Origin of the sequence: Streptomyces sp. 378, from assembly GCF_030124145.1 — a bacterium.
Lineage (GTDB): Bacteria > Actinomycetota > Actinomycetes > Streptomycetales > Streptomycetaceae > Streptomyces.
The window spans coordinates 57,388-103,866 of sequence record NZ_JASKMS010000031.1 but is presented as its reverse complement, the minus strand read 5'-3'; the positions used below and the strand labels follow the sequence as shown (position 1 = coordinate 103,866).

Genomic DNA, 46,479 nt, shown 5'->3' with positions numbered 1-46,479 from the left:
GAGGTGCTCCAGCGCCCAGGCGACGACCTCGGCGAGCGGGTCGGCGCCGATCTCCTCGGGTAAAGACCGGTCGAGGTAGCGCTCCTGCCCGCCGCTGCGGCGCGGCGGCACGACGAGCCGCCTGGCCAGGGCCCCGGCCGCCTCGTTGCCGTGGTCCGTGCGCACGATGTGCAGGCACAGGTCGATGCCCGCGGCGGTGCCCGCCGACGTCAGCACGTCGCCGTCGTCGACGAACAGCTCACGCGGGTCCACGTGCACCGACGGATAGCGCTTGGCCAGTGTCGGTGCGTACATCCAGTGTGTCGTCGCGGGGCGGCCGTCCAGCAGGCCGGCCGCCGCGAGGACGAAGGCGCCGGTGCACAGTCCGACGATGCGGGCGCCCTCCTCGTGGGCACGGCGCAGCGCGTCGAGCGCCTCCTCCGGTGGCGGAGAAGTGATCGAACGCCAGGCCGGTACGACGACCGTGCCCGCGCGTGAGATCGCTTCCAGGCCATGTGGTGCGGTGAGTTCGAGTCCTCCGGTGGTCCGTAGCGGACCGTCCTCGCCCCCGCACACCAGCAAGCGGTAGCGCGGTACGCCGGCGTCCTGGCGGTCAACCCCGAACACCGACAGTGGTATGGAACTCTCGAAAATGGGGCCGCCGCTGAACAGCAGCACCGCGACGATCTCCTTGCGGCGTCGCCCGGAAAGCTTCCGGGCCGCGGCTTCCGGCGCGGCAGTGGAGTCGTGGCTCATACTGCTAAGCCCCCCTCGGTGGTCGCGGCTCCTCGGTTGTGTCGCTCCTGCACGTTTCCCCTCGGTCCTGCACGAGTCCCCCGCCGTAGACAGTCAAGATCGAATCTACTGTGTCCCGTTGCGCCGAAGTGGCCGGTTCGGCACTCGGCACATTGTCGACTTGGCAACTTGGCGTGAAGCATTCGATCACGAAGCGTTGCACTCGTGGGGCGTGCAGGGAAGTGCGCCTTGTCGCGGTGGCCAATCCACGTAGGGTGCGCTGACCCCCTGAGGCCCTTTCCGTGCAGGTCGAACGGGGGTTGGGGGGTGGTGGGACCCGCAGATGCACAGGTACGGGAAGTTGGCTGAAAAGCACCGTGCGCGTGCGCGGAAACCGGTCAGCCGACCGGTGTATCTCCTCCGGTGTGCCGTCCGCCGCGGTGCGACCCCGTCCCGGTGCGGTGGCGCCGGCCCCGGTGGGGTGCCCGGTCCTCGGCGGCGAGCCGGGCCGCGCCGCGTTCCGACTGGCGCAGCAGGACCCGGCAGGCGCCCGTGACCGCCGCGAGCCCGAGGGTGGTGCCGGCGGCTCCGGCCGGAGAGGCGCCGTAGGCGAGGAGTACCACCGGGACGAGCAGGCAACTGAAGGCGGCCCAGCGAACCACATCCGTCGCGGTGTCCCGCGGCGGCGGGGTCGCGCGGTCCGCCTCGGCGGCGGGGCGTGGTGCGGACATGCGGGCTCCCTGTGGCGTGACTCACCGGGTTCAACGCGCGGCGGGGGCGTCGGTCACTGGCTGTCCCGATCACCGCAACGGGCAGTTGAATCCCGTGCAAACCGCCTGTACAGCGCAGCAACCATTGCGTTACGGGCGGTGCCTCATGCATGCTCCCTGGAACCCGCACGCACCGTGAGCGGGATCTGGGCTAAGGAGGCGTGCCGCCGTACCCTTGAGGGTATGGGGTTGGGAAGACCATTCCCGGACACAGCTCCGCCGCACACTGTTGTCCCTCCCGTATAAGGATCACAACGCCGAGACAGCCATGGCCGGTCATGAATTCTTCGAACCAGCGGACCGTAAGCGGCCCGTCGCCGATCCCACGGCGGCCGAGCCCCTGGCGGCGGAAGAGCCACGCCATTCCTGCGACCCCGCCTTCAAGCACGGGGTCGTCGTCGGCTTCGACGGCTCCACGTCCAGTGAGCGCGCCCTGGCGTACGCGATCGGCATGGCCCATCGCTCCGGTTCGGGCCTGATCATCGTCCACGTCGCCAACCGGCTGCCGACCACGGTGTGGGCCGGCTGTGAGCCGCCCGTCTTCGTGGACGTGCCGGACCACCGCACCGAGGTGCTCGGCCTGGAGCTGGCCTGTGCGGACTATCTCGCCGAGGTGCCCTGGATCCTCGTGGAGCGCGGCGGTGACATCTGCCACGAACTCGAAGAGGTCGGCCGGGAGTACGAGGCCGACGCGATCGTCGTCGGGTCCACCCACGGCCTCGTGGGCCGCATCTTCGGCTCGGTCGCCGGGCGGCTCGCCAAGCGGGCGCAGCGGCCCGTCATCGTCATCCCCTGAGCTTCAACTCCCTTCGCGCCGCGCGAATCTCCTCGCGCGCAGAGGTGTTTGTGCCCTTGTGAAGGGCATATACGGAACACCGCACAACTGCACATGCACGAAGGGAGCCCGCCGTGGACAAAGACGTCTCCGCGGGAAGTGGAATCACGACCGTGGCCGGTCGACTCGCCCTCGGAATCACCCTGTTGGCCTTCGGGCTGGGGAACACCGCCGTGATCGACGGCGTGTCAGCCGCTGACGCCACCTCAATCGCCCAGTACGTGGGCGGAGTCGCCCTGTTCCTCGCCGGGATGGTGGCCCTGCGCGAGGGCGACGCCGCCGGTGGTACGGCGTTCTCGGTGCTCGGCGCGCTGTGGTTCACCTGGGCCGTGTCCGAGGTCGCAGCCGGCAACGGGGCAGGGCTGTTCCTGCTGTTGTTCGCCCTGGTGGCGCTGTCTCTCACACTGGCCGGCGGGGATCAGCTCGGGCGGGGCGTACACGGACTGTTCTCCGTGTCGCTGCTGCTGCTCGCGGTCGCTGCGTTCGCGGAGAACGACGGGCTCGCCAAGGTCTCGGGCTGGTTCGCCGTCGCCGCCGGGGCGGTGGCCTGGTACGCGGCGACCGCGGCACTGGCGCACTGGCCGACGGCGCTCCCGCGACGCGCTGCCGGCCGGGGAGTGACGGCCACCGGTTAGCCGCGCCGGCCGGGGAGTTGGGCGGCTCCCCGGCGACGGAGACGGACCCTCCGTGATGGGTGACATCACGTGGGGGTCCGTTCTCCTTGTCCGGCCTCTGCGGGGGTGCGGGGTTGCTCGCGCTCACGCGGCGAAGCCGCACATCGATACAGCCCCGCGCCCCTGAAGGGGCGCTACTCCACCGTCACCGACTTCGCCAGGTTGCGGGGCTTGTCGATGTCCCTGCCCAGGGCCAACGCCGTGTGGTAGGCGAGGAGTTGGAGCGGGATGCCCAGCAGGATCGGGTCCAGCTCGTCCTCGTTCTTCGGGACGACGATCGTCTCGTCGGCCTTCTCCTGGTGCTGGTGGGCCACCGCGAGGATTCGGCCGCTGCGGGCCTTGATCTCCTCCATGGCCGCGCGGTTCTTCTCCAGCAGGTCGTCGTCCGGCACGATCGCGACCGTCGGCAGGGCGGGCTCGATCAGGGCGAGCGGGCCGTGCTTGAGCTCGGACGCCGGGTAGGCCTCGGCGTGGATGTAGGAGACCTCCTTGAGCTTCAGCGAGGCCTCGCGGGCCACGGGGTAGCCCCGGACGCGGCCGATGAAGAGCATCGAGCGGGCCTCGGCGAACTGCAGGGCCAGCTTCTTGACGTCGTCCTCGTGCTTCATGATCTCGGCGATCTGCGCGGGCAGCCTGCGCAGGCCCTCGATGATCCGCTTGCCGTCGCGGACCGACAGGTCGCGGGTGCGGCCCAGGTGGAGGGCGAGGAGGGCGAAGGCGACGGTGGTGTTGGTGAAGCACTTGGTGGAGACGACGCAGACCTCGGGGCCGGCGTGCACGTAGATGCCGCCGTCCGCCTCGCGGGCGATCGCCGAGCCGACCACGTTCACCACGCCCAGGACGCGGGCGCCCTTGCGCTTGAGCTCCTGCACGGCGGCCAGCACGTCGTAGGTCTCGCCGGACTGGGAGACCGCGACGTAGAGGGTGTCCGGGTCGACGACCGCGTTGCGGTAGCGGAACTCCGAGGCGGGCTCGGCGTCGGCGGGGATGCGGGCCAGCTCCTCGATCATCTGGGCGCCGATCAGGCCCGCGTGGTACGAGGTGCCGCAGCCGAGGATCTTCACGCGGCGGATCCGCCGGGCCTCGCGGGCGTCCAGATTGAGGCCGCCCAGGTGCACGGTGGAGAAGCGGTCGTCGATGCGGCCGCGCAGCACGCGGTCCACGGCGTCGGCCTGCTCGTGGATCTCCTTGTGCATATAGGTGTCGTGGCCGCCCATGTCGTAGGAGGCGGCCTCCCACTCGACGGTGGTGGGCTCGGCGGTGGTGCGGGTGCCCTCGGTGGTGTACGTGCGGAAGTCGTCGGCCTTCAGGGTCGCCATCTCGCCGTCGTCCAGGGTGACGATCTGGCGGGTGTGGGCGACCAGGGCGGCGATGTCCGAGGCGACGAACATCTCCTTCTCGCCGATGCCGAGCACGACCGGGGAGCCGTTGCGGGCGACGACGATGCGGTCGGGGAAGTCGGCGTGCATGACGGCGATGCCGTACGTGCCCTCGATCAGCCGGAGGGTCTCGCGGACCTTGTCCTCCAGCTTGCTCGCCTGCGAGCGGGCGATGAGGTGGACGAGGACCTCGGTGTCGGTCTCGGAGAGGAACTCGACGCCGTCCGCCTCCAGCTTGCGGCGCAGGTCGGAGGCGTTGTCGATGATGCCGTTGTGGACGACGGCGACCTTGCCCTCGGCGTCCAGGTGCGGGTGGGCGTTCACGTCGGACGGGGCGCCGTGCGTGGCCCAGCGGGTGTGGGCGATGCCGGTCGTGCCCTTGAAGCGGGCCGGGACCTTGGCCTCCAGGTCGCGCACGCGGCCCTTGGCCTTGACCATCTTCAGGCGGCCGCTCGAAGGGGTGGTGACGACGAGGCCCGCGGAGTCGTAGCCGCGGTACTCCAGGCGCTGGAGGCCCTCCAGGAGCAGGGGCGCGACGTCACGCTTCCCGATGTAACCGACGATTCCGCACATGTATACGTATTCCTAGCCGTAGACGATGCGCCGCAGCTGCCGGAGCGAGAGCTCCGGCGGGGCCACCGCGCGGTATGTGAGATCCGCCTCGATCCGCTCGAAGATCGCCGCGTTGACCAGGCCCTGGGCCTGGAGCTCGCGGTGGCGGCGACGGACGTACTCCTCGGTCGTCTCGTCGAAGTAGGCGAGCACGTCCTGGATCACGCGCAGCGCCTCGCCCCGGTTGAGGGGCGTGGACCGCGTCAGGTGATCAACGAGTTCGTCGTGCACTCGCTAGATCCTGGGGTACCGGCGCCGATTTCGCAAGAAATCTGCCCGGTTTCGGGCAGACATCCGTGGTGAGCCTTCAGGGGAGCGTTGAACGCGTGCCATGAGGGCGTGTCCGTGACGCGTCCACGCCACGTCGGTGGTGCGCGGCATCGCCGGGGCCGGCGACCAGGTCGACCACTTCACGGTGGCGCGCCGGGCGAAGCAGCGCCCCCGGCCGCCCGGGGTGTCACATCCGCTTGAGGACCGCCTGCTTGGCCAGGGTGAACTCCTCGTCCGTCAGCACGCCGGTGCGGTGCAGCTCACCGAGCTCGCGCAGGCGGCGCAGCAGGGCGTCGTGGTCGTCCTCGGCGGACGCGACCGGAGGAGGGGGCAGCTCCGGTCGCGGGTCCACCGGGTGGGTGGCGGCGGCCCGGGCCGGGTGCGGAAGCCTGGCCTGGACCGCCGTCGCGACCAGCGCCATCAGCGGGTCCTTCTTGAACCCCCACAACTCCACCGCGTTGGGGTCGTACTTGGGCGGGGTCTTGGTGGGCGCGTGCCGCACGGTGAAACGCAGATGGCCGTTCTCCAGGCCGGCCGCCGGGTGCCACTCCACGGCCGTGATGTCGGCGAGCGCGAGGGTGCGGGCGCCGGCGGCGGCCTTGGCGTCCTCCGTCTTCCAGTTCCACTCCAGGCGTATGCGCTCGCCGTCGAAGCTCGCGGTGCCGTCCCCGGCGGAGACCGAGAGCGGCACGGCGGGGCCGGGCAGCAGGTACGCGTCGACCGGCTCGGCGGGAACCTGGTCGAGGAGCAGGGCGTTGCGGACCTCGTCCGCGACGTACTCGGCGACGCCGTAGCGGTCGGACTCGACGGTCAGCTGGTACGGATCGTGGGGCTCGGTGAGCCGGCCGCCGGTGGCGAGCAGCAGGGGGTCGGCGCCGTGGCGCAGCCGCAGCCTGAGCCGCCCCGCCTTCTTGCCCTGCTCGAAGGAGATACCGGCCAACGCCCCCAGAGGCACGACCAGTTCACCCAGCTCCTTGCGTAACACGCTGACGTTCTTGTCCCGTCCGGGAGTCAGCCGCAACGCGTCCCCGTCGAAGGCCCACGTGCCGTCCCTCTGGATGATTTCCGCCATGGGGTGGATTGTTCCACCCGTCTCACGAGAGAGTGGTCCAGACCTCTTGGAGCGCAACGGCTCGTGAAGGGACACGCTTGTGAGACATGGCCGTAGCAAGCCCCACAGAACGTTTCGCCTTCTCGCTTCCCTGCTGCTGGTCGCGATGGCCGCCTCGGTGACCGGGGCGGCTCCCGCCCCGGAGGCATCGCCCACCCCGCTCGACCGGGTGGTGCCCGCGCCCGCCTCCGTCGCCCCGGGCGGATCCCCTTACCGGATCACCCGCGGTACCCACATCCGCGTCGACGGCTCCCGTGAGACGCGCGGCGTCGGCGCGTACCTCGCGGGGATCCTGCGCCCCTCGACCGGCTACCGCCTCCCCGTCACGTCCCATGGTGCCGGTGGCATCCGCCTGCGGCTCGCCGACGGCCCCTTCGGCGCCGAGGGGTACCGGCTCGACAGCGGCCGGGGCGGCGTCACGATCACCGCCGCCCGGCCCGCCGGCCTCTTCCACGGCGTGCAGACCCTGCGCCAGCTGCTCCCCGCGTCCGTCGAGAAGGACTCCGCCCGGCCCGGCCCCTGGCTCGTCGCGGGCGGCACCATCACGGACACCCCGCGCTACGGCTGGCGCGGCGCCATGCTCGACGTCTCACGCCACTTCTTCACCGTCGACCAGGTCAAGCGCTACATCGACCAGCTCGCCCTCTACAAGATCAACAAGCTGCATCTGCACCTCAGCGACGACCAGGGCTGGCGCATCGCCGTCGACTCCTGGCCCCGCCTGGCGACCTACGGCGGCTCCACACAGGTCGGCGGCGGTCCCGGCGGCTTCTACACCAAGGCCGACTACAAGGAGATCGTGCGGTACGCCGCCTCCCGCCACCTGGAGGTCGTGCCCGAGATCGACATGCCCGGCCACACCAACGCGGCCCTCGCCTCCTACGCCGAACTCAACTGCGACGGGGTGGCGCCCCCGCTCTACACCGGCATCGAGGTCGGCTTCAGCTCGCTGTGCGTCGGCAAGGAGATCACGTACGACTTCGTGGACGACGTGATCCGGGAACTCGCCGCGCTCACCCCGGGCAGGTACCTCCACATCGGGGGCGACGAGGCGCACTCCACCAGCCATGAGGACTACGTGACGTTCATGGACCGGGTGCAGCCGATCGTCGCGAAGTACGGCAAGACGGTCGTCGGCTGGCACCAGCTGACCGGGGCGACCCCGGCGAAGGGGGCTCTCGCCCAGTACTGGGGGCTGGACAGCACCGGTGCCGAGGAGAAGGCGCAGGTGGTGCAGGCCGCGCAGAGCGGGACGGGGCTCATTCTGTCTCCGGCCGACCGGGTCTATCTCGACATGAAGTACACCAAGGACACGCCGCTGGGGCTCTCCTGGGCGGGGTACGTCGAGGTGAAGCGGTCCTACGACTGGGATCCGGGTGCGTATCTGCCGGGGGTGCCCGCGGGTGCCGTACGGGGGGTCGAGGCGCCGCTGTGGACGGAGACCATCGAGGACTCCGGGCACATCGAGCACATGGCGTTCCCGCGGTTGCCGGGCGTCGCCGAGCTGGGGTGGTCGCCGGCCGGCACGCATGACTGGGAGCGGTACAAGGTGCGGCTTGCCGCGCAGGCTGAGCGGTGGAACGCCCTGGGCATCGAGTGGTATCGGTCGCCGCAGGTGCCGTGGGGTTGCGCCGGTCGGTGACTCGTCCGCGGTTGCGTGGGGGCTCGTCGCGCCCACGCGGCCCAGCCGCACATCGACACAGCCCCGCGCCCCTGAAAAGACCGGCACCCCGGAGGACCGTACTCCGGGGTGCCCGTCCGTCTGTGGGTCAGAACCCCGCGATCGGGTTCTTCAGGGTGCCGACCAGCTGGAGGGCGCCCGACGGGTCCGACAGGTCGACCATCTGTTCGTTGTTGCGGAGTTGCAGGCGGTTGAGGCAGGACAGGGCGAACTCGGGGGCGAACATGTCGTACTGCCGGAACCTGTCGGCGAGTTCCGGCTTCGACTCCTGGTACGCACGGGTGACCTCCGCGACCGTGCGCCAGAAGTCGTCCTCCTCCAGGAGGCCCTCCGTGGCGAGGTTCGCCGCGAGGAAGCGGAAGAAGCAGTCGAAGACGTCCGTGAAGATCGACAGGAGCTTCTTGTCCTCCGGGACCTCCACCCGCAGCCGCTCCACCGTCGGCGGCAGCACCGCGTCCGGGTCCATGACCGCGATCTCCTCGGCGATGTCCTTGTAGATCGCGCGCCGCACGACCCCGTCCTTCAGCACCAGGATGACGTTCTCGCCGTGCGGCATGAACACCAGGTCGTAGGCGTAGAAGCTGTGCAGGAGGGGCGTGAAGTAGGCCTGGAGATAGCGGCGCAGCCACTCCTTCGGGGTGAGGCCCGACCGTTCGATGAGCGCGCCCGCGACGGACGACCCCTGGTGGTCGACATGGACCAGGGCCGCCATGGTGGCCAGGGACTCGCCCTCCTGGAGGGAGGGCACCGGGCTCTCCCGCCACAGCGCGGCGAGCATCTTGCGGTACGGCGAGTAGCGGTCCGTCGCCTGCTCGTACTCCAGGTGCCGGTAACCGACCGCCGCGCGCTCCCGGATGATCGACAGACCCGTGGACTTCAGCACCGGGTCGCCCTCGATCAGCTGGGCCAGCCAGTCGTTGATCGCCGGGGTGGCCTCCATGTAGGTCGCCGACAGACCGCGCATGAAGCCCATGTTGATGACCGACAGAGCCGTTTTGACGTAGTGCTTCTGTGGGCTCGTCCGGTTGAAGAAGGTCCGGATGGACTGCTGGGCCAGGTACTCGTCGTCGCCCTCGCCCAGGCACACGAGGTGCTTGCGGGCCACCTCGGCGGCGAAGGTGACGGTCAGCTTGTTCCACCACTGCCACGGGTGGACCGGGATGAACAGGTAGTCGGCCGGGTCCAGATCCTGGTCGCGCAGGACGCCGTGGAAGCGCTCGACCGTCTCCGCGCCCAGCTCCTCACGCAGGAAGGACTCGTACTCGATGCCGACACCGGCCGTGAACGCGGCCCGTGACCTGTGCGCGGCCAGCCACACCAGGCGGACCGGGCTCGCCGTCTCCGGCGCGTACGACAGGTACTCGTGGACGCCGAAGCCCAGCCGCCCGTTGTTGGCGACGAAGCAGGGGTGGCCCTCGGTCATCGAGGTCTCGATGGTCTGGAAGTCGCCGCGCGCCAGCTCGGCCGCCGTGGTCTCCGGCTTGGTGAGCTTGTAGCAGGTGCCGGAGAGGGTGGAGGAGATCTCCTCCAGGTAGACCGGCAGGATCTCCTCGCTCAGTCCCAGGGACTTCTGCAGTTCGATGAAGAAGTCCAGGGCGGCCGGCGGGAGTTCGGTGCCGTCCCGGTGCCGGGTGATGGACTCGGCGTCGACCTGCCAGTGGTCCAGGGCGCGACGGTCCGCGGAGAAGCGGTAGCTCGTCAGGCCGTCGTCGCTGCGGACGACGTACCGCTCCCCGTCCTTCTCGGGGGTGATCAGCCGCTCGTGCGCGAACTCGGCGAGCGCTTTGCGGATCAGGAGGCGGTTGGCCCGCGCCCAGCGGTGGGGGGACAGATGCGCTACGGCGTCGGACAGGGTCATACGGCTACTCCTCGGGCGGCCAGGAACTGCTCACGCGTGCAGAAGCTCAGCAGCGCGCGCTTCTCCGGCTTGTCGATCTCGCGCTCGGCCACGAAGCCGACGGCCTCGTTCAGCGCGTGGACTGCCTTGTTGCTCACGTCGGGCTCCACCACGACCCGGCGGGTGCGCGGGTCGGCGAACAGCTCGTCCATCACGGCGGTGATGACGGCCTTGGTGAAGCCGTGGATCGGCCGGTCGGTCGGCGCGACCAGGAAGTGCATGCCGACATCGCCGGGCTCCGGGTCGTACAGCCCGACCAGCTCGACGTACCGGGGGTCGTACCTCTCCATCAGGAACGCCGGGCGGCCCTCGTGCAGGCCGAGGTACGCGTGGTGGTGCTCGTGTGCCGCGATCCGCAGGTACTCGCGCTCGACGTCCTGGAGTCTCGCGTCCTGCATCATCCAGTAGGCCGCCTTGGGGTGGGTGACCCAGGAGTGCAGCAGCTCGGCGTCCTTCAGGGGGTCGAGGGGGCGGACGGTGAGCGTTCCGATGCCGGTGCTCATACGGCGAACTCCTGGAACGCGATCGTCTTCTCCACCGGGTAGTACTCGCTGCCGAGCAGCTCGCGGATGATGTACGCGTTCCGGTAGGGGCCCATGCCCAGGTCGGGGCTGGTGATGCTGTGCGTGTGGACGCCGGCGTTCTGGAGGAAGATCCCCCGGCCGGTGACGTCGATCGCGTAGTTGCGGGCGACGTCGAAGTTGCCCTGCGAGTCGTAGACCAGGCGGTCCTTGACGGGCGCCAGGAACTCCGGCTCGGCGTACCGGTAGCCGGTGGCCAGGACCAGGCCCTGCGAGTCCAGTTCGAAGTCCTTGCCCTGCTCCTCCTGGCGAAAGCCCAGGGTGTACGTGCCGTTCTCGTGGCAGGCGCTGTTCAGCGAGCAGTTGGTGAGCAGCCGGGTGGGGACCGGGCCACCGAGGTTCTTCTGGTAGAGCAGGTCGAAGATCTCGTTGATGAGGTCGCCGTCGATGCCCTTGAACAGGCCCTTCTGCTCGGCCGTGAGACGGTAGCGGGTCGCCTCGGGCAGCTCGCGGAAGTAGTCGACGTACTCCGGGGACGTCATCTCCAGCGTGAGCTTGGTGTACTCCAGCGGGAAGAAGCGCGGGGAGCGGGTGACCCAGTTCAGCCGATAGCCGTGGACGTCGATCTCGCTGAGCAGGTCGTAGTAGATCTCGGCGGCCGACTGGCCCGAGCCGACCAGCGTGATGGAGTCCTTCTTCTGGAGCTCCGCCTTGCGGCTCAGGTAGCGGGAGTTGTGCAGGAAGTCGCCGCCCAGGCCCTGGCAGGCCTCGGGTATGTAGGGCGGGGTGCCGGTGCCCAGGACCAGGTGACGGGCCCGGTAGGTGTCTCCGGCGGTGGTCCGCACGACGTAGAGCTCGTCCTCGTACGTCACCTCGGTGACCGTCGTGCCGAAGCGGACGTTGCTCAGTTTTCCGGCGGCCCAGCGGCAGTAGTCGTCGTACTCGACGCGCAGCGGGTAGAAGTTCTCGCGGATGTAGAACGAGTAGAGCCGGCCCTTCTCCTTCAGGTAGTTCAGGAAGGAGTACGGGGAGGTCGGGTCGGCGAGGGTCACCAGGTCCGACATGAACGGGGTCTGGAGGTGGGCGCCGTCCAGGAACATGCCCGCGTGCCACTCGAAGTCGGGCTTGGACTCCAGGAAGACGCCGTCGAGTTCGTCGATGGGCTCGGTGAGGCAGGCCAGGCCGAGATTGAAGGGGCCGAGCCCGATGCCCACGAAGTCATGGGCTCCGGTCGGGTTTTCAGGACGCGCGGTCAAGGGACTCTCCCAGGTACTGCTCGGCGTGGCCGGCGATCAGATCGAGGACGGCGGCGATGTCGGAGGCCCGCGTCTCGGGGTTGAGCAGGGTGAACTTCAGGTAGTGGCGGCCGCCGACCTTGGTGCCCGCGACGATGGCGTCACCGGAGGCGAACAGGGCCTTGCGGGCGTAGAGGTTGGCGCGGTCGATCTCCGCGGGGTCGGTGACGGCCGCCGGGATGTGGCGGAAGACCAGGGTGGACAGGCTGGGGCGGACGACGACGTCGAAGCGGGGGTCGGCGGTGAGCAGCCGCCAGCCCTCCTGGGCCAGGTCGCACACCTCGTCGAAGAGCTGCCCGATGCCGTCGGCGCCCATGGTCCGCAGGGTCATCCACAGCTTCAGGGCGTCGAAGCGGCGGGTCGTCTGGAGGGACTTGTCCACCTGGTTGGGGATGCGCTCCTCCACCATGCGGCGCGGGTTGAGGTACTCGGCGTGGTAGGTGGCGTGGCGCAGCGTGGCGGCGTCCCGCACCAGCACGGCCGAGGAACTCACCGGCTGGAAGAAGGACTTGTGGTAATCGACGGTGACGGAGTCGGCTCGCTCGATGCCGCTGATGCGGTCCCGGTGCTTCAGGGAGGCGAGCAGGCCGCAGCCGTAGGCGGCGTCGACGTGCATCCAGGTGCCGAACTGCTCGCACAGTTCGGCGATCTCGGGGAGCGGGTCGATGGAGCCGAAGTCGGTGGTGCCGGCGGTGGCGACGACGGCCATGGGGACGAGGCCGTCCTTCGTACAGCGCTCCAGCTCGCGGGCGAGCGCGACGGTCTGCATGCGCTTGTCGTGGTCGACGGGTATGGAGACCACGGCGTCCTGGCCGAGCCCGAGCAGCTTCGCGGACTTCTTCACGCTGAAGTGGCTGACCTCGGAGGCGAAGACGCGCAGTGTGGCCAGGGTGTCGGTCTTGGCCTCCTCGCGGGCGAGCAGCAGTGCCTGGAGGTTGGACTGGGTGCCGCCCGAGGTGAACACACCGTCGGCGGCCGGGCCGAGGCCGATCCGCCCGGTCGTCCAGTCGATCAGTTTCCGCTCGATGAGCGTGCCGCCGGCCGACTGGTCCCAGGTGTCCAGCGAGGAGTTCACGGCGGACAGGACGGCCTCGCCGAGCACGGCCGGGATGACGACCGGGCAGTTGAGGTGCGCCAGGTAGCGGGGGTGGTGGAAGTAGATCGCGTCCCGGAGGTAGACGTCCTCCAGTTCGTCGAGCACCGCGGTGGTGTCGTGCAGCGGCCGGTCGAGGTCGATCCCGTCGATGCGCGGGGAGAGGGCGTCGACGGTGATGCCGGTGAACGGCCGGTCGGTGGTGGCGAGTTTGGCGGCCACCCGCTCGACTCCGTCGGTCACGGAGCGGCGGTACTGCTCCGCGGTGGTGTCATTGAGCAGGTGCGAGCGCATGTGGGGGTCCTCCGGTGGGGACAGTCCGGTGTGGGACGGGGTGGGTTGGTCTCCGGCGTCCAGAACTTAGGTAAGCCTAACCTAAGTTGATCGAGGTGGGAGCTTGGTGTGCCGTGACCGTGGTCACTCGTGTCACCACGGTCCTGGCCCGGCTGCGGCTACGCCTCGGCCCGCAGCTGCTCCTCGCTCACGCCACGCCGCCAGTAGCCGACGAACGTCACCCTGCGGCGGTCGATGCCGCGCTCGCGCACGAAGTGCCGGCGCAGCTCCTTCACACAGCCGGACTCACCGGCGATCCAGACGTACGGCCGCTCGGCGGGCGGCAACGGGGCGTCCCGGAGGACGTCGAGGGCCATCGGGTGCCCCTCGGCGCTCCGCTCGTCCCGCACGAGCCAGGTGATCTCGGCGTCGGCCTCGGTCACCAGGTCCTGGATGTCACCGGCGTGCGGCACCTCCAGCCAGACCCGGGCGCGGGTGCCGGCCGGCAGTGCCTCGACGATGGCCGAGGCGGCCGGTACGGCGGTCTCGTCGCCCCAGACGACCACGAGGTCGGTGTCCTGCGGCGGCCGGAAGCGGATCGCCCGGTTGTCGGCGACGGCCGGGCCGAGCAGCAGCACCCGGTCCCCGGCGGCGGCCCGGGCGGCCCAGCGGGAGGCCGGGCCGGCCTGGACGGAGGCGTCCGCGCCGATGCCGTGCAGGGCGAAGTCGATGTCGATCTCGTCCGGGTCCCGGCGCAGACCGCGCAGGGTGTACGACCGCATCACGGCCCGTACGTCGTCCGGGAGTTCGCGCCAGCCCTGCCACCATCCGTCCCCGAGTTCGAGCGGCACGACCGGCTCGCTCTGCCCCGGGTGCGGCAGGAACAGCGACAGCGACTGGTCCTGCCCGTCGGAATGGAAGGCGTGCAGATCGGGCCCTGCGAAGGTGACCCGCACCAGAGACGGCCCGAGCCGCCTCGTCCGCACGACCTGGAGGGAGAAGAAACGGAACGGGGCGGCTACGGCGGTGGTCACGTGCGGCTCCTGGAGGTCAGGAAGGGGGAGGGGGTCAGGCGACCTTCTTGGCCGACTCGATGGCCTTGGCGAGGTTCTCCACCAGAGGCGTGCACTTGTCGTACGACAGGATCGGCTCGGGGGAACGGGAGATGACCTGGCCGGCCTTGACCGCGGGCAGCTTCTTCCAGGTGGCCTCGGTGATGTCGGCCGGCTGGATGGTGGAGGCGCGGTCGTCCATCATGATGATGTCCGCCGGGTACTTGTCGACGTTCTCCCAGCTGAGGTTCTCGAACCAGCCGCCGTTGGCCTCCTTGGCCTTCTCCGGCGGCTCGACGAGGTTCACGCCGAGGGCCTTGAAGTACTCCAGGTCGATGGAGAAGTTCGAGCCGGAGACGTAGAAGATGGCGTCCGAGGCGGAACCGGCCAGCACCTTGATCTCGGGGCGGGACTTGGCGGCCTTGCGCAGCCGCTCGGAGGCGGCCTCGAATCGCTTCTTCGCCTCGACGACCTCCGCGGCCTCGAGGTCGGCGCCGAGCGACTCGGCGAGGTCGGCCATGCGCTGCAGGGGCTTCGGCATCTGGCGGTCGAAGACCGAGATCGCGACGCTCGGGGCGAGCTTGGCGATCTTGTCCTTGGAGGTCTCCGGGACGTACCAGAGACTGCCCGCGGCGTCGAAGGTCGTGGTGATGAGCACCTCGGGCCGGAAGGCCGCGTACTGCTCGACGTTGAACTGGTCGAACCTGTTGCCGAAGACGGTCAGCTTGCTGACGTCCATGTCGCCGGCCTGGACGTCGGCCTTGCCGTCCTTGGTCTTGGTCGGCCCGAAGACGCCCTTGACCTCGATGCCGTAGTCGTACAGGGCGGCGGCGACACCGGTGAACGCGACGATGTTCGAGGGGACCTTGTCGAGCTTCACGGTCGTGCCGCGGTCGTCCTTGAAGGACCAGGGGCCGGACGTGGCGGCACCCTTCGCGTCCGAGCCGCCGTCCTTGGAGTCTTCACTGCCACACGCGGTCACGAGGGCGCCGAGCCCGAGAGCACCACCGGCGGCGAGCAGGCCGCGGCGGGAGAAACGGGCGGTTCTGGCGTTCGACATGACTGGGTCTGCTTTCGTACGTACGGAGCCACTGCGGGCACGGCTGAAAGCCGCTTGGCTGGAACGGGACTTAGGTTAGCCTAACCTCGTTTTGTGTCCAGGAGGGCCCGGGGTGTACCCGGGGGTGCCTTCGGGTGTGCCCAGGGGGCGGGAGGGGATTCCCGTGGACGCGGTGATCCGAATCACGAGCGCGCCGAGGCCTCGCTCCGTGTCCTCGTGCTTGACCAGGCCGGGTTGATGCCCGTCGGCTACGGCTTGAGGCGGCCGGTCACGGCCCGAACCAGGTCGGTACGGGCCACTCGCAGGGTGAATTCCTCGCCGCGATCCGGCACGGGCTTGGCGTACCAAGGAAGGCCAGGTTGACATGCTTTACCCGGGCCACATTTGGTCTGCGCTTACAACGTTCATAGCGGGCGGGGGTGGGTCTGCCCGGATGAGCCCAAGGGGTGGGGTGTGGGTACGCGTATGCGTCCGGACTGGGTATGGGCCGCCACGGCTGGTGCCTTTGCCGTGGCTATAGCGGTCTGTCGGTGAGTTCTCCGCAGGCCGCAGCGGCGGCAGGGTGAATCTGATGGCCCCACCGGAATATTCCGGTGGGGCCATCAGCGCGGTTTGACGGCAACGTCAGCGGACGACTGCTGTGTCGGGCGGATCGTCGCGGATGTCGTCGGTCGGGCCGAGGGCGTCGCCCAAGGCATCGATGACCTGGCGTCGCGGACGGTACATCGAACCGTGGAAGCGTCTGGTGTCAGCCCACCAGCCCCATCTCCCGCGCGATCAGCATCCGCTGTACCTCGCTCGTCCCCTCGCCGATCTCCAGGATCTTGGAGTCGCGCCACATGCGGGCGACCGGGTACTCGTTCATGAAGCCGTAGCCGCCGTGGATCTGGGTGGCTTCGCGGGCGTTGTCCACCGCCACCGTCGACGAGTGGAGCTTCGCCAGGGCCGCTTCCTTCTTGAACGGGGCGCCGGTCACCAGGCGGGCCGCCGCGTCGCGCCAGGCGAGGCGGGACGTGTGGGCCTTCATCTCCATGTCCGCGATCTTGAACTGGATGGCCTGGTTCTCGGCGATCGGCCTGCCGAACGCGTGGCGCTCCTTGGCGTACTTGACGGACTCGTCGACGCAGCCCTGCGCCAGGCCCGTCGCCAGGGCGGCGATCGCGATGCGGCCCTCGTCGAGGATGCGCAAGAACTGGGCGTAGCCGCGGCCCTCCTCGCCCAGGAGGTTGGCCGCCGGGACGCGGACGTCCGTGAAGGACAGCTCGCGGGTGTCCGAGGCGTTCCAGCCGACCTTGGAGTAGGGGGCCGCGACCGTGAAGCCGGGGGTGCCCGAGGGGACGATGATCGAGGAGATCTGCGGGCGGCCGTCGGGCTTGCGGCCCGTGACCGCCGTGACCGTCACCAGGCCCGTGATGTCCGTGCCCGAGTTGGTGATGAAGCACTTCGTGCCGTTGATGATCCACTCGTTCGTCGACTCGTCCAGGCGGGCCGTCGTGCGGGTCGCTCCCGCGTCGCTGCCGCCGTCGGGCTCCGTCAGGCCGAACGCGCCGAGGACGTCGCCCGAGCACAGGCGGGGCAGCCACTCCCGCTTCTGGGCCTCGGTGCCGTAGAGGTGGATCGGCATCGCGCCGAGGGAGACACCGGCTTCGAGGGTGATGGCGACCGAGGAGTCGACACGTGCCAGTTCCTCCAGGGCGACGCCGAGGGCCAGGTAGTCGCCGCCCATGCCGCCGTACTCCTCCGGGAACGGCAGGCCGAACAGGCCCATGCGGCCCATCTCCCGGACGATCTCGTACGGGAACTCGTGCCGCTCGTAGAAGTCGCCGATCTTCGGCGCCACCACCTCGTGTGCGAACTCCTCGACCGTGCGGCGGAGTTCCTCCAGCTCGGGGGAGAGACGGTAGTCCATGGTGATCAGTGCTCCTCGGTGTCCTCGTGGGACAGGGCTCGGACGGTACGGGACGGGCTGGGTCGGCCCAGTTGGGCGGCCATCCACGCGCTCGTGGCGACGAGGCGGCCGAGGTCGATGCCGGTGTCGATGCCGAGGCCCCGCAGCATCCACACGAGGTCTTCGGTGGCGAGGTTGCCCGTCGCCGACTTCGCGTACGGGCAACCGCCCAGGCCGCCCGCGGAGGCGTCGACCGTCGTCACGCCGTGCTGGAGCGCGGCGAGGGTGTTGGCGAGGGCCTGGCCGTAGGTGTCGTGGAAGTGGACGCCGAGGGCGGACGGCGGGACTCCCGCCTCGTCCAGGGCCGCGAGGAGCGCGACCACATGGCCCGGGGTCGCCACGCCGATCGTGTCGCCGAGGCTCAGTTCGTCGCAGCCCATGTCCCTCAGGGCCCGGCAGACCGTCACCACCTGGGGGATCGGGACCGGGCCCTCCCACGGGTCACCGAAGCACATGGAGAGATAGCCGCGGACGTGGACCGTCTCCGCCTTGGCCCGGCTCACCACCGGTTCGAACATCGCCAGGGCCTCGTCCACCGTGCGGTTGAGGTTGGCCTTGGCGAAGGACTCCGTGGCGCTCGCGAAGACCGCCACCCGGCGGGCTCCCAGGGCCAGGGCGCGGTCCAGGCCCCGCTCGTTAGGGACGAGGACCGGGAGGGCCACCGGGAGGTCGGCGACCTGAGGGAACAGCTGCTCGGCGTCGGCCAGTTGAGGGACCCACTTGGGATGGACGAAGCTCGTCGCCTCGATCGTCGTCAGGCCCGCGTCGGCCAGGCGGCGGATGAACTCCGCCTTGATCTCGGTGGGGACGGTCGTCTTCTCGTTCTGCAGGCCGTCGCGCGCGCCCACCTCGTGGATGCGCACGCGGGCGGGCAGGTCCCCGGCGGGGACGGCCATCGGGAGTCCCGCAACTGTCATTCCGCCGCCTCCTCGTTCGGTGCGATGACCGCCAGGACCTGGTCCATGGCGACCGTGGTGCCGGGCGCCACGTCCAGCTCGGTGACCTTGCCGGCGTGCGGGGCGGAGATGACGTGCTCCATCTTCATCGCCTCCACCACCAGCAGGCTCTGGCCCGCGCTCACCTCGTCGCCGACGGCGACCTTGACGACGGTCACCGTGCCGGGCATCGGGGCGGTGAGGGAGTCGGCGCCCCCCTGCGCCGCCCGGGTCAGGGACGCGGCGACCGGGTCGTGGTCGCGGACGTGCCAGGCGTCGCCGTCGCGGCCGAGCCAGTCGGCGGCGCGGTGGAAGGTGTGCCGGACGCCGTCCAGCGTGACGGAGACCCGGTCGTCGCTGACCGTGGCCGTGCCGCGCGGGGTGTACTCCACCGGATCCTGCACCCGCAGATGGAACGCCGGTGGCTTGAGGGCGCCGCCCAGGCGCCAGCCGCTCGGCACCGAGAAGGGGTCCGTCCAGCCGCCCGGCTCGGGCTTCAGGGCCTCAAGGCGTACGGCCGCGGCCGCCTCGTACACCTCCTCCGGTACGTCCGCGGTGACCAGGTCCTCCACCTCGCGCTCGACCAGCCCGGTGTCCATGTCACCGGAGACCACCGCCGGGTGGGCCAGCAGGCGGCGCAGGAAACCGGCGTTGGTCTGCACGCCGAGCGTGACCGTCTCCGCCAGGGCCGCGCGGAGCTTGCGCAGGGCGGTGGCGCGGTCGGGACCGTACGCGATGACCTTGGAGAGCATCGGGTCGTAGAGGCTGCCGACCTCCGTGCCCTCGGTGAGGCCCGAGTCGGTGCGGATGCCGTCGCCCTGGGGCTCGCGCAGCCGCAGCACCGTGCCGCCGGAGGGGAGGAAGCCGCGGGCCGGGTCCTCGGCGCAGATCCGGGCCTCCACCGCGTGGCCCGTCAGCCGTACATCCTCCTGGGTGAAGCCCAGGGGCTCCCCGGCCGCGACCCGCAGCTGCCACTCGACCAGGTCCAGGCCGGTGATCAGCTCCGTGACCGGGTGCTCCACCTGGAGGCGGGTGTTCATCTCCATGAAGTAGTACGACGACGGGTCGGTGCCCGGGACGATGAACTCCACCGTGCCCGCGCCCCGGTAGCCGCAGGAGCGGGCCGCCTGGACCGCCGCCTCGCCCATCGCGGAGCGCGTCTCCTCGGTCAGGAGGACGCTCGGCGCCTCCTCGATGATCTTCTGGTGGCGACGCTGGAGGGAGCACTCGCGCTCGCCCAGGTGCACCACGTTGCCGTGGCCGTCGGCCAGGACCTGGATCTCGATGTGGCGGGGGCGGTCGATCCAGCGCTCCACCAGCAGGGTGTCGTCGCCGAAGGAGGCGCGGGCCTCGCGGCGCGCCGAGGCGATCTCTTCCTCCAGGCGGGTCAGGTCCCGCACCAGGCGCATGCCCTTGCCGCCGCCGCCCGCGCTGGGCTTGAGCAGCACCGGGGCGCCCAGGGCACGGGCCGCCTCGGCCAGCTCCGGGTCCCGGCCGCCGGGCACCACCGGCACCCCGGCCTCCTGGACCGTCTCCTTGGCGCGGATCTTGTCGCCCATCAGGGCGATCGCGTCCGCCGGAGGGCCGATGAAGACCAGGCCGGCCTCGGCGCAGGCGCGCGCGAAGGCGGCGTTCTCCGCGAGGAAGCCGTAGCCCGGGTGGACGGCCTGCGCGCCCGTGCGGGCCGCGGCCTCCAGGAGGCGCTCCACCGACAGGTAGCTCATCGACGCGGGGGCCGGGCCGATCCGCACCGCCGTGTCCGCCTCGCGGACGTGCCGGGCGTCGGCGTCCGCGTCGGAGAAGACGGCCACCGAGCGCACGCCCATCGACCGCAGCGTACGGATCACCCGTACGGCGATCTCGCCCCGGTTGGCCACCAGCACTGTCTCGAACATCGTCGTCCGTCCCCTCACATCCGGAAGACGCCGAACTGGGGGTCACCCAGGGGCGCGTTGGCGCAGGCGGTCAGGGCCAGGCCCAGGACCTGACGGGTGTCCAGCGGGTCGATGACACCGTCGTCCCAGAGGCGGGCCGTCGCGTAGTAGGCGTTGCCCTGGCGCTCGTACTGGGCGCGGATCGGGGCCTTGAAGGCGTCCTCGTCCTCGGCGGGCCAGGTCTCGCCGCGCCCCTCCAGCTGGTCCCGCTTGACGGTGGCGAGGACCGAGGCGGCCTGTTCACCGCCCATGACCGAGATCTTGGCGTTCGGCCACATCCACAGGAAGCGGGGGGAGTACGCCCTGCCGCACATGGAGTAGTTGCCCGCGCCGTACGAGCCGCCCACCACGACCGTGAGCTTCGGTACGCGCGTGCAGGCCACGGCCGTGACCATCTTGGCGCCGTGCTTGGCGATGCCGCCCGCCTCGTAGTCCTTGCCGACCATGAACCCGGAGATGTTCTGCAGGAACACCAGCGGGATGCCGCGCTGGTCGCACAGCTCGATGAAGTGGGCGCCCTTCTGGGCGGACTCGGCGAACAGGATGCCGTTGTTGGCGACGATGCCCACCGGGTGGCCGTGGATCCGGGCGAAGCCCGTGACCAGGGTCTGGCCGAACTCGGACTTGAACTCGGCGAAGCGGGAGCCGTCGACCACCCGGGCGATGATCTCGCGCACGTCGTAGGGGGTGCGGGAGTCGACCGGGACCGCGCCGTAGAGGCCGTGCGGGTCGACCTTGGGTTCCGTCGCCTCCGTGGCCTCCCAGGGGAGCGGCCCCCGGGCGGGGAGGGTGGAGACGATGGTGCGGACGATGCGCAGGGCGTGCGCGTCGTTCTCCGCGAGGTGGTCGGTGACGCCCGAGACGCGGGAGTGGACCTCGCCGCCGCCGAGCTCCTCGGCCGTGACCACCTCGCCCGTGGCCGCCTTCACCAGGGGCGGGCCGCCCAGGAAGATCGTGCCCTGGTTGCGGACGATCACCGCTTCGTCGCTCATCGCCGGGACGTACGCCCCGCCGGCCGTGCAGGAGCCCAGGACGGCGGCGATCTGGGGGATGCCGGCGCCGGACATGCGGGCCTGGTTGTAGAAGATGCGGCCGAAGTGGTCGCGGTCCGGGAAGACCTCGTCCTGCATGGGGAGGAAGGCGCCTCCGGAGTCCACCAGGTAGACACAGGGGAGGCGGTTGTCGAGGGCGACCTCCTGGGCGCGGAGGTGCTTCTTGACCGTCATCGGGTAGTATGTGCCGCCCTTGACCGTGGCGTCGTTGGCGATGACCACCGTGTCGCGGCCGCTGACCCGGCCGATGCCGGCGATGACTCCGGCCGCCGGGGCCTGGCCCTCGTACATCCCGTCGGCCGCGAGCGGGGCCAGCTCCAGGAAGGGCGAGCCCGGGTCGAGGAGGGTGTCCACGCGGTCGCGGGGGAGCAGCTTGCCGCGGGCCGTATGGCGGGCGCGGGCCTTCTCGCCGCCGCCCTGTGCGGCCGCGGCGAGCTTGCCGCGCAGCTCCTCGACGAGGGCGTGGTGGGCCTCCTCGTTGGCCCGAAAGGCCTCCGACGCGGGGTCTGCCGCGCTCGTGAGCTCCGGTGCCTCGTGCATCCTGCGGGTCCCCTCACCTTGTTAATGAGCGTTAACGCATTTCCTTCAGGTTAACGACCGCTAACCTTCCTGTCTAGAATTGTTTTCATGGCCACCAGAACCGACGCCCCCACCCGCCGTGAGCAGATCCTCAAGGAGGCCGCGCGGCTGTTCGCCGAGCGGGGCTTCCACGGGGTCGGAGTCGACGAGATAGGCGCCGCGGTCGGGATCAGCGGGCCCGGGCTGTACCGGCACTTCGCGGGCAAGGACGCGATGCTCGCGGAGCTGCTGGTGGGGATCAGCGGGCAGTTGCTGACCGGGGCGAAGCGGCGGCTGGCGGAGGCGGACGGGGGTGGGGCGGAGCAGGTGCTCGACTCGCTGATCGAGGGGCATATCGACTTCGCGCTCGACGACCGGCCCCTGATCACCCTGCACGACCGGGAGCTGGACCGCCTCCGGGACACCGACCGGAAGATGGTGCGCCAGCTCCAGCGGCAGTACGTGGAGCTGTGGGTCGGGGTGGTGCGGGCGGTGTACCCGGGGCTCGGGGAGCCCGCGGCCCGGTCGGCCGTGCACTCGGTGTTCGGACTGCTGAACTCGACGCCGCACCTGGGCAGGGCGGGATCGTTGCCCGGGCGGGGGGCCATGGCGGAGCTGCTGCACCGGATGGCCCGGGGGGCGTTCGCGGCGGCGGAGGGCTGACGTGCGCGTCCCCGGCACCCTGCCGGGGTGACCGGCGTGACGAGCGTTACCCCGCGCACTCCGCCCCCACCCTGGACGCGTCTCGATACTCGCCGGTATCTTTGACTGAGCAAGCGCTTAGACATGCGAAGTCGTGGAGGTGGCGGCGTGCGCCGTACGGTGTTCAACGAGGATCACGAGGCGTTCCGGGAGACCCTTCGCGCCTTCATCGAGGCCGAGGTCGTACCGGTGTACGACGAGTGGTTCGCCGCCGGCCAGGCGCCGCGCGACTTCTACTACAAGCTCGGCGAGCTGGGCATCTTCGGCATCAACGTGCCCGAGGAGTTCGGCGGCGCGGGCCTGGACAGCCACAAGTTCGAGGCCGTCCTCTATGAGGAGACCGCTCGCGCCGGCGTCCAGTTCGGCGGCTCCGGCGTGCACGTGCTGCTCGCCCTGCCGTACATCAAGATGCTCGCCACCGACGAGCAGAAGAAGCGCTACCTGCCGAAGTTCGTCTCCGGCGAGGAGATGTGGGCCATCGCGATGACGGAGCCGGGCACCGGTTCCGACCTCGCGGGCATGAAGTCCACCGCCAAGCTGAGCGAGGACGGCACCCACTACGTCCTCAACGGCGCCAAGACCTTCATCACCGGCGGCGTGCACGCCGACCGTGTGATCGTCTGCGCCCGCACCTCCGCCCCGACCGCCGAGGACCGCCGCCACGGCATCTCCCTCTTCGCCGTGGACACCAAGTCCGAGGGCTACTCCGTCGGCCGCAAGCTCGACAAGCTCGGCCTGAAGACCTCCGACACCGCCGAGCTGGCGTTCGTCGACGTCAAGGTGCCCGTCGAGGACCTCCTCGGCGAGGAGAACAAGGGCTTCCACTACCTCGGCCACAACCTGGCCTCCGAGCGCTGGGGCATCGCCTTCGGTGCCTACGCCCAGGCCAAGGCCGCCGTCCGGTTCGCCAAGCAGTACGTGCAGGAGCGCACCGTCTTCGGCAAGCCCGTCGCGCACTTCCAGAACACCAAGTTCGAGCTGGCCGCCTGCCAGGCCGAGGTGGACGCCGCCGAGGCCGTCGCCGACCGCGCGACCGAGGCCCTGGACGCCGGTGAGCTCACCCCCGCCGAGGCCGCCTCCGCGAAGCTGTTCTGCACCGAGGTCGCCCACCGCGTCATCGACCGCTGCCTCCAGCTGCACGGCGGCTACGGTTACATGAACGAGTACCCGATCGCCCGCCTGTACGCGGACAACCGCGTGAACCGCATCTACGGCGGCACCAGCGAGATCATGAAGACGATCATCGCCAAGGACATGGGCCTGTAAGGCCCCCGACACCGGCACGCGATCACTGGCCGGTACAACGCATCCATGACCCAGGCACTACAGGACCTCCTCGATCTGCTCGACCTGGAGCAGATCGAGGAGGACATCTTCCGCGGCCGGTCCCGGTCCGCCGTCGTCCCCCGGGTCTTCGGCGGACAGGTCGCGGCCCAGGCGCTCGTCGCCGCGGGACGCACGGTCCCCGAGGACCGGCCCGCCCACTCGCTGCACGCGTACTTCCTGCGCCCCGGCGACCCCGGCGCGCCCATCGTCTACACCGTCGACCGGATCCGCGACGGCCGCTCCTTCACCACCCGCCGGGTGGTCGCCGTCCAGCACGGCAAGCCGATCTTCCATCTCTCGGCGTCCTTCCAGACGTACGAGGACGGGCTGGATCACCAGGAGCCGATGCCCGACGCCCCCGATCCCGTGACGCTCCCGACCGGTGCCGAGCGGCTGCGCGGGTACGGGCACCTCGACCCCGTCGTGGTGGAGAAGTTCCTCGAGGCCCGCGCCGCCGTCGATCTGCGGTACGTCGACGAGCCGCCCTACGGGAAGTTCGGCGAGCCGCGCGAGCCGCACTCCCAGGTGTGGTTCCGCACCAACGGCAAGCTCGACAGCGATGTCGACGACCCGCTGCTGCACGTCGTCCTCGCCACCTACGTCTCCGACATGACGCTGCTCGACTCCGTCCTGCTCGCGCACGGGCGCGGCGGCTGGGCCGTCGGGGACGTCGTCGGGGCCTCGCTCGACCACGCGATGTGGTTCCACCGGCCGTTCCGCGCCGACGAGTGGCTGCTGTACGACCAGGAGTCCCCGTCCGCGTACGGCGGCCGGGGACTGGGGCAGGCGAGGATCTACACGCAGGACGGGCGGCTCGCCGTCACCGTGATCCAGGAGGGCGTGGTCCGCGTCCCGCGCGGGCGGGGTCCTAACTGAGGCCCGCCTCCGCCAGCAGGTACGCGGTCATCGGGTCGTAGTGGCGGGGGCTGACCACGTGGTCGTCCAGGGGCACCGCCACCTGCACGGTGCCCTCCGCCTCCGCGAGGAACAGGGCCGGGTCGTTGCAGTCGGCGTAGCCCACGGAGTCCACGCCGTGCTGTCCCGCGTAGCCCGCCCAGCCGTGGTCGGCGACGACCAGGTCGGGCAGCGGGCGGCCCTCGCGCTCCAGGCCCTTCAGGATCGCCTTCATCGGCTCGCCCGAGTGGGTGTGCCACAGGGTGGCGCCGTGCTCCAGCACCGCCACGTCGGCGAACTGCATGACGTAGCCCTCCTCGGTCGTCAGCCCGTCCGGGATGACGACGATCTCGCAGCCGGCCGCGCGCAGGGCGGACGCGGTCGCGCGGTGGACGTCGAGGAGGCCGCCGGGGTGGCCGGTGGCGAAGAGGACGCGCTGCTGACCGTCCGCCGCCTTGCGCAGCCGCCCGGCCATCCGCTCCAGACCGGCCACGGTCAGCTCCGGGTCGATGGTGTCCTGGCCGTAGCGGTGTTCGGGGTCGTCGTTCACGCCGACGCGTTCCGCCATCACCGCCAGGACGTCCTGCTCGTCGCTCCAGCGGTCGCCGAGTTCCAGCCCGAGCCAGTAGTGACGGTCGCCGTTCGCCAGCTTGCGGTAGTGGGAGAGGTTGTTCTCGCGCGGGGTGGCGACGTCGCCCGCGATGCGCGTCCTGACGAGGTGTTCGACGAGTTCGGCGCGGCTGGGTGTCCCGGATATCGGCATGGCATCCATTGTGAGGCAGCGGCCTGCGGGCGTCCCTGGCGTATCGAACGCTGGGACGTGCGTCACGTACTCAGCGGGACCCCGCTCACGTACTCGGATCCGCCGCAGCGCGAACCCCGCACGAGCCCCCGTCCTCCAAGCCAGGTGGATGTCCGGATCCGGAACGTCGGTCCCGGCGTGATGGACGTTTCCTCCATGCCTTCGCGCTGCGGTGTACGAAATGTACATGTCGCAGTCAGGGCCGGGTGTCTAGTGTCGACCGGACCGGTCGCCCCGGATTCCGGCCGGATGCGCTGTGACTGAATGTCGTCGCTCGGGGGTCACGGCGCCGTCTCCTCGAGGGCGAGGCCGACCGGCGTGACCGTCCTCGCCGCCCGGCGCGAAGGCGTCGCCGGGCAGGCATCCGAACCCGTGTCCAGCCGGTCCCGGCTCCCCCGGTAAAGTCGTACGACAAGCAGTACATACGCGATGAAGCGTAGGAAAGAAGGCATTCCTCCATGAGCAGCAACGAGACTCCGCGCGGACCCGTCGACTCCTCCCGCGTCCCGCGGTACGCCGGTCCCGCGACCTTCGCCCGGCTGCCCCGGCTGGACGAGGTCGGCCGGGCCGATGTCGCGGTGGTGGGCGTGCCGTTCGACTCGGGTGTCTCGTACCGGCCGGGCGCCCGCTTCGGCGGCAACGCGATCCGTGAGGCGTCCCGGCTGCTGCGCCCGTACAACCCGGCGCAGGACGCCTCGCCGTTCGCCCTCGCCCAGGTCGCGGACGGCGGCGACATCGCCGTCAACCCGTTCGACATCAACGAGGCCGTCGAGACGGTCGAGGCCGCCGCGGACGACCTGCTCGGCACCGGCGCCCGCCTGATGACCCTCGGCGGCGACCACACCATCGCCCTGCCCCTGCTGCGCTCGGTCGCGAAGAAGCACGGCCCCGTCGCCCTGCTGCACTTCGACGCCCACCTCGACACCTGGGACACCTACTTCGGCGCCGAGTACACGCACGGCACCCCGTTCCGCCGCGCGGTCGAGGAGGGCATCCTCGACACCTCCGCCCTGTCCCACGTCGGCACCCGCGGCCCGCTCTACGGCAAGCAGGACCTGACCGACGACGAGAAGATGGGCTTCGGCATCGTCACCTCCGCCGACGTCTACCGGCGCGGCGCCGACGAGGTCGCCGACCAGCTCCGCCAGCGCATCGGCGACCGGCCGCTGTACATCTCCATCGACATCGACTGCCTCGACCCGGCCCACGCCCCAGGCACCGGCACCCCCGAGGCGGGCGGCATGACCTCGCGCGAACTGCTGGAGATCCTGCGCGGCCTGGCATCCTGCAACCTGGTGTCGGCCGACGTCGTCGAGGTGGCCCCCGCGTACGACCACGCGGAGATCACGTCGGTGGCGGCCTCGCACACCGCGTACGAACTGACCACGATCATGTCGCGCCAGATCGCCGCGGCCCGGAAGGACTCGGAAGCCAAGTGACTCACGACCACGACCTGGTGCTCCGCCCCACGCCCGCCCAGACGGAGGCCGCGCTGAACCCTCCTCCGGGCCGCACCGGCGGAGACCTGGTCGTGGAGACGCTGGCCGGGCTGGGTGCGACGACCGTCTTCGGTCTGCCCGGCCAGCACGCCCTCGGCGTGTTCGACGCGCTGCGCCGCTCCGACCTGCGCTACATCGGCCTGCGGGTGGAGAACAACGCCGGGTTCGCCGCGGACGCCTACGGCCGGATCACCGGCGAGGCCGCGCCGCTGCTGCTGTCGACGGGCCCGGGCGCCCTGACCTCGCTCCCCGCGCTCCAGGAGGCCGCGGCGGCCTCCGCGCCCGTGCTGGCGATCAGCAGCCAGGTCCCGACGGCGGGCCTGGGCGGCGGCCGGCACGGCTACCTCCACGAACTCCCGGACCAGGCCGCCTCGTTCCGGGGCGTGGTCAAGTCCGTCCACACGGTCCGCGCCCAGTCCCAGATCCCCTCCGCGATCGAGGCGGCCTGGACGTCGGCGCTGTCGGCCCCGCACGGCCCGGTGTGGGTGGAGATCCCGCAGGACGTCCTGCTCGCCGAGACGGCGATCCCGGTGGTGACGGGCGGTGACGCGTTCCCCGAGGAGCTGCCGCCGCGCCCCGAACTGACCGCCCTGGCCGCCGACCTGCTGTCCAAGGCCGCCCGTCCGGCGATCATCGCGGGCGGGGGAGTGGTCCGGGCGGACGCCTCCGGCAAACTGAGGCAGCTGGCGGAGCTGCTCCGGGCGCCCGTCGTCACCACCCCCGGCGGCAAGGGCGCCTTTCCCTGGACCCACCCGCTGTCGCTCCAGTCCTGGATCGAGGACCGGCACACCACCGACTTCCTGGAGGACGCCGACGTCCTCCTGGTCGTCGGCTCGGGCCTCGGTGAACTCTCCTCGAACTACCACACGTTCAAGCCGCGCGGCCGGGTCGTCCAGATCGAGGCCGACCTCGGCAAGCTGGAGTCCAACCACCCGGCGCTGGGCATCCACGCGGACGCGCGGCCGGCGTTGCAGGCGCTGCTGGAGACGGTGCGGGCCCGCGAGGACACGACGGCGGCGGACCGGGTCAGGGAGCTGCTCGCGAAGGTCGCCGAGCGCATCGCCGCCCAGGAACTCACCCTGGAACAGGACGTCCTGGCGTCCGTCCGCAAGGCGCTCCCGGCCGACTCCCCGTCCTTCTGGGACATGACGATCCTCGCCTACTGGGCCTGGTCGGCGTTCGACGCCAAGGGCCCCAACCACATGCACTCCGCGCAGGGCGCGGGCGGCCTCGGCTACGCCTTCCCGGCGGCGCTCGGCGCGGCGGTGGCCGACCCGACCCGTCCGGTCCTCGCCGTCTCCGGCGACGGCGGGGCCCTGTACTCCATCGCCGAACTGGCCACGGCCCGCCAGTACGACCTGAACGTCACCTGGCTGATCGTCGACGACGGCGGCTACGGCATCCTGCGCGCGTACATGAACGACGCGTTCGGCGAGGCGACCGCGACGGAACTGACCCGGCCCGACTACGTGGCCCTGGCGGAGTCGTTCGGCGTCCCCGGGGTGCGCACGACCCCGGAGAGCCTGGAGAAGGACCTGGCCGCCGCGCTCGCCGCGCCGGGCCCACGTGTGGTCGTCCTCCCGGCGATGCTGCGGATGTTCGCGCCGACCCACCTGGGCTCGGACTGATCACCCGAACGGCCGGGCGCGACGATGTCCGGTACACCGGGCTGGACTCTTTTCACATGGGGGAGTCCAGCCGCGGTGAGGCCTACCAGATCGACTCGACCCACTCCGGGTGGTCGATGAACGGGTTGCGGTTGTGCTGGTAGGAGTCGTAGATGACGTCGTTGCGGTTCTCCTCGAACGCGCTCGGCGGGTCCTGCTGGTGCCACTGCTTCAGGACCGAGAGGCGGCCGTGGTACGGGTTGCTGCCGTTGGTGACGGAGTCGTTGGGCTCCAGGTCGGGCCAGCCGTCGGTGCCCTCGTAGCGGACGGCCATGTAGAGGATCATGCGGGCCACGTCGCCCTTGACCGCGTCGCGCGGCTCGAAGGAGTTGGAGTCGGTCAGGCTGCCGCCGCCGTTGGTGAACGAGCCGCCGCCGTCGTCGAAGTCCTTGTTGCCTCGGATGGAGTTGACCCGGACGTCCTCGGGGCGCAGGTGGTGCAGGTCGGTGCCGGGACCGGTGGAGGTGCCGAAGTCGCCGTGGGACTTGGCCCACACGTGCTCGCGGTTCCAGTCGCCCACGTCGCCGCCGTTGAGGGACTTGCTGCGGGAGATGCCCGAGTACAGCAGGATCACGTTGTTGCTGTTGTTCGGGTCCTGGTCGGTGACCTTGAGGGCGTTCCAGACCGCGGAGTACGAGATCTTCGTCTGGCTGCTGATGATGGTGTGCAGGGAGGACTTGAGACCGGTGCCCGTCTTGCCGACCGCGTTCTTGTAGTACGTCGTGTCGTACGCGGTCGTCGTGGCCGCGGCCGGGGGAGCGGTCAGAGTGGACGCGGTGAGGCCGGCCAGGGCGGCGGCGGTGGCCAGCGCCACCGGCTTCCATCGGCGTATCCGTCTTGTCGCCAGCATGTGGGGTCCCCTCTACGCGGGTTGATCGGAGGCGATAACCGGGAGAGTGACATGGACATGCGACCGTGTAAATGAATCCGACGTGGCGATCAGGTGACGGAAACCGGCAGTTCGGTGGTGTTCTACGCGAGTTGACACGACCTGGACGTCCCCGGGCTGATCGTCGACGACGGTGGCGACGGCATCCTGCGCGAGTGCGCGGGTTCTCCGGGGTCAGGACGACCCCGGAGAACCGGGAACGGGACCTCGCGAAGGCCCTCCGGACGCGCGGGCCTTCGGTGGTCCTGCTCCCGGCCGTGGTGCGCGTGTTCGCGCCGAGGCACCTGGGTTGAGCGAGGGCCCTGCTGACTACAGGCCGTCGCGGACCATCGCGGCGACGATGTGGACGTGCCGGTCGGCTGCCGTGCCCGACCACTCGTTGTCGTGGTTCAGGCCGTAGGGCCAGAAGTGGCCGCCCCCGGTGGAGATCTTGGCGCCCGAGCCGTCGTACTGCCTGACGAGGGCGGTGGCCTGCCCGCCGGTCCAGGTGCCGCTGCCGCCGAGGCGGGACCAGCCCGAGCTGGTGCCCACGCCGATGGTGTGGGCGATCTCGTGCAGGGCCGTCCGCTCGTTCATGTAACTGCGGTTGCTGCCGAAGCGGATGGTGCCGTTGATGTTGCCGTCGGCGGTGGGGACGCCCGGCTCGTAGCGGACGGTAAGGGTCTTGCCCAGGTCGCTGAGGTTGTTGTAGCGGGCCACCGCCGCGTTCATGGCCCTGGTGATGAGGTCGTAGGCAGCGCGCTGGTCCGCGGTGGGGCTGCTCGCGCGGACGAGGGACCAGGTGATGGTGGCGGCCGCCGCGCGTTCCCGGGCCGGGGCGGGCGGGGCCGGGGCGGTGGCGGCCTGGGCGGCGACGCCGGGACCGGCCAGCAGCGCGGCGGTCAGGGCGGCTAGGAGTGCCTTGCGTGGGCTCATGTGCGGATCCTCCAGTGGGGGTGGCCGTCACGAAGGTTTCGAAGCTTCGCACGGCGTTCGGGATCTCGGACAAACGGCGCCGCCGTCCCTGCAAAGCCTGTGTGTGACACGGCAGTTGGCGCGCTGTCGACCGCAAGTATCCCGGTGGGGAAGACCGCGTCAAGAGTTCCGGCAGAGGTCAGTGGAACCAGAAGAGCAGCGTGTCGGGGTTGGTCCCGAGCCTGCGTGCGCTGTCCCACTGCTCCGCCTCGAACCGCATGGCGTCGGCGAACCGGCGGGCCGCGCCCCGGAATTCGGGGTCGAGGCGGTCGAGTACGCGCGTGTAGGCGTCGGCGAGGGCGGCGGCCCGCCGGGTCGGCAGCGTGCCGATCGCGGGCACCGCGTCGCCGGGGTGGGGCAGCCGCAGCGGCGGGCCGCTGAACAGGAACGTGCCGGGGAGTAGATCAGCCGGTACGCCGTGCCGGGCCAGTTCGTCGTCCATGGCGTGGAACCAGGACGGGCGGCGCCAGGCGCCGAGATCGGTCGGGTCGGAGAAGTGCGCCGCGACGGTCAGGTAGAAGGCGTAGCTGTACGACGGGCAGAGGTCGGTGCTCGGGGTGCCGTCGGCCACCTCGTCCAGGGCCTGGCTGATGGAGACGGCGAGGTCGATGCCCTGCTCCCGGAAGCGGGCGTCGGTGCGTGCGCACTCCGTGCGTACCCGGGTCAGTGTGCGATCCTGTCGCTCGGTCCGCTCCACCGCGGTGAGCAGCCGCACCACCGTTCTCATGTCTCCGGTGCTCATCTCCAGGCAATGGCCCACGGTCGCGTTTCCCTTCACCCGTTCGCCGGACACCGGTGTCCATGATCGGGGACAGGGGAACGGTCCCGGACCAGGGCGTCGGGGGCCGTTCGTTTGTGCGGGGTTATGGCGGATCAGCTGACGTCGGCCGGGTCGAGACGGTAGACGGCCGGTGGCAGATGTCACCCGAGCAGGGTGGGCGGACCCGAGGGGAGACGGCTGTGCCGGAGCCGGCCGCCGCCTGTGAAACCGGGCAGCCCTCGATAACGCCTCGTACAACCCTCCGCCGTGCAACCATGCGCCCATGTCCGGGGGTCAAAGGTGCATGACTTCTGGGATATCCCGCCGCGCGAGAGTGCGGGCGGCGGCCGTGGGTACGGGCGTACTCGTGCCGCTCGTCGCCGCCGCCACGCCCGCCGCCGCTGCCGCACCGGCCGTGACGGTGCTGACCCACGGCAACAGCACGATGAACTACGGCATCGCCACCATCCAGGCCGTGGCCAAGGTCATGCACAGGGACCTGGCGGCGAGTTGACGGTTCCCGGCCCCGAAGCCGGGGACCTCCTGAAGAAGGCGGGGAGGGCACGAAGCGCGCGGGGAAGGATGTACACCCCGCCGCCCACCCGGCGTCACCGGACCGTCCTACGGTGACGGCCATGCCCCTGAGAACCCACCTCGCCCTCCTCACGGCGGGCCTGGCGGCGGCCACGTGCCTGACCGCCGCCGGCCCCGCCCAGGCGCGGACGTCCCACGCCTGCTCCCCGTCCGTCTCCCTCGACCGCTTCTCCGACGCGCTCGACAAGACGACCTACGAGGACACCTTCGTCGGCAACCTCTCCGCGCTGGCCGTGGACCGGGACGGTTCCCTGGCCGCCCTCTCGGACCGCTCGGCGCTCTTCCGTCTCGACGCGAGGACCCTGACGCCCCGGTCGGTGCTCCCCCTCGCCGAGGAGACCGGAGCGGCCCTGGACTCCGAAGGCCTGGTCGTGGACCGGGACGGTACCTACCTCGTCACCTCCGAGACCGAGCCGTCGATCCGCCGCTACTCCCGCGACGGCCGCCTCCTCGACCGCCTCCCCGTCCCGGACGACCTGCGCGTGAGCCCTGCGGGCCGCGGCCGGCCCAACGGCACCTTCGAGGGCCTCACCCTGCTCCCCGGCGGGCGCACCCTGGTCGCGTCCATGGAGTACGCCCTCTCCGGCGATCCCGCCGACACCGTCCGCTTCCAGACCTGGACCCGCCACGGGGCGCGCTTCCGACTCGCCGACCGGTACACCTACCGCACCGACCCCGGGCTCGGCGTCCCCGAGATCCAGGCCACGCCCGACGGCCGCCTCCTGGTTCTGGAACGCGGCTTCACGGCCGGTGTGGGCAACACGGTCCGCCTCTACCTGGCCGAGCCGCGCCACGCGATGAGGAAGACGTTGCTCACCGACCTCGTCACCTGCCCGCCGCTGGGAGCGACGGCCGAGCAGCCCCAGCCGAATCCCCTCCTGGACAACATCGAGGGCATGACGATCACGGGCCGCACGAGGAACACCTGGAAGGTCCTTCTCGTCAGCGACGACAACCAGAACGCCGCCCAGACGACCCGCTTCTACTTCTTGCGTGTGCGGCCGGGCACCGCCTCCGGACCCGGCGCCGGGCGCTGACAGGGCACTGACCGGGCACCGACCGGGCGATGGCCGGAACGGCAGGGTGTCGAGGCCGCCCGCCGCCCGGCCGAAGCCGATGACCTAGCCCCGATACCGGGCCACCGCCTCCTCGATCCCCGCCGCGTCCGCGTCCGCATCCTCCGACCACCAACCAGGGCCGCAGACGAATCGGGCTCCACCCCGCTGTCCCCCCACCCGAACGCGAATCGAAAACGCTACGGCGGGATGAAAGCGGCTTCCGATCGCGTTGATGCCTTCCGGCAGCTCAGGACGACGGGAAGGTACCGGTGTGACACCGCGACGGGGATGGGCACGACGGCTGTGGGCGTACGCATGGCGCCACCCGAAGGACGTCGTACTCGCCCTCGGTTCCTCGCTGGCGGGCATGGCCGTCATGGCCCTCGTCCCGTTGATCACCAAGGTGATCATCGACGACGTCGTCAGCGAGCACACCCGGTCCATGACCACCTGGGCCGGGCTGCTCGTCGCCGCCGCGCTGATCGTCTACGTCCTCACCTACGTCCGCCGCTACTACGGCGGGCGCCTCGCCCTCGACGTCCAGCACGACCTGCGGACGGAGATGTACGACACGATCACCCGGCTCGACGGCCGCCGCCAGGACGAGCTGTCCACCGGCCAGGTCGTCGGCCGCGCCACCAGCGACCTCCAGCTGATCCAGGGCCTGCTCTTCATGCTCCCGATGACCATCGGGAACTTCGCGCTGTTCCTGATCTCCCTAATCGTCATGGCGTGGCTGTCCGTGCCGCTGACCCTGGTCGCCCTGGCGGTGGCGCCCGCCATCTGGTGGATCGCCAAGCGCAGCCGCACCCGGCTGCACCCCTCCACCTGGTACGCACAGGCCCAGGCCGCGGCGGTCGCGGGCGTGGTCGACGGCGCCGTCAGCGGCGTACGCGTGGTGAAGGGCTTCGGGCAGGAGGAGCAGGAGACCGGCAAGCTCAGGGAGGTCTCCCGCCGGCTCTTCGCGGGCCGCCTGCGCACCATCCGCCTGAACTCGGTCTACACCCCGGCCCTGCAGGTCGTCCCCGCGCTCGGCCAGGTCGCGATGCTGGCCCTCGGCGGCTGGCTGGCGGTGCGTGGGCAGATCACGCTCGGCACGTTCGTCGCGTTCTCCACCTATCTCGCCCAGCTGGTCGGGCCGGTCCGCATGCTCGCGGTGGTGCTCACGGTCGGCCAGCAGGCCCGCGCCGGCACCGAGCGCGTCCTGGAGCTGATCGACACCGAGCCGTCCATCGAGGACGGCCACAAGGACCTGCCCGCCGACGCCCCCGCGACGGTCGAGTTCGACGACGTCTCCTTCGGCTACGGAGACGACCGCGGCGTCCTCGACGGCCTCTCCTTCGAGATCCGCCCCGGCGAGACCCTCGCCGTCGTCGGATCCTCCGGCTCCGGCAAGTCCACGGTCTCCCTGCTGCTGCCGCGCTTCTACGACGTCACCCGCGGGGCGGTCCTGATCGGCGGCCACGATGTGCGCGAGCTGACCCTCCGGTCGCTGCGGGCGGCGATCGGGCTGGTCCCGGAGGACTCGTTCCTCTTCTCCGACACGGTCCGCGCCAACATCGCCTACGGCCGTCCGGACGCCACCCGGGAGGAGATCGAGAAGGCCGCCCGCGCCGCCCAGGCGGACCGTTTCATCAGAGAGCTGCCCGACGGCTACGACACCACGGTCGGCGAGCACGGCCTGACCCTCTCCGGCGGCCAGCGCCAGCGTGTCGCCCTCGCCCGGGCCATCCTCAGCGACCCGCGCCTGCTGGTCCTGGACGATGCCACCTCCGCCGTGGACGCACGGGTCGAGCACGAGATCCACGAGGCCCTGAAGGAGGTCATGCGGGGCCGCACCACCCTGCTGATCGCCCACCGCCGCTCCACCCTGAACCTCGCCGACCGCATCGCCGTCCTGGACGGCGGCCGCCTCGCCGACATCGGCACCCACGAGGAACTCCGGCAGCGCTCCGCCCTCTACCGGCGCCTGCTCACCGACCCGGACGAGCTGGGCGGGGTCTCCCCGGGGCACACCCCGCCGGCGTGCCCCCAGGAGGACACCTCGGTACGGGACGAGCTGGACGCCGAGTTCGACGCCGAGCGCGGGGTCACCCCACGGCTGTGGAGCGGCGACCGCGAGCGCAAGGACACCGCCCTCGCCGAGAGCCCCGCCACCCCCGAGCTGCTCGCCCAGGTCGAGGCGCTGCCCCCGGCCACCGACGTCCCGGACATCGACGAGTCGCGGGCCGTCCGGCCGGAGGACTCCTACGGCCTGCGCCGCCTGCTGCGCGGCTTCGGACTGCCCCTGCTGGTCAGCCTCGCCCTGGTGGCCACCGACGCGGGCATGGGCCTGCTGCTGCCGGTGCTGATCCGGCACGGGATCGACTCCGGCGTCACCCAGGCCTCCCTGGGCGCGGTGTGGGTGGCGGCCCTGCTGGGGCTGCTGACGGTCGCGGTGCAGTGGGCGTCCCAGGTCGGTGAGACCCGGATGACCGGGCGCACCGGCGAACGGATCCTGTACTCGCTCCGGCTCAAGATCTTCTCCCAGCTCCAGCGCCTCGGGCTCGACTACTACGAGCGGGAGCTGACCGGGCGCATCATGACCCGGATGACGACCGACGTCGACGCGTTGTCGACGTTCCTCCAGACGGGCCTGGTCACGGCCTTCGTCTCGATCGTCACCTTCTTCGGCATCATGGTCGCCCTGCTGGTGATCGACGTGGAGCTGGCGCTGGTCGTCTTCGCGACGCTGCCGCCGCTGATCATCGCCACGTACTTCTTCCGCCGGGCGAGCGTGAAGGCGTACGAACTGGCCCGCGAACGCGTGTCGGTCGTCAACGCCGACCTCCAGGAGTCGGTGTCCGGGCTGCGGATCGTGCAGGCCTTCCGGCGGGAGCGGGACGGCGGGCGGCGGTTCGCGGAGCACAGCGCCGACTACCGCCGGGCGCGCATCCGCGGCCAGTGGCTGATCTCGGTGTACTTCCCGTTCGTGCAGTTCCTGTCGTCGGTGGCCGCGGCGGCCGTGCTGATCGTGGGCGGGGCCCGGGTCGACGACGGGACGCTCGCGATCGGCTCGCTGGTGGCCTACCTGCTCTACATCGACCTGTTCTTCGCGCCCGTGCAGCAGCTCTCCCAGGTCTTCGACGGCTACCAGCAGGCGTCCGTCTCGCTGGGCCGCATCCAGGAGCTGCTCCGCGAGCCGACGTCGACGAAGTCCGCCGACGAACCCCGCGAAGTCCCCTCCCTGCGCGGCGACCTCGCCTTCGAGGACGTGCACTTCGCATACGGGGACGACGAAGAGGCCCTCGTCGGTGTCGACCTGCGCATCCCGGCCGGGCAGACCGTCGCGTTCGTCGGCGAGACCGGCGCGGGCAAGTCGACCCTCGTCAAGCTGGTGGCCCGCTTCTACGACCCCACCGGCGGCCGGGTCACCGTCGACGGCACCGACCTGCGGGACCTCGACCTCACCTCGTACCGGCACCGCCTGGGGGTCGTCCCGCAGGAGGCGTACCTCTTCCAGGGCACCGTCCGCGACGCCATCGCCTACGGCCGGCCGGACGCCACCGACGCCGAGGTCGAGGCGGCGGCCCGCGCGGTCGGCGCGCACGACATGATCGCCACCCTGGAGGGCGGCTACCTCCACGAGGTCGCCGAGCGCGGCCGCAACCTGTCCGCCGGGCAGCGCCAGCTGATCGCGCTGGCCAGGGCCGAGCTGGTCGACCCGGACGTCCTGCTGCTCGACGAGGCCACGGCCGCCCTGGACCTGGCGACGGAAGCCCGCGTCAACCAGGCCACCGACCGGCTCGCGGGCCGCCGCACCGCCCTCCCGTCGCCCGACGGCCACGCCCCGGCGAGCGCTCACGCGCGCACCACCTTGATCGTCGCCCACCGTCTCACCACCGCCGCCCGCGCCGACCGGGTCGTCGTCATGGACCGCGGCCGGGTCGCCGAGGACGGCACGCACGAGGAGCTCCTCGCCCGCGGCGGCCGGTACGCGGAGCTGTGGCGGACGTTCATCGGCGCCGCCGAGCCGGAGGAGCCGGTCGGGGCCACCCGCTGACGGCACCCCGCTTGTGCCGCGGGTCCGTGACGTCCGCGCAACCTTCCGACATACGCCATGCGTCCGTACTGGCGTACGCCGATGGTCGCGGACGACGCGGTACGGGAGGACGACAGTGGACAGTGGAGCGATACGCCGGCGGCTCGCGCCCGGGCTGGCCGTGCTGACCGCCTCCGGGCTGCTGGCCGTCGCGGTGCCGGGGGACGCGCAGGCCGCCGCCACCGCGCTCTGCCCCGGGCGCAAGGTGCGCACCCTGCCCTTCTCCACCGGGAACGTGCTCGTCTACAAGCGCGGCGGCTACGTCTGCGCCGTCACCCTCCCCAAAAGACCCGGCGGGAAGCGCAAGATGTCGGTGAGCGTGCAGGCGCGCGGCAACCGGCCGGTCGTCGACGCGGGCACGTACGGCCATCACGCGGGCCCGGTCACCGTGCACGCCGGGCGCCGCTGCGTCTGGCTCAAGGGCCAGGTCGGCAGGGGCAAGTTCAGCTCCGGCTGGATCCTGTGCTGACGCACGGCATGTGGCGACGCGCCCGCCGCGCACAGGGTTTTCCCCATGTCCCCTGGTGCTGGGGCGAGTTGATGAGCTAGCTTCCGGCGCACATCTGTCTCACAGGGGAGTGCGCATGCGCAAGGCGCTCAGATGGCTGCTGGCGCTCACGGTGCTCATAAGCACACTGGGCACGGCGGGAGCGGCCACCGCCGCCGACGCCGCCGGCACCGACGGCACCACCGACATCAAGGAGAGACTGCTCTCCATACCGGGCATGAGCCTGCTCGAGGAGAAGCCGTACACCGGCTACCGCTTCTTCGTCCTGAACTACACGCAGCCGGTCGACCACCGGAAGCCCTCGAAGGGCACGTTCCAGCAGCGCATCACCGTGCTGCACAAGGACGTCTCGCGCCCGACGGTGTTCTTCACCAGCGGCTACAACGTCTCCACGACGCCCCGCCGCAGCGAGCCCACCCAGATCGTGGACGGCAACCAGGTCTCCCTGGAGTACCGCTTCTTCACCCCGTCCCGGCCCGCCCCGGCCGACTGGTCCAAGCTGGACATCTGGCAGGCGGCCAGCGACCAGCACCGCGTCTTCAAGGCCCTGAAGGGCATCTACGGCAAGAAGTGGATCTCCACGGGCGGCTCGAAGGGCGGCATGACCGCCACCTACTACGAGCGCTTCTACCCGCGTGACATGGACGGTGTGGTCGCCTACGTCGCCCCCAACGACGTGGTGAACAAAGAGGATTCCGCCTACGACCGCTTCTTCGCGCGCGTCGGCACCGAGGAGTGCCGTGACCGGCTGAACGGCGTGCAGCGCGAGGCGCTGGTGCGCCGCGAGCCGCTGGAGAAGAAGTACGCCGCCCACGCGCGGGACAACGGCCTCACCTTCGACATCATCGGCAGCCTGGACAAGGCCTTCGAGGCGACCGTCCTCGACTACGTGTGGGGCTTCTGGCAGTACAGCCGGCTGTCCGACTGCGACCAGATCCCGGCCGACGCGAAGAACGCCACCGACGACGAGATCTGGACCTCCGTCGACACGATTGCCGGCTTCTCCGCCTACGCCGACCAGGGCCTGACGACCTACACGCCGTACTACTACCAGGCCGGCACGCAGCTCGGCGCCCCGACCATCGGCTTCCCGCACATCGAGAAGCAGTACATCCGCTACGGCTACCAGCCGCCGCGCAACTTCGTCCCCCGGGACATCCCGATGAAGTTCCAGCCGTCGGCGATGCGGGACGTGGACACCTGGGTCCGGCACAACGCCCGCCACATGCTCTTCGTCAACGGCCAGAACGACCCGTGGAGCGCGGAGCCGTTCCGCCTCGGCAAGGGCGCGAAGGACTCCTACGTCATGACCGCTCCCGGCATGAACCACGGAGCCAACGTCGCGGGCCTCGTGCCCGAGCAGAAGGCCCTGGCCACCGCCCGCATCCTCGACTGGGCCGGTGTCGCCACCAGCGCGGTGCAGGCGAACCCGCGAGCGGCCGAGCCGCTGGCGAAGTTCGACGCCAAGCTCGACAAGCGGGACACCCGGCGTGAGATGACGCTGCGTCCGTAACCACCCGCTGCCCGCACCCGACCGCCCCTCGCCCCGCGGACCGAGGGGCGGTTCGCATGTCCCTGCGCGACGCGGTCAATGCTCCGTACGGTGACCGGATGGACAGGCGAACGCCCGCTCACATCGGCCGGGCGCACCCCACCGGTCGTTTCCCGCCGAGCCGGACGTACAGGGCGGTCCCGCCGGGGCAGTCGGACCGCTCGGCGACCGCCCGGGTCACCTCGAACTGGGGCCGCTGCGCGCCCGTGCCGTCGCAGGCGGTCTCACGGACCTGCCTGTCGCCCGAGCTGTAGACGCAGTCGCCGACGATCGTGCGGGGTCCGCCACCGCCGCCCGGGTCGCCGGGGTGCGGCGGCTGGAGGTTGCGCATGCAGGCGAAGCCCCGCGGCACCGCCCCGTCGCCGTCCTCGTCGAACGCGGGCCGCTGCTCGCTGATGTGCAGCACGAAATCGGTGGTCGACGGGCAGCGCGGCCCGTCCCGCACCGTGCCGTCGTGCCGCGCCACGACCCGGGCCGCCGCCCGCTCACCGGCACACGGCACCTCGGTGAAGCTCGTCGTACCGAAGGAACTGCACTCGCCGACCGCGAGGAACACCGCCCCGTACCCGGACGGCCGGGTCGGCACCGGCGACACGACGGCGGTCCTTCCGGTCCCCGCCTCGCTCAGCCGGCCGTCCACGCCGCCCGACGGGCTCTGACAGCCGGTCAGCAGCGCGCCGAGCAGTACCAGCAGTCCGCCGACCACCCCCAGGCCACTTCTCTCACGCATCGCCGTCCCCCCGAGTGTGCCCGCCCAGCGTGACCCGCCGTAGCGGGCGCACGCCAGGCACATGGGACGGTTTGCGCACCTTGGGGGTGGTGCGCCCGGTCCGTGGCGTACGTCTAGTACGACAGCCCGTAGCCGATGGGGTACAGCACCTGTTCCGGATCATCCGCCCGCCGCACCGCCACCGGCAGCTTCCCGCGCGGCCTCACCCGCCCCGCGATCACCCGTGCGGCGGCCCGCAGTTCGACGTCGGTCCAGGAGTAGGCGGCCAGGCAGGCCGGTACGGACGGCAGCAGGGCCACGTCGTACGGGTTGCGGATCGCCACCGCCACGACCGGCCTCCCCGTGGCCACGAGCTGCTCCACCAGCGTCCTCTGACCGCTGCTCGCCGTGACGTTGTACGTGGCCACCACCACCGCGTCCGCGTCCCGCGCCGCCGCGACCGCCTTCGTGATGGCCGCCGCGGAGGGGGCGGTGCCGGTGGACAGGGCGGTGGCGGTGAAGCCCAGTTCGCGCAGCGCGCCGGCGAGCACACCGGTGGGCGGCCCCGTCGTGCCCGACGGCGAGGCCGGATCCGCCCCCGTCACCAGCACCTTGGGGGACCGGCGCCGCGACAGGGGCAGCAACCGCCGCTCGTTGACGAGCAGCGTGGTCGTCCGCTCGGCGATCCGGTCGGCGGCGGCCCGGTGCGCCCGGGTCCCGACGGCCCGGTCCACACCGCCCTGAGTGACGTACGGCGCACGGAAGAGCCCGAGTCGGGTCTTCAGCCGCAACACCCGCAGGATCGATTCGTCGAGCCGGGCCTCGGTGAGCTCACCCGCGTGCACGGCCGTCAGCACGGCGTTCCAGGCGAGGTCGAGGTCGGGCGGGTTGAGCAGCTGGTCCACGCCCGCCTTCAGTGCGAGCACCGGCACCCGGGCGTCGCCGTACTTGCTCCGCACGCCCGCCATGCCGAGGGAGTCGGTGACCACGACCCCGTCGTAGCCGAGGCGTTCGCGCAGGATTCCGGTGAGGATCGGGCGGGAGAGGGTGGCCGGGTCGCCGGAGTCGTCGAGGGCCGGGACCATCAGGTGCGCGGTCATGATCGAGTCGATGCCGGCGGCGATCGCCGCCCGGAACGGCGGTGCGTCCAGCTTCTCCCACAGTTCCCGGCTGTGCGTGATGGTGGGGAAGCCGGTGTGGCTGTCGACGTTGGTGTCCCCGTGCCCGGGGAAGTGCTTGGCGGTCGCGGCGACGCCGGATCCCTGGTACCCGGTGACCTCGGCGGCCACCAGCGCGGACACCGCCCGCGGATCGGCGCCGAAGGACCGCACACCGATGACCGGGTTGGCCGGATTGACGTTCACGTCGGCCACGGGGGAGTAGTTCTGCCGGATTCCCATCGCCCGCAGCTCGGCGCCCGCGATCCTGCCGAGCGCGCGGGCGTCGGACCGCGACCCGCCCGCCCCGAGCGCCATGGCCCCCGGGAAGAGCGTCGCCGGCCGGCCCACCCGGGCGACGATCCCGTGCTCCTGGTCGGTGGAGATGAGCACGGGCAGCCCGCGCGGCAGCTCCAGGGAGGCCTTCTGGATGCCGTTGGACAGCTCGGCGATCTGGTGCGGCTCACGGGTGTTGTGCGCCCAGGTGAAGTAGATGATGCCGCCGACCCGGTACCTCGCCACCAGCTCGGCGGCCGTGCGGACCCCGATCTCCTTGAGGTTGGCGTCGATGTCGGCCTGGTCGGGGGCGGTGGCGGAGTGGCCGTAGACCCGCATCACGAAGAGCTGGCCGACCTTCTCCGGAAGCGTCATGCGGGAGATGAGGGCGCGCAGCCGGCTGTCGTCCGGGGCCGCCGCGTACGCGGGCCCGGGGGCCGCGAGGGCGGCGGTGGCGCCGGCCGTGGCGGCCAGGACGGTGCGTCTGGAGGGCTGGGCGGTGTTTCCCGTGCTTCCCGTGCCGGTGTCGTGCACGTGCGCTCCTTCCGGAGGTGATCCGCTCGTGGATCCGCTGAAGGAAACTTCCAAGAGGTCACCAATATCCAGGAAGTTTCTGCCAGTCAAGGGAGCGCGCGCCGACCGCACGAGGGGCCGCCATCGGCGCGGTTGGAGGGGGGCGCGCCGATGGCGACGGTGCCGCCGGCCGCGGTACGGCGGAGAGGGTGGTCAGCGATCGCAGCCAGTGGCGAGGGCCGACACCGCACCGCGGTGACTCTCCGGCGGTCTGCCCTTGGACGGGGACGGTCCGCCCCGGGTTCCCGACTCGGCCCGGATTTCCGCAAGTCGGTGCGCACGGTGCGGCGGGGGCTCACCGGGGCGGATGAGCCGCCACTTCCGGCCACTGCTCACCGAGCACCCGTACGGTTTCCGCGATGGCCGGACGCCGGGCCGCCCCCGTCCGCCACAGCGCGTAGAGCCGCCGCACCGGCAGCGGATCCAGCGGCACCTCCACCACCCCGGCGGGCAGCGGCCCGCGCCCCAGCCGGGGGATGAGCGCGACACCGAGCCCGGCCGCGACGAGGGCCACGAGGGTGGGGTTCTCGTCCGCCTGGTGGACGATGTCCGGCTCGTGCCCGGCCGTGCGCAGCGTCCGCAGCAGCCAGTCGTGGCAGACCCGCCCCGGCGGCTGGCAGATCCACCGCTCGCCGCCCAGTTCCTCCCGCCGCACGGCGGCCCGCCCGGCGAAGGGATGTCCCTCGGGGACGAGCAGATCGCACAGGTCGTCCCCGATGACCGCCTGCTCCAGGCCCGGCGGGGCGGGCAGCGGCGCGATGTCCCAGTCGTGCGCGACGGCGAGGTCGACGGCGCCCTTCGCCACCAGGTCGACCGACAGATGCGGGTCGACCTCCGAGAGCCGGGCGTCCAGGGCGGGGTGCCGACGGCCCAGCTCGGCCAGCACGCCCGGCATCAGCCCGCGTGCCGCGGACGCGAACGCGGCGATCGTCAGCCGCCCCGCCGGCCGGCCCCGCCGCTCCTCCAGCTCGGTCTCCGCACGCTCCACGATGGCCAGCAACTCCTGGGCGGTCGCGACCAGTTGACGGGCCTCGTCGGTGAGCCGCACGCCGCGCCCCTCCCGCTCCAGCAGAACGGTCCGGGTCTCGCGCTCCAGCTTGGCGATCTGCTGGGACACCGCGGAGGGCGTGTACCCGAGGGCGAGCGCGGCGGCGCCGACGGTGCCGTGCACGGAGACGGCGTGCAGGGCGCGCAGCCGCTGGAGGTCGAGCACGGGATGCCCCTTTCCGCTGAGCGGGCCGCTCGGGATGTGCTTAGCAATGCTTCATCCAACCATGTGGCAATCATCGCTGGTGCTTCACGGTCGAGAAGGGCGTGTCACGCCCGGGAGGCGGTCGCCTCCGGGGCGGCGCGGGCCTCCCCGACGCGCCGCTGCCCCGCCCCCGGTACGGGGAGCAGGGCAGCGAGCGCGGTCCGGGACGAGGTCACCCGGTGTGCTCGGTGAACCGCGCGGCCGTCTCGGCCAGGACTTCCTGGCCGTCCCGCGCCCAGAGGCCGTCGTTGAACAGCTCCACCTCGATGGCGCCGGTGTAGCCGGCCGCCTCCACGTGGCCCTGCCACTCCCGCATGTCGATCGACCCGTCGCCGATCTGGCCGCGGCCGGTGAGGACGCCCTCCGGGAGGGGGGTCGTCCAGTCGGCGAGCTGGAAGGTGTGGATGCGCCCGCCCGCGCCCGCCCGGGCGATCTGCGCGGGGGCGGTGTCGTCCCACCAGATGTGGTACGTGTCGACGGTGACGCCGACCTGGTTCGCCGGGAAGCGTTCGGCGAGGTCCAGGGCCTGGGCCAGGGTCGACACCACGCAGCGGTCCGAGGCGTACATGGGGTGCAGCGGCTCGATGGCCAGGCGTACGCCGTGCCGCTCCGCGTAGGGGCCCAGTTCCGACAGGGCGTCCGCGATGCGCTCACGGGCGCCGTGCAGGTCCTTGGAGCCGGCGGGCAGGCCGCCCGAGACCAGGACCAGCGTGTCCGTGCCCAGCGTCGCCGCCTCGTCGATCGCGCGGCGGTTGTCGGCCAGGGCCTCCGCCCGCTCCCGGGGGTCGATCGCCGTGAAGAAGCCGCCCCGGCACAACGTCGTCACCGTCAGTCCCGCGTCGCGGACCAGCTTGGCCGTGGCCTCCAGTCCGTACGTCTGCACCGGCTCGCGCCAGAGCCCCACGTTGCGGATACCCAACAGGGCGCAGCCGTCGACCAGTTCCGGCATGGACAGCTGCTTCACCGTCATCTGGTTGATGGAGAAGCGCTCCAGCCCGCTCACTGGTCCACCCCGTACACACTCAGCAGCGTCTTCATCCGTTCCTCCGCCAGCTTAGGGTCGGGGAACAGCCCCAGTCCGTCGGCCAGTTCGTACGCCGTCGCCAGGTGCGGCAACGAGCGGGCCGACTGCAGACCGCCGACCATCGTGAAGTGCGACTGGTGGCCCGCCAGCCAGGCCAGGAAGACCACGCCCGTCTTGTAGAAGCGGGTCGGGGTCTGGAACAGGTGGCGGGAGAGCCCGACCGTGGGGTCGAGCAGATCGCGGAAGCCCCGCACGTCGCCCGTGTCCAGCACCCGGACCGCCTGCGCCGCCAGCGGGCCCAGCGGGTCGAAGATGCCGAGCAGGGCGTGGCTGAAGCCCTGTTCGTCGCCCGCGATCAGCTCGGGGTAGTTGAAGTCGTCGCCCGTGTAGCAGCGCACGCCCTGCGGGAGGCGGCGGCGGATGTCGATCTCGCGCCGGGCGTCCAGCAGGGAGACCTTGATGCCGTCGACCTTGTCGGGGTGGGCGGCGATGACCTCCAGGAAGGTGTCCGTCGCCGCGTCCAGGTCGGACGAGCCCCAGTAGCCCTCGAGGGCCGGGTCGAACATCGGGCCCAGCCAGTGCAGGACCACCGGCTCGGCCGACTGGCGCAGCAGGTGACCGTAGACCTCCAGGTAGTCCTCGGGTCCGCGGGCGGCCGCCGCGAGCGCCCGGGAGGCCATGAGGATGGCCTGCGCGCCGGACTCCTCGACGACCGCGAGCTGCTCCTCGTAGGCCGCGCGGACCTCCGCGAGGGAGCCGGAGGCGATCTGGTCGGTGCCCACGCCACAGGCGATGCGGCCGCCGACCGCCTTGGCCTCGGCCGCCGACCTGCGGATCAGCTCCGCCGCGCCCGCCCAGTCCAGGCCCATGCCGCGCTGGGCGGTGTCCATGGCCTCGGCGACGCCCAGCCCGTGCGACCACAGGTGGCGGCGGAAGGCGAGGGTGGCATCCCAGTCGACCGCGGCGGGCGAGTCGGGGGAGACGTCCGCGAACGGGTCGGCGACGACGTGCGCCGCCGAGAAGACGGTACGGGAGGTGAACGGCGTGCCGGGGGCCTGGGCCAGGGGCTCCGTGCGCGGCTCGTAGGTCCGCGACGTTCCGTCGCCGCCGGGGAGTCGGATGGTCACAGCGCGATCTCCGGTACCTCGAGGCGGCGGCCTTCGGCCGAGGAGCGCAGGCCCAGCTCGGCGAGCTGCACTCCGCGGGCACCGGCCAGCAGGTCCCAGTGGTAGGGAGCGTCGGCGTAGACGTGCCGCAGGAACAGCTCCCACTGGGCCTTGAAGCCGTTGTCGAACTCGGTGTTGTCCGGCACCTCCTGCCACTGGTCGCGGAAGACCTCCGTGGCGGGGATGTCCGGGTTCCAGACCGGCTTGGGGGTGGCGCTGCGGTGCTGGGCACGGCAGTTGCGCAGACCCGCGACCGCGGAGCCCTCGGTGCCGTCGACCTGGAACTCCACCAGCTCGTCGCGGTTGACGCGCACGGCCCAGGAGGAGTTGATCTGGGCGATCGCGCCGCCCTCCAGCTCGAAGACGCCGTAGGCGGCGTCGTCGGCCGTCGCGTCGTACGGCTTGCCGTTCTCGTCCCAGCGCTGCGGGATGTGCGTGGCGGTCAGCGCCTGGACGGACTTGACCCGGCCGAACAGCTCGTGCAGCACGTACTCCCAGTGCGGGAACATGTCGACGACGATGCCGCCGCCGTCCTCGGCCCGGTAGTTCCAGGAGGGGCGCTGGGCGGTCTGCCAGTCGCCCTCGAAGACCCAGTAGCCGAACTCGCCGCGCACGGAGAGGATCCGGCCGAAGAAGCCGCCGTCGATGAGGCGCTTCAGCTTCAGCAGGCCCGGGAGGAAGAGCTTGTCCTGGACGACGCCGTGCTTGATGCCGGCCTCGTTCGCCAGCCGGGCGAGGTCCAGGGCGCCGTCGAGGCCGGTGGCGGTGGGCTTCTCGGTGTAGAGGTGCTTGCCGGCCGCGATGGCCTTCTTCAGTGCCTCCTCGCGGGCGGAGGTGACCTGGGCGTCGAAGTAGACGTCCACCGTCTCGTCGGCGAGGACCGCGTCCACGTCCGTCGACCAGTGCTCCAGCCCGTGCCGGTCGGCCATCGCCTTCAGCGCGTGCTCGCGGCGGCCGACCAGGATCGGCTCGGGCCACAGCACGGTGCCGTCGCCGAGGTCGAGCCCGCCCTGCTCGCGGAGGGCGAGGATGGAGCGGACCAGGTGCTGGCGGTAGCCCATGCGCCCGGTCACGCCGTTCATGGCGATACGCACCGTCTTGCGTGTCACGTCGTTCCCTTTCGTACGCGGTCGTCGCGCCGCGTACGCCCCACCCTTCACGGGCGGCCCGGTGAAACGGGCCGTGGACTGGTGAACGTCACAGCAAGCGCTTTCTATATACGGAGAAGCTAGCCTCTGAACGGCGGTCCGGACAAGACCGTGACCAGGACGAGTTGTTCGAGGGGGCGAACAACGCGGGGTCGGGGGCTTAAGGTCTGCTCGGAACCATGGCCATGGGTTCGTCGGAGCAGAGGCGGTCGACCTGCTGCTCC

Annotated in this window: 37 protein-coding genes and 2 pseudogenes; 14 read left to right on the top strand and 25 right to left on the bottom strand. The window is 71.1% G+C overall.

The features are described 5' to 3' along the window. A partial coding sequence (locus tag QNO09_RS31980; RefSeq protein ID WP_283973740.1) for a DJ-1/PfpI family protein occupies positions 1 to 735 on the bottom strand: 735 nt, incomplete at its 3' end. 377 nt (positions 736 to 1,112) lie between these two features. Next, a complete protein-coding gene (locus QNO09_RS31975; RefSeq protein ID WP_283973739.1) occupies positions 1,113 to 1,445 on the bottom strand; it encodes a hypothetical protein in 333 nt (110 codons plus the stop codon). 307 nt (positions 1,446 to 1,752) lie between these two features. On the opposite strand from QNO09_RS31975, the gene QNO09_RS31970 reads away from it, so the two are divergent. Beyond that, positions 1,753 to 2,280 (top strand): universal stress protein, encoded by a 528-nt coding sequence (locus QNO09_RS31970; RefSeq protein ID WP_062927012.1) that lies wholly within the window; start codon positions 1,753 to 1,755, stop codon positions 2,278 to 2,280. 113 nt (positions 2,281 to 2,393) lie between these two features. After that, positions 2,394 to 2,954, top strand: coding sequence for a GPR1/FUN34/YaaH family transporter (locus QNO09_RS31965; protein WP_283973738.1), 561 nt, complete (start codon positions 2,394 to 2,396; stop codon positions 2,952 to 2,954). Between the two features lie 173 nt (positions 2,955 to 3,127). Here the strand turns inward: QNO09_RS31965 and glmS are convergent, their stop codons facing one another. From glmS to QNO09_RS31950, 3 genes are all read right to left on the bottom strand, one after another. Next, on the bottom strand, positions 3,128 to 4,945 hold the full coding sequence (gene glmS, locus QNO09_RS31960) for a glutamine--fructose-6-phosphate transaminase (isomerizing) (protein ID WP_283973737.1): 1,818 nt from the start codon (positions 4,943 to 4,945) through the stop codon (positions 3,128 to 3,130). 12 nt (positions 4,946 to 4,957) lie between these two features. Continuing rightward, complete coding sequence (locus QNO09_RS31955) at positions 4,958 to 5,215, bottom strand: hypothetical protein (RefSeq protein ID WP_283973736.1); 258 nt, start codon at positions 5,213 to 5,215, stop codon at positions 4,958 to 4,960. 226 nt (positions 5,216 to 5,441) lie between these two features. Further along, the gene (locus QNO09_RS31950) at positions 5,442 to 6,326 is read right to left on the bottom strand and encodes a DUF4429 domain-containing protein (RefSeq protein WP_283973735.1); all 885 of its coding nucleotides are present in this window, start codon (positions 6,324 to 6,326) and stop codon (positions 5,442 to 5,444) included. A 145-nt stretch (positions 6,327 to 6,471) separates the two neighbouring features. On the opposite strand from QNO09_RS31950, the gene QNO09_RS31945 reads away from it, so the two are divergent. Then, positions 6,472 to 8,007, top strand: a complete 1,536-nt coding sequence (locus QNO09_RS31945; RefSeq protein ID WP_283973734.1) for a beta-N-acetylhexosaminidase — start codon at positions 6,472 to 6,474, stop codon at positions 8,005 to 8,007. 127 nt (positions 8,008 to 8,134) lie between these two features. On the opposite strand, the gene QNO09_RS31940 is transcribed toward QNO09_RS31945, so the two are convergent. The 10 genes from QNO09_RS31940 to QNO09_RS31895 all read right to left on the bottom strand — a co-directional run bounded on the left by QNO09_RS31940 (position 8,135) and on the right by QNO09_RS31895 (position 21,646). After that, positions 8,135 to 9,904 (bottom strand): IucA/IucC family protein, encoded by a 1,770-nt coding sequence (locus QNO09_RS31940; RefSeq protein ID WP_283973733.1) that lies wholly within the window; start codon positions 9,902 to 9,904, stop codon positions 8,135 to 8,137. Beyond that, positions 9,901 to 10,446 carry a GNAT family N-acetyltransferase gene (locus tag QNO09_RS31935; protein ID WP_283973732.1) on the bottom strand — a complete coding sequence of 182 codons (546 nt, stop codon included), beginning with the start codon at positions 10,444 to 10,446 and terminating at the stop codon, positions 9,901 to 9,903. The genes QNO09_RS31940 and QNO09_RS31935 overlap by 4 nt, the downstream gene beginning before the upstream one ends. Further along, positions 10,443 to 11,720, bottom strand: coding sequence for a lysine N(6)-hydroxylase/L-ornithine N(5)-oxygenase family protein (locus QNO09_RS31930; protein WP_283973731.1), 1,278 nt, complete (start codon positions 11,718 to 11,720; stop codon positions 10,443 to 10,445). The genes QNO09_RS31935 and QNO09_RS31930 overlap by 4 nt, the downstream gene beginning before the upstream one ends. Beyond that, the gene (gene desA, locus QNO09_RS31925) at positions 11,704 to 13,146 is read right to left on the bottom strand and encodes a lysine decarboxylase DesA (protein WP_283973730.1); all 1,443 of its coding nucleotides are present in this window, start codon (positions 13,144 to 13,146) and stop codon (positions 11,704 to 11,706) included. Before desA ends, QNO09_RS31930 begins: the two co-directional genes overlap by 17 nt. Positions 13,147 to 13,304: 158 nt before the next feature. Further along, a complete protein-coding gene (locus QNO09_RS31920) occupies positions 13,305 to 14,159 on the bottom strand; it encodes a siderophore-interacting protein (RefSeq protein WP_283973729.1) in 855 nt (284 codons plus the stop codon). 34 nt (positions 14,160 to 14,193) lie between these two features. After that, complete coding sequence (locus QNO09_RS31915; protein WP_283973728.1) at positions 14,194 to 15,237, bottom strand: ABC transporter substrate-binding protein; 1,044 nt, start codon at positions 15,235 to 15,237, stop codon at positions 14,194 to 14,196. A gap of 748 nt (positions 15,238 to 15,985) precedes the next feature. After that, positions 15,986 to 17,146 carry an acyl-CoA dehydrogenase family protein gene (locus tag QNO09_RS31910; RefSeq protein WP_283973727.1) on the bottom strand — a complete coding sequence of 387 codons (1,161 nt, stop codon included), beginning with the start codon at positions 17,144 to 17,146 and terminating at the stop codon, positions 15,986 to 15,988. 5 nt (positions 17,147 to 17,151) lie between these two features. Then, positions 17,152 to 18,102 carry a hydroxymethylglutaryl-CoA lyase gene (locus QNO09_RS31905; RefSeq protein WP_283973726.1) on the bottom strand — a complete coding sequence of 317 codons (951 nt, stop codon included), beginning with the start codon at positions 18,100 to 18,102 and terminating at the stop codon, positions 17,152 to 17,154. Then, on the bottom strand, positions 18,099 to 20,015 hold the full coding sequence (locus QNO09_RS31900) for an ATP-binding protein (RefSeq protein WP_283973725.1): 1,917 nt from the start codon (positions 20,013 to 20,015) through the stop codon (positions 18,099 to 18,101). Before QNO09_RS31900 ends, QNO09_RS31905 begins: the two co-directional genes overlap by 4 nt. A gap of 14 nt (positions 20,016 to 20,029) precedes the next feature. Next, the gene (locus tag QNO09_RS31895; protein WP_283973724.1) at positions 20,030 to 21,646 is read right to left on the bottom strand and encodes a carboxyl transferase domain-containing protein; all 1,617 of its coding nucleotides are present in this window, start codon (positions 21,644 to 21,646) and stop codon (positions 20,030 to 20,032) included. Positions 21,647 to 21,733: 87 nt separating this feature from the next. On the opposite strand from QNO09_RS31895, the gene QNO09_RS31890 reads away from it, so the two are divergent. The 3 genes from QNO09_RS31890 (at position 21,734) to QNO09_RS31880 (ending at position 24,568) form a co-directional block, all read left to right on the top strand. Further along, complete coding sequence (locus QNO09_RS31890) at positions 21,734 to 22,327, top strand: SACE_7040 family transcriptional regulator (protein ID WP_283973723.1); 594 nt, start codon at positions 21,734 to 21,736, stop codon at positions 22,325 to 22,327. 147 nt (positions 22,328 to 22,474) lie between these two features. Then, the gene (locus QNO09_RS31885; RefSeq protein ID WP_283973722.1) at positions 22,475 to 23,632 is read left to right on the top strand and encodes an acyl-CoA dehydrogenase family protein; all 1,158 of its coding nucleotides are present in this window, start codon (positions 22,475 to 22,477) and stop codon (positions 23,630 to 23,632) included. 45 nt (positions 23,633 to 23,677) lie between these two features. After that, positions 23,678 to 24,568, top strand: coding sequence for an acyl-CoA thioesterase (locus tag QNO09_RS31880; RefSeq protein ID WP_283973721.1), 891 nt, complete (start codon positions 23,678 to 23,680; stop codon positions 24,566 to 24,568). Here QNO09_RS31880 and QNO09_RS31875 read toward each other — a convergent pair. After that, positions 24,561 to 25,349 (bottom strand): phosphatase, encoded by a 789-nt coding sequence (locus QNO09_RS31875; RefSeq protein WP_283973720.1) that lies wholly within the window; start codon positions 25,347 to 25,349, stop codon positions 24,561 to 24,563. The genes QNO09_RS31880 and QNO09_RS31875 overlap by 8 nt on opposite strands. A gap of 497 nt (positions 25,350 to 25,846) precedes the next feature. Here QNO09_RS31875 and speB point away from each other — a divergent pair, with 497 nt between their 5' ends. Beyond that, a complete protein-coding gene (speB, locus tag QNO09_RS31870) occupies positions 25,847 to 26,827 on the top strand; it encodes an agmatinase (protein ID WP_283973719.1) in 981 nt (326 codons plus the stop codon). Continuing rightward, positions 26,824 to 28,515: a thiamine pyrophosphate-binding protein gene (locus QNO09_RS31865; RefSeq protein ID WP_283973718.1), complete on the top strand. Its 1,692-nt coding sequence runs from the start codon at positions 26,824 to 26,826 to the stop codon at positions 28,513 to 28,515. The genes speB and QNO09_RS31865 overlap by 4 nt, the downstream gene beginning before the upstream one ends. A gap of 82 nt (positions 28,516 to 28,597) precedes the next feature. Here the strand turns inward: QNO09_RS31865 and QNO09_RS31860 are convergent, their stop codons facing one another. Then, positions 28,598 to 29,404 carry an endonuclease I family protein gene (locus tag QNO09_RS31860; RefSeq protein ID WP_283973717.1) on the bottom strand — a complete coding sequence of 269 codons (807 nt, stop codon included), beginning with the start codon at positions 29,402 to 29,404 and terminating at the stop codon, positions 28,598 to 28,600. Between the two features lie 135 nt (positions 29,405 to 29,539). Between QNO09_RS31860 and QNO09_RS31855 the strand changes: the two are divergent. Continuing rightward, a pseudogene (locus tag QNO09_RS31855) lies at positions 29,540 to 29,736 on the top strand (thiamine pyrophosphate-binding protein); the annotation flags it as partial. A gap of 16 nt (positions 29,737 to 29,752) precedes the next feature. Here the strand turns inward: QNO09_RS31855 and QNO09_RS31850 are convergent. Continuing rightward, on the bottom strand, positions 29,753 to 30,358 hold the full coding sequence (locus QNO09_RS31850; RefSeq protein ID WP_283973716.1) for a hypothetical protein: 606 nt from the start codon (positions 30,356 to 30,358) through the stop codon (positions 29,753 to 29,755). 178 nt (positions 30,359 to 30,536) lie between these two features. Further along, positions 30,537 to 31,157 carry a DUF7691 family protein gene (locus tag QNO09_RS31845; protein ID WP_502962371.1) on the bottom strand — a complete coding sequence of 207 codons (621 nt, stop codon included), beginning with the start codon at positions 31,155 to 31,157 and terminating at the stop codon, positions 30,537 to 30,539. 415 nt (positions 31,158 to 31,572) lie between these two features. On the opposite strand from QNO09_RS31845, the pseudogene QNO09_RS40105 reads away from it, so the two are divergent. From QNO09_RS40105 to QNO09_RS31820, 5 genes and pseudogenes are all read left to right on the top strand, one after another. Beyond that, positions 31,573 to 31,671: pseudogene (locus QNO09_RS40105) on the top strand (serine hydrolase); the annotation flags it as partial. Between the two features lie 121 nt (positions 31,672 to 31,792). After that, the gene (locus QNO09_RS31835; RefSeq protein ID WP_283973714.1) at positions 31,793 to 32,788 is read left to right on the top strand and encodes an esterase-like activity of phytase family protein; all 996 of its coding nucleotides are present in this window, start codon (positions 31,793 to 31,795) and stop codon (positions 32,786 to 32,788) included. A 292-nt stretch (positions 32,789 to 33,080) separates the two neighbouring features. Beyond that, complete coding sequence (locus tag QNO09_RS31830) at positions 33,081 to 36,851, top strand: ABC transporter ATP-binding protein (RefSeq protein ID WP_283973713.1); 3,771 nt, start codon at positions 33,081 to 33,083, stop codon at positions 36,849 to 36,851. Positions 36,852 to 36,966: 115 nt separating this feature from the next. Continuing rightward, positions 36,967 to 37,359: a hypothetical protein gene (locus QNO09_RS31825; protein ID WP_283973712.1), complete on the top strand. Its 393-nt coding sequence runs from the start codon at positions 36,967 to 36,969 to the stop codon at positions 37,357 to 37,359. Positions 37,360 to 37,474: 115 nt separating this feature from the next. Beyond that, positions 37,475 to 38,911, top strand: a complete 1,437-nt coding sequence (locus tag QNO09_RS31820) for a S28 family serine protease (protein ID WP_283973711.1) — start codon at positions 37,475 to 37,477, stop codon at positions 38,909 to 38,911. Positions 38,912 to 39,029: 118 nt separating this feature from the next. On the opposite strand, the gene QNO09_RS31815 is transcribed toward QNO09_RS31820, so the two are convergent. From QNO09_RS31815 to QNO09_RS31790, 6 genes are all read right to left on the bottom strand, one after another. Next, positions 39,030 to 39,680 carry a hypothetical protein gene (locus QNO09_RS31815; RefSeq protein WP_283973710.1) on the bottom strand — a complete coding sequence of 217 codons (651 nt, stop codon included), beginning with the start codon at positions 39,678 to 39,680 and terminating at the stop codon, positions 39,030 to 39,032. A 113-nt stretch (positions 39,681 to 39,793) separates the two neighbouring features. Next, positions 39,794 to 41,626: a glycoside hydrolase family 3 protein gene (locus tag QNO09_RS31810; protein ID WP_283973709.1), complete on the bottom strand. Its 1,833-nt coding sequence runs from the start codon at positions 41,624 to 41,626 to the stop codon at positions 39,794 to 39,796. Between the two features lie 334 nt (positions 41,627 to 41,960). Continuing rightward, positions 41,961 to 42,878: a LysR family transcriptional regulator gene (locus QNO09_RS31805; protein ID WP_283973708.1), complete on the bottom strand. Its 918-nt coding sequence runs from the start codon at positions 42,876 to 42,878 to the stop codon at positions 41,961 to 41,963. A 211-nt stretch (positions 42,879 to 43,089) separates the two neighbouring features. Further along, the gene (locus tag QNO09_RS31800; RefSeq protein WP_283973707.1) at positions 43,090 to 43,920 is read right to left on the bottom strand and encodes a sugar phosphate isomerase/epimerase family protein; all 831 of its coding nucleotides are present in this window, start codon (positions 43,918 to 43,920) and stop codon (positions 43,090 to 43,092) included. After that, on the bottom strand, positions 43,917 to 45,068 hold the full coding sequence (locus tag QNO09_RS31795; protein ID WP_283973706.1) for a dihydrodipicolinate synthase family protein: 1,152 nt from the start codon (positions 45,066 to 45,068) through the stop codon (positions 43,917 to 43,919). The genes QNO09_RS31800 and QNO09_RS31795 overlap by 4 nt, the downstream gene beginning before the upstream one ends. Continuing rightward, positions 45,065 to 46,216 (bottom strand): Gfo/Idh/MocA family protein, encoded by a 1,152-nt coding sequence (locus tag QNO09_RS31790; RefSeq protein ID WP_283973705.1) that lies wholly within the window; start codon positions 46,214 to 46,216, stop codon positions 45,065 to 45,067. Before QNO09_RS31790 ends, QNO09_RS31795 begins: the two co-directional genes overlap by 4 nt. Positions 46,217 to 46,479: the final 263 nt, after the last annotated feature.

Coding starts and splice junctions, on each gene's coding strand:
- QNO09_RS31935 (WP_283973732.1), bottom strand. CDS start 10,446: ATGAGCACCGGCATCGGAACGCTCACCGTCCGCCCCCTCGACCCCCTG.
- QNO09_RS31820 (WP_283973711.1), top strand. CDS start 37,475: ATGCGCAAGGCGCTCAGATGGCTGCTGGCGCTCACGGTGCTCATAAGC.
- QNO09_RS31890 (WP_283973723.1), top strand. CDS start 21,734: ATGGCCACCAGAACCGACGCCCCCACCCGCCGTGAGCAGATCCTCAAG.
- QNO09_RS31875 (WP_283973720.1), bottom strand. CDS start 25,349: ATGCCGATATCCGGGACACCCAGCCGCGCCGAACTCGTCGAACACCTC.
- QNO09_RS31915 (WP_283973728.1), bottom strand. CDS start 15,237: ATGTCGAACGCCAGAACCGCCCGTTTCTCCCGCCGCGGCCTGCTCGCC.
- QNO09_RS31905 (WP_283973726.1), bottom strand. CDS start 18,102: ATGACAGTTGCGGGACTCCCGATGGCCGTCCCCGCCGGGGACCTGCCC.
- desA (WP_283973730.1), bottom strand. CDS start 13,146: ATGCGCTCGCACCTGCTCAATGACACCACCGCGGAGCAGTACCGCCGC.
- QNO09_RS31950 (WP_283973735.1), bottom strand. CDS start 6,326: ATGGCGGAAATCATCCAGAGGGACGGCACGTGGGCCTTCGACGGGGAC.
- QNO09_RS31835 (WP_283973714.1), top strand. CDS start 31,793: ATGCCCCTGAGAACCCACCTCGCCCTCCTCACGGCGGGCCTGGCGGCG.
- glmS (WP_283973737.1), bottom strand. CDS start 4,945: ATGTGCGGAATCGTCGGTTACATCGGGAAGCGTGACGTCGCGCCCCTG.
- QNO09_RS31850 (WP_283973716.1), bottom strand. CDS start 30,358: ATGAGCCCACGCAAGGCACTCCTAGCCGCCCTGACCGCCGCGCTGCTG.
- QNO09_RS31880 (WP_283973721.1), top strand. CDS start 23,678: ATGACCCAGGCACTACAGGACCTCCTCGATCTGCTCGACCTGGAGCAG.
- QNO09_RS31900 (WP_283973725.1), bottom strand. CDS start 20,015: ATGTTCGAGACAGTGCTGGTGGCCAACCGGGGCGAGATCGCCGTACGG.
- QNO09_RS31815 (WP_283973710.1), bottom strand. CDS start 39,680: ATGCGTGAGAGAAGTGGCCTGGGGGTGGTCGGCGGACTGCTGGTACTG.
- speB (WP_283973719.1), top strand. CDS start 25,847: ATGAGCAGCAACGAGACTCCGCGCGGACCCGTCGACTCCTCCCGCGTC.
- QNO09_RS31860 (WP_283973717.1), bottom strand. CDS start 29,404: ATGCTGGCGACAAGACGGATACGCCGATGGAAGCCGGTGGCGCTGGCC.
- QNO09_RS31895 (WP_283973724.1), bottom strand. CDS start 21,646: ATGCACGAGGCACCGGAGCTCACGAGCGCGGCAGACCCCGCGTCGGAG.
- QNO09_RS31910 (WP_283973727.1), bottom strand. CDS start 17,146: ATGGACTACCGTCTCTCCCCCGAGCTGGAGGAACTCCGCCGCACGGTC.
- QNO09_RS31970 (WP_062927012.1), top strand. CDS start 1,753: ATGGCCGGTCATGAATTCTTCGAACCAGCGGACCGTAAGCGGCCCGTC.
- QNO09_RS31945 (WP_283973734.1), top strand. CDS start 6,472: ATGGCCGCCTCGGTGACCGGGGCGGCTCCCGCCCCGGAGGCATCGCCC.
- QNO09_RS31940 (WP_283973733.1), bottom strand. CDS start 9,904: ATGACCCTGTCCGACGCCGTAGCGCATCTGTCCCCCCACCGCTGGGCG.
- QNO09_RS31975 (WP_283973739.1), bottom strand. CDS start 1,445: ATGTCCGCACCACGCCCCGCCGCCGAGGCGGACCGCGCGACCCCGCCG.